37 protein-coding genes, 1 pseudogene and 1 riboswitch are annotated in these 45,259 nt (G+C 66.0%); of the genes and pseudogenes, 16 read left to right on the top strand and 22 right to left on the bottom strand.

Annotated features, from left to right (window positions below):
- The coding region (locus B2527_RS16395) for an acyl-CoA dehydrogenase (protein WP_293716116.1) at positions 1 to 1,283 on the bottom strand (1,283 nt) is incomplete at its 3' end.
- Complete coding sequence (locus B2527_RS16390; protein WP_414717119.1) at positions 1,280 to 2,185, bottom strand: alpha/beta fold hydrolase; 906 nt, start codon at positions 2,183 to 2,185, stop codon at positions 1,280 to 1,282. The genes B2527_RS16390 and B2527_RS16395, both read right to left, overlap by 4 nt.
- 165 nt (positions 2,186 to 2,350) lie before the next feature.
- Here B2527_RS16390 and B2527_RS16385 point away from each other — a divergent pair, with 165 nt between their 5' ends.
- Positions 2,351 to 2,953, top strand: a complete 603-nt coding sequence (locus B2527_RS16385) for a TetR/AcrR family transcriptional regulator (RefSeq protein WP_293716110.1) — start codon at positions 2,351 to 2,353, stop codon at positions 2,951 to 2,953.
- A 280-nt stretch (positions 2,954 to 3,233) separates the two neighbouring features.
- Here the strand turns inward: B2527_RS16385 and B2527_RS16380 are convergent, their stop codons facing one another.
- The 3 genes from B2527_RS16380 to B2527_RS16370 all read right to left on the bottom strand — a co-directional run bounded on the left by B2527_RS16380 (position 3,234) and on the right by B2527_RS16370 (position 8,241).
- Positions 3,234 to 6,128 carry a TonB-dependent receptor gene (locus B2527_RS16380; RefSeq protein WP_293716107.1) on the bottom strand — a complete coding sequence of 965 codons (2,895 nt, stop codon included), beginning with the start codon at positions 6,126 to 6,128 and terminating at the stop codon, positions 3,234 to 3,236.
- A gap of 240 nt (positions 6,129 to 6,368) precedes the next feature.
- On the bottom strand, positions 6,369 to 7,223 hold the full coding sequence (locus tag B2527_RS16375; RefSeq protein WP_293716104.1) for a hypothetical protein: 855 nt from the start codon (positions 7,221 to 7,223) through the stop codon (positions 6,369 to 6,371).
- Positions 7,224 to 7,347: 124 nt separating this feature from the next.
- Positions 7,348 to 8,241, bottom strand: a complete 894-nt coding sequence (locus B2527_RS16370) for an Hsp33 family molecular chaperone HslO (protein WP_293716101.1) — start codon at positions 8,239 to 8,241, stop codon at positions 7,348 to 7,350.
- Positions 8,242 to 8,313: 72 nt separating this feature from the next.
- Between B2527_RS16370 and mtgA the strand changes: the two genes are divergently transcribed.
- The 3 genes from mtgA to B2527_RS16355 are packed head-to-tail and all read left to right on the top strand — an operon-like array spanning position 8,314 to position 10,500.
- The gene (gene mtgA, locus B2527_RS16365) at positions 8,314 to 9,063 is read left to right on the top strand and encodes a monofunctional biosynthetic peptidoglycan transglycosylase (protein ID WP_293716098.1); all 750 of its coding nucleotides are present in this window, start codon (positions 8,314 to 8,316) and stop codon (positions 9,061 to 9,063) included.
- A gap of 26 nt (positions 9,064 to 9,089) precedes the next feature.
- Positions 9,090 to 10,109 carry a glycosyltransferase family 2 protein gene (locus B2527_RS16360; RefSeq protein WP_293716095.1) on the top strand — a complete coding sequence of 340 codons (1,020 nt, stop codon included), beginning with the start codon at positions 9,090 to 9,092 and terminating at the stop codon, positions 10,107 to 10,109.
- The gene (locus B2527_RS16355) at positions 10,069 to 10,500 is read left to right on the top strand and encodes a CBS domain-containing protein (protein ID WP_293716092.1); all 432 of its coding nucleotides are present in this window, start codon (positions 10,069 to 10,071) and stop codon (positions 10,498 to 10,500) included. Before B2527_RS16360 ends, B2527_RS16355 begins: the two co-directional genes overlap by 41 nt.
- Positions 10,501 to 10,508: 8 nt before the next feature.
- Here the strand turns inward: B2527_RS16355 and B2527_RS16350 are convergent, their stop codons facing one another.
- The 4 genes from B2527_RS16350 to B2527_RS16335 form a co-directional block, all read right to left on the bottom strand.
- Positions 10,509 to 12,431: an AsmA family protein gene (locus tag B2527_RS16350; protein ID WP_293716127.1), complete on the bottom strand. Its 1,923-nt coding sequence runs from the start codon at positions 12,429 to 12,431 to the stop codon at positions 10,509 to 10,511.
- 150 nt (positions 12,432 to 12,581) lie between these two features.
- Positions 12,582 to 13,217, bottom strand: coding sequence for a PAQR family membrane homeostasis protein TrhA (trhA, locus tag B2527_RS16345; protein ID WP_293716089.1), 636 nt, complete (start codon positions 13,215 to 13,217; stop codon positions 12,582 to 12,584).
- 84 nt (positions 13,218 to 13,301) lie between these two features.
- Entirely contained in the window at positions 13,302 to 14,906 is a 1,605-nt protein-coding gene (locus B2527_RS16340) for a peptide chain release factor 3 (RefSeq protein WP_293716086.1), read from the bottom strand.
- Between the two features lie 410 nt (positions 14,907 to 15,316).
- Positions 15,317 to 16,123, bottom strand: coding sequence for a M23 family metallopeptidase (locus tag B2527_RS16335; RefSeq protein WP_293716083.1), 807 nt, complete (start codon positions 16,121 to 16,123; stop codon positions 15,317 to 15,319).
- 118 nt (positions 16,124 to 16,241) lie between these two features.
- Positions 16,242 to 16,361, top strand: a riboswitch (SAM riboswitch).
- Positions 16,362 to 16,432: 71 nt separating this feature from the next.
- On the opposite strand from B2527_RS16335, the gene metX reads away from it, so the two are divergent.
- Genes metX through B2527_RS16320 form a run of 3 tightly spaced genes read left to right on the top strand, consistent with a single transcriptional unit; the run spans position 16,433 to position 19,769 of the window.
- Positions 16,433 to 17,458, top strand: a complete 1,026-nt coding sequence (metX, locus tag B2527_RS16330; protein WP_293716080.1) for a homoserine O-succinyltransferase MetX — start codon at positions 16,433 to 16,435, stop codon at positions 17,456 to 17,458.
- Positions 17,455 to 18,705: an O-succinylhomoserine (thiol)-lyase gene (locus tag B2527_RS16325; RefSeq protein ID WP_293716077.1), complete on the top strand. Its 1,251-nt coding sequence runs from the start codon at positions 17,455 to 17,457 to the stop codon at positions 18,703 to 18,705. Before metX ends, B2527_RS16325 begins: the two co-directional genes overlap by 4 nt.
- A complete protein-coding gene (locus B2527_RS16320) occupies positions 18,702 to 19,769 on the top strand; it encodes a homoserine dehydrogenase (protein ID WP_293716074.1) in 1,068 nt (355 codons plus the stop codon). Before B2527_RS16325 ends, B2527_RS16320 begins: the two co-directional genes overlap by 4 nt.
- A gap of 25 nt (positions 19,770 to 19,794) precedes the next feature.
- On the opposite strand, the gene B2527_RS16315 is transcribed toward B2527_RS16320, so the two are convergent.
- Entirely contained in the window at positions 19,795 to 22,728 is a 2,934-nt protein-coding gene (locus B2527_RS16315; RefSeq protein ID WP_293716071.1) for a ligand-binding sensor domain-containing diguanylate cyclase, read from the bottom strand.
- A 255-nt stretch (positions 22,729 to 22,983) separates the two neighbouring features.
- Between B2527_RS16315 and rarD the strand changes: the two genes are divergently transcribed.
- Complete coding sequence (gene rarD / locus B2527_RS16310; RefSeq protein WP_293716069.1) at positions 22,984 to 23,874, top strand: EamA family transporter RarD; 891 nt, start codon at positions 22,984 to 22,986, stop codon at positions 23,872 to 23,874.
- A 20-nt stretch (positions 23,875 to 23,894) separates the two neighbouring features.
- Here rarD and B2527_RS16305 read toward each other — a convergent pair whose 3' ends face one another.
- Both B2527_RS16305 and B2527_RS16300 read right to left on the bottom strand, forming a co-directional pair.
- Positions 23,895 to 24,701 carry a hypothetical protein gene (locus B2527_RS16305; protein ID WP_293716066.1) on the bottom strand — a complete coding sequence of 269 codons (807 nt, stop codon included), beginning with the start codon at positions 24,699 to 24,701 and terminating at the stop codon, positions 23,895 to 23,897.
- 315 nt (positions 24,702 to 25,016) lie between these two features.
- Positions 25,017 to 26,399: an L-serine ammonia-lyase gene (locus B2527_RS16300; RefSeq protein WP_293716063.1), complete on the bottom strand. Its 1,383-nt coding sequence runs from the start codon at positions 26,397 to 26,399 to the stop codon at positions 25,017 to 25,019.
- Positions 26,400 to 26,494: 95 nt separating this feature from the next.
- Between B2527_RS16300 and B2527_RS16295 the strand changes: the two genes are divergently transcribed.
- Positions 26,495 to 26,725 (top strand): glutaredoxin family protein, encoded by a 231-nt coding sequence (locus tag B2527_RS16295; protein WP_293716060.1) that lies wholly within the window; start codon positions 26,495 to 26,497, stop codon positions 26,723 to 26,725.
- Positions 26,726 to 27,075: 350 nt separating this feature from the next.
- Here the strand turns inward: B2527_RS16295 and B2527_RS16290 are convergent, their stop codons facing one another.
- Genes B2527_RS16290 through B2527_RS16280 form a run of 3 tightly spaced genes read right to left on the bottom strand, consistent with a single transcriptional unit; the run spans position 27,076 to position 28,915 of the window.
- On the bottom strand, positions 27,076 to 27,648 hold the full coding sequence (locus B2527_RS16290; protein ID WP_293716057.1) for a YceI family protein: 573 nt from the start codon (positions 27,646 to 27,648) through the stop codon (positions 27,076 to 27,078).
- On the bottom strand, positions 27,645 to 28,223 hold the full coding sequence (locus tag B2527_RS16285; RefSeq protein ID WP_293716054.1) for a cytochrome b: 579 nt from the start codon (positions 28,221 to 28,223) through the stop codon (positions 27,645 to 27,647). Before B2527_RS16285 ends, B2527_RS16290 begins: the two co-directional genes overlap by 4 nt.
- Positions 28,220 to 28,915 (bottom strand): YceI family protein, encoded by a 696-nt coding sequence (locus B2527_RS16280; protein ID WP_414717117.1) that lies wholly within the window; start codon positions 28,913 to 28,915, stop codon positions 28,220 to 28,222. Before B2527_RS16280 ends, B2527_RS16285 begins: the two co-directional genes overlap by 4 nt.
- A 231-nt stretch (positions 28,916 to 29,146) precedes the next feature.
- Here B2527_RS16280 and B2527_RS16275 point away from each other — a divergent pair, with 231 nt between their 5' ends.
- Together B2527_RS16275 and B2527_RS16270 are read left to right on the top strand one after the other, a co-directional pair.
- Positions 29,147 to 32,695, top strand: coding sequence for a hybrid sensor histidine kinase/response regulator (locus tag B2527_RS16275; protein ID WP_293716051.1), 3,549 nt, complete (start codon positions 29,147 to 29,149; stop codon positions 32,693 to 32,695).
- Entirely contained in the window at positions 32,692 to 36,237 is a 3,546-nt protein-coding gene (locus B2527_RS16270; RefSeq protein ID WP_293716048.1) for a hybrid sensor histidine kinase/response regulator, read from the top strand. The genes B2527_RS16275 and B2527_RS16270 overlap by 4 nt, the downstream gene beginning before the upstream one ends.
- A 46-nt stretch (positions 36,238 to 36,283) precedes the next feature.
- Here the strand turns inward: B2527_RS16270 and mdtD are convergent, their stop codons facing one another.
- The 6 genes and pseudogenes from mdtD to B2527_RS16240 form a co-directional block, all read right to left on the bottom strand.
- A complete protein-coding gene (gene mdtD / locus B2527_RS16265) occupies positions 36,284 to 37,681 on the bottom strand; it encodes a multidrug transporter subunit MdtD (protein WP_414717120.1) in 1,398 nt (465 codons plus the stop codon).
- 78 nt (positions 37,682 to 37,759) lie between these two features.
- The gene (locus tag B2527_RS16260; RefSeq protein WP_293716042.1) at positions 37,760 to 38,368 is read right to left on the bottom strand and encodes a hypothetical protein; all 609 of its coding nucleotides are present in this window, start codon (positions 38,366 to 38,368) and stop codon (positions 37,760 to 37,762) included.
- 101 nt (positions 38,369 to 38,469) lie between these two features.
- Positions 38,470 to 39,543, bottom strand: a complete 1,074-nt coding sequence (gene hemE, locus B2527_RS16255) for a uroporphyrinogen decarboxylase (protein ID WP_293716039.1) — start codon at positions 39,541 to 39,543, stop codon at positions 38,470 to 38,472.
- A gap of 62 nt (positions 39,544 to 39,605) precedes the next feature.
- Positions 39,606 to 39,857, bottom strand: a complete 252-nt coding sequence (locus B2527_RS16250) for a WGR domain-containing protein (protein WP_293716036.1) — start codon at positions 39,855 to 39,857, stop codon at positions 39,606 to 39,608.
- Positions 39,858 to 40,142: 285 nt separating this feature from the next.
- Positions 40,143 to 41,252 carry a 3-dehydroquinate synthase gene (aroB, locus tag B2527_RS16245; RefSeq protein ID WP_293716122.1) on the bottom strand — a complete coding sequence of 370 codons (1,110 nt, stop codon included), beginning with the start codon at positions 41,250 to 41,252 and terminating at the stop codon, positions 40,143 to 40,145.
- An 18-nt stretch (positions 41,253 to 41,270) separates the two neighbouring features.
- A pseudogene (locus tag B2527_RS16240) lies at positions 41,271 to 41,792 on the bottom strand (shikimate kinase); the annotation flags it as partial.
- 99 nt (positions 41,793 to 41,891) lie between these two features.
- On the opposite strand from B2527_RS16240, the gene B2527_RS16235 reads away from it, so the two are divergent.
- The gene (locus B2527_RS16235) at positions 41,892 to 42,095 is read left to right on the top strand and encodes a dodecin family protein (RefSeq protein ID WP_293716033.1); all 204 of its coding nucleotides are present in this window, start codon (positions 41,892 to 41,894) and stop codon (positions 42,093 to 42,095) included.
- Between the two features lie 81 nt (positions 42,096 to 42,176).
- On the opposite strand, the gene B2527_RS16230 is transcribed toward B2527_RS16235, so the two are convergent.
- On the bottom strand, positions 42,177 to 43,013 hold the full coding sequence (locus B2527_RS16230; RefSeq protein ID WP_293716030.1) for a kinase: 837 nt from the start codon (positions 43,011 to 43,013) through the stop codon (positions 42,177 to 42,179).
- Between the two features lie 42 nt (positions 43,014 to 43,055).
- Between B2527_RS16230 and pdxH the strand changes: the two genes are divergently transcribed.
- The 4 genes from pdxH to B2527_RS16210 are packed head-to-tail and all read left to right on the top strand — an operon-like array spanning position 43,056 to position 45,245.
- Positions 43,056 to 43,655, top strand: coding sequence for a pyridoxamine 5'-phosphate oxidase (pdxH, locus tag B2527_RS16225; protein WP_293716027.1), 600 nt, complete (start codon positions 43,056 to 43,058; stop codon positions 43,653 to 43,655).
- Positions 43,652 to 44,110, top strand: coding sequence for an aminoglycoside 6'-N-acetyltransferase (gene aac(6') / locus B2527_RS16220; RefSeq protein ID WP_293716024.1), 459 nt, complete (start codon positions 43,652 to 43,654; stop codon positions 44,108 to 44,110). The genes pdxH and aac(6') overlap by 4 nt, the downstream gene beginning before the upstream one ends.
- Positions 44,107 to 44,445, top strand: a complete 339-nt coding sequence (locus tag B2527_RS16215) for a hypothetical protein (RefSeq protein ID WP_293716021.1) — start codon at positions 44,107 to 44,109, stop codon at positions 44,443 to 44,445. The genes aac(6') and B2527_RS16215 overlap by 4 nt, the downstream gene beginning before the upstream one ends.
- Positions 44,445 to 45,245 (top strand): cobalamin-binding protein, encoded by an 801-nt coding sequence (locus B2527_RS16210; protein ID WP_293716119.1) that lies wholly within the window; start codon positions 44,445 to 44,447, stop codon positions 45,243 to 45,245. The genes B2527_RS16215 and B2527_RS16210 overlap by 1 nt, the downstream gene beginning before the upstream one ends.
- Positions 45,246 to 45,259: the final 14 nt, after the last annotated feature.

Here is a 45,259-nt window from a genome sequence, read left to right as displayed (position 1 = left end):
GCCTTGCCGCCGATGCGGGCCAGCGCTTCTTCCACGCCCTCGAAGCGGCCGACCGACAGGCCGAACTGCTTGCGGATGCGCGCATAGGCACCGGTCACCACCGCACCGGCCTTGGCACCGCCCGAGGCGGTGGAGGGCAGGGTGATGGAACGGCCAACGGCCAGGCACTCGTTGAGCATGTTCCAGCCCAGGCCGCGCTTCTCGGCACCGCCGATCAGCTGGGTCAGCGGGATGAACACATCCTTGCCGCGGATTGGACCGTTCTGGAAGGTGGAGTTCAGCGGGAAGTGGCGGCGGCCGATCTCCACACCGTCGGTGTCACGCGGCAGCAACGCCAGGGTGATGCCGATGTCCTTGGTGTCGCCGAGCAGGCCGTCCGGGTCGTACATGCGGAAGGCCATGCCGATCAGGGTCGCGACCGGGGCCAGGGTGATGTAGCGCTTGTCGAAGGTGAGCTTCAGGCCCAGCACTTCCTCGCCCTTCCACATGCCCTTGCAGACGATGCCGAAGTCGGGGATGGAGGTGGCGTCCGAGCCGGCGAACGGACCGGTCAGGCCGAAGCAGGGCACTTCCTGGCCGATGGCCAGGCGCGGCAGGTAGTAGTCCTTCTGCTCCTGGGTGCCGTAATGGTTGAGCAGCTCACCCGGACCCAGCGAGTTCGGCACGCCAACGGTCGAACTGACCACGCTCGATACCGAGGCCAGCTTCTGGATCACCTTGTGATGGGCCAGCGCGCTGAAGCCCAGGCCGCCGTATTCCTTCGGGATGATCATGCCGAAGAACTTGTTCTTCTTGATGTAGTCCCACAGTTCCGGCGGCAGGTCGGCGTGGACGTGGGTGATCTCGAAATCGTTGACCATCTTGCACAGTTCTTCCACCGGGCCATCCAGGAAGGCCTGTTCCTCGGCGGTGAGCTGCGGCTTGGGATAGTTGAGCAGGATGTTCCAATCCGGGTCGCCGGTGAACAGCTCGCCTTCAAAGCCGACCGAGCCGGTTTCCAGGGCGATGCGCTCGGTCTTGGACAGCGGCGGCAGCACCTTGCGGAACACGCCCATGAACGGCGCGGTGATCAGCGGCTTGCGCAGGAACGGCAGCAGCACCGGCACGCTCACCAGCGCAACGATGGCGGCGGCGACGATGATCGCGGTCTGGTTGACGCCGGCAAACCAGCAGATGGCCAGGGCCACGACACTGATGACCGTCCATACGACGAGTCGCATGCGGTGGTAGGCAACAAAGGCACCTGCAAGCAGCAGGGCCAGGAAAGGTACGACGATGCTCATGGACGTGCTCCGGTAACGTGCTCGGTTCGGGCGGACGCTGCGGAAGGCAGTGCGTCCAGGTAGTTCAACACAGCGGCGGTAAACGCGTTGTTGTCATCGCCGGCCACCATGTGGGTGGCGTGGGGCAGATGGACATGCTGCGCGTGCGGCACCAGCGCCATGAATTCTTCAACGGTCTGTGGCGAGACCAGGTCACTGCGGCCACCGCTGACCAGCAGCAGCGGGCATTGCACTTGTCTTGCAGCGTCGGCAATCACGCCCTGGTGCTGCTCGCTGTCGCGCGCCAGCTCATCGACCAGGCGCGGATCCCAATGCCAGTTCCAGCGGCCATCCTTGCCTGGGCGCAGCAACGCACGCAGCGAATCTTCGCTCTTGCGTGGGCGGTGCGGCATATAGGCGGAGATGGTATCGGCGGCGCCCTGCAGCGAGGCAAAACCGTCCGGGTGCGCGCTCATGAAGGCAAGAATGCGCTCCACGCCGCGGGTCTCCCAGCGCGGGGTGATATCCACCAGCACCATTGCCGAGAACAGGCCCGGCCAGCGCGCTTCGGCCATCAGCCCGAACAGGCCGCCCATCGAGGCAGCAACCAGCACCGGCGGGCGCGGCAGCTCGCCGGCGACCACGATCAGGTCATCGGTGAACTGATCGCCGTGATAGGGCATATCGTTGGCATTCCAGTCCGAATCGCCATGGCCGCGTGCGTCATAGCTGAGCGTGGCGTGGCCGGCGGCATTGAGTGCGTCGGCCGTAGCGGTCCAGGCGCCGCGGGTCTGGCCAAAGCCATGGGCGAACAGCACAGGGGCACGGCGGCCGGGAGCACGCGTGGCCGCCAGCACAGCGCCATGCGCGCCTTGCAGGCGGATGTCTTCATTGCGCATGGGGGCACTGTCGAATTTAACCATACCAGATGGTATGGTCCGATTTGGAGTCATGTCAATACCCACCGGTATGGTTCCGTTCTTGCCTGCGCTGCAATGGTTCTCAGGCAGCGGCGGTAGGTATGTTTGATTGCCAATTTCGCTGGCGCATACTGCAACCAGTCCCCGGCGTATGGTTAAATCTGTGGCATGAACGACACAACGACTCCCGCCGCCGATTCCCGCAGTAACCGCCATAGCCGACTCAGCGCCGATGACTGGGCGCAGGCGGCGCTGGATCTGATTGCGGAACAAGGTGTTGGTGCGGTAGCGGTGGAGCCCTTGGCTCGTCGCCTGGGGGTCACCAAAGGCAGCTTCTATTGGCATTTCCCGTCGCGTGACGCGTTGCTGCAAGCGGCTCTGGAACGCTGGGAAGTGGTGGAGCAGCAGCAGGTGTTCGGAAGCCTGGAGGAGGTGCCGGACCCGCGCACCCGTCTGCGCGCGCTGTTCCAACTGGTCGCGCACGAAGTAACCCCGCACGTGATCTACAGCGAACTGCTCAAGGCCTTGGACAATCCCATGGTTCGGCCGGTGATCGATCGGGTGTCGCAGCGGCGCATGGAGTACCTGATCGCCTCGTTCCGCCAGGCCGGGCTCAGCTCTACCGATGCGCGTCACCGCGCGCGCCTGGCCTATGCGGCGTATGTCGGCTTCCTGCAGCTGTCGTTGCAGCTGCAGCAGCCCAAGCAGGCGCGCGAGGATTTCGAGGCCTATGTCGAGCATGTGATCGAGACCTTGATCCCGAATGGTTGAATCGCCTGACCGCGCATGAGCAAGCCGGGCCGCAGCAATGCGGCCTTTTCTTTTGCAGTGAGGCCCCTCGTGCAGGTGACGAGGGCCGCAAATGATGCGGCCGCTGCGCAGCCCGGATCGGCGCGGCGCCGAGATCCATGGTGCGCGCTTGCTCGCGAGATCGGCGTCCAACGAGTGGATGTGCGGGGATCGGTTCAGGGCATTGCCGGACCATCGCAATATGCAAAAGAAAACGGCCCGGGAATCCCGGGCCGTTCTGTTTCAACCGATCAGACTACGATCAGAAGCGCTGACGGTACTCCATGTAGTAGTAGCGCCCCGGGGTGTCGTACTGGTAGTCGAAATTGTTGGCGAACGCCTGCGTCGCCACCGGCGGTTCCTTCGCGAACACGTTGTTCACGCCCACCGACACGGTTGCATTCCACGGCACGTTGTAGCGTGCCTGCAGGTCGTGATAAGTGGTCGCGGCCAGCTTGTTCTGCGGGTCCTTGCCAGAAGCGGTGACGCGGTTCGGATCGCTGCACAGTGCGGCAACCGTCGGGTACTTGCAGTTCTCGACCAGGCTGGAGAAGTAACGCGTGGTCCAGGTCAGGCCGAAATCACCGTAGGTCCAGTTGGCGGTCAGGTTGGAGCGGATGCGCCAGATCGGGGTGTCCTTGACGTAGGTGCCCACTTCCGAAGCGTCCCAGTCAGCTTCCGGGGTTGCCTTGGTGCGGTAGGACGACATGTAGGTGCTGTCCCACACGAACGTGAAGGCGCCGATGCTGGTATCCGGCAGCGAGTAGCGCATGGTCAGGTCGTAACCTTCCACTTCGGTCTCGCCCAGGTTGGCCAGGCCCATCTTCAGGTAGGTGATCTGACCCAACGCGTTGCGGGTCAGGCCATCATTGACGATGTTGCACCAGTTCTGGTTGCCTTCCACATAGCACTGATCAAGCATGTAGGTGACCTGCGGGCGGCTGATCACGTTCTTGATGTTGATCTGCCACCAGTCCAGCGACACGTCGAAGCCCTTCAGGAAGCTCGGGCTGAACACGAAGCCCAAGGTCTTCGAGGTAGAGGTCTCCGGGGTCAGGTCCTTGTTGGAGACCCAGTCGAACGGCCATGCGGTCTGGTCGCCATAGGCTTCACGCTGGGTATAGCTGGCAGGAATGCCGGCTGCGGCGCAGCGCTGGGCCACAGCGGCATTGCTGATGAACGGGCTGTCGCTGGAGCAGGGGTCGCCGTAGCCTTCGTACGAAGCCGCGCCGCCACCGAACATGTTGGAGATCGACGGTGCACGGAAACCTTCGGCCCAGTTACCGCGGACCAGCAGGTCAGCGTACGGCTTCCACTTGAAGCCGAACTTGCTGTTGAGGGTGTCACCGAAGTTGCTGTAGTCCGAGTAGCGCGTTGCCACGCTGAATTCCAGCACCTCAGCACCCGGCAGGTCCTTCAGCAGTGGGATGGCCAGTTCCAGGTACAGGTCGTCCAGGCTGTAATCACCGCTGGTCGGCTGACGGGCGTTGCCCGAGCTCATGCCGGCCGAGACGAAGGCGTCCGGCAGGTCGTAGCCGGATTCCTTGCGGTGCTCGTAACCTGCTGCGAAGCCCATCATGCCGCCCGGCAGTTCGACGATGTCGCCGGCCAGGTTGGCGGTGAAGCTCTTGCTCTTGTTCTGGAACTTGTCCTTGGCGGTGAACAGGATGTAGTCCAGCATTTCCTTCGGCATGTTGCCGGCGCTGGAAAGCGGATTGAACGGCACGCAGCCTTCGATCACCGCCCCCGGGCTGCCGCACTTGACCACGCCATCGGTGTCCATGAAGGACGCGCCGGTGGCCTGGTAGAGGTTGGCCATGTTGACGTCGCCCACCTGGGTGTCGATCTGGTCGTTGGAGTTGTAGCTCAGGCCAGCGTCCCAGTTGAAGTACCGGTCGGCAAACTGGAACGAACCTTCCAGACCGCCGTACCAATGCAGGGTCTTGACGTCCTGCTCATAGAAACGTTCCTGTTCGACCAGGCGACGGTTCCAGTTCAGGTTGCGTGCGTCGGCAGCGCCCTTGGTCGGGTTGTAGTAGCTGTCCTTGGACAGACCCAGGGAGCCGTCCATGTAGCTGCCGGCGCTGAGCGGGAAGCCGGCCAGCTGCTGGGCCGAATTACGCTGGTTGTACAGCGCGTCGGTACGCAGTGCGATCGAATCGGTCAGGTCGTAGCGGCCCTGGATGTAGATCGACTTGCGCTCCTGCGGAGTGCGCAGGTAGTTGTCGGCAGCGTAGTTGTACTTGTCCGCATTGCCATAAGCGTGGTAGTTGGCAAGGTTGCGGCCATCGGCCCCCTTGTTGACTACCCAGCGGTCGTAGCTTGCGCGCTCGGCAATGTCCGGATCTTCATTGCCGGCGATGTCGGACCAGGCAGCATAGTCATCGGTCGGCTTGCCATCGATGGTCAGGTCCCAGATGCCGCCGTCAGCGGTCTGGCCGCTGTACTGGCTCGAACCCAGGCCATACACCGGATCGCGCGAGATCTTGCGTGCGCCGGCCATCACGGCCTTTTCCTTGACGTAGCTGGCGCCGAACACCAGGTTGCCGCGGTCGCTGCTGGTACCCAGGGTCAGGTCATAGCCTTCACGCTCGCCGTCGCCCTTGCTGAACTGGCCGCGATACACATGGGCTTCACCGCCGTTGAAATCGTCACGGGTGATGATGTTGACCACGCCGGCGATGGCGTCCGAACCGTAGATCGAGGAGGCGCCGTCCTTCAGGACTTCGATGCGCTCGACCATGGCCGACGGGATGGTGTTCAGGTCGACGCTGCCGTCCAGGGCCGAGACCCAGCGGCGGCCATTGACCAGCACCAGGGTGCGCGAGGAGCCGAGGTTGCGCAGGTCGACGCCGGAGGAGCCGTCGCCGCCGTTGTTGAACTGGGTGTTGATGGCAGCGCCGTTGGTGGCGATCTGCTGCAGCACGTCAGCAACGCTGGTACGACCGGTCTGCTGGATGGCTTCGCGGGTCAGGGTCAGAACCGGCTGCGAGGTTTCCGCATCAACCGAGCGGATGCGCGAGCCAGTGACCTGGATGCGATCCAGGTTGGTTGCGCCCTTGTCTGCATCCTGAGCGTATACGACACCGGTGGTGCCGGCACTTGCGACAAGCGCAAGCACAACTGCGTCACGCAGTTTGTTGGTCTTGCAAATCATTGGTTCTCTCTCTCTGCCAAGTGGACTTGGTATAGCTGCGAAGGCCGCTGGGGAATCCGAAAGGCGGATCCAATACCAAAGGCTTGGTTCGATAGTACTTGCGACTGCAAATAAATTAAAGATTGGTTAATGAAGGGTGATGATTTGCTTGAATTTGGCAAAGTTCAATGGTTCTGCGGGTTGCAGACATGAAAACGCCCCGACAAGCGGGGCGTTCATGAACCGTAGCAAAACGAAAATTTAGAGGTCTTGCTCGTAACGGACGTACGGCACGGCACCGTCGTCATTGCTCTCATTGCGTGGCGAGAACGGGTTTTTGCCACGGGTGATGACGTTCTCTGCACCCACGGTCAGCTGCCCGCTCCAGGGGGTGCGCCAGGTCAGGCCCAGGCCGAGGCCTTCCCATTTGCCGCTCTGGCCGGGTGCGTCGACCACACGGCCGATGACGTTGGCGCTGAAGGCGCCGTAGCCGCCGCCAACGCTCAGGCTCTTGCTGTCCCATTGGTCCACGACTGCCGGTGCGGCGTCGGTGAGAGGCACCAGGCGGGCCTTGGCATAGGTGCCGCCAATGGATACGAAGCCTTCGCGGCCGATGTTCTTCTGGCCGAAGACGGTCAGGTCGTTCTGTTCCATCCGCGCGGCACCGCTCTTGCTGCCACCGGACAGCCATGCCGGCAGGGTGTCACGGCCGCTGCCCACGCTGACGCCAACGCGGCCACCTGGGCGGTTGAACGCGGTGGTGGCGGAGATATGCCGGCCATTGTCGTCATCGTCATCGCCCAGGCTGGCCAGCATGCAGTGGCTGGCAAGGCCGCCAATGCTGCTGCCACGGCTGCTGTTGCACAGCAGGCCCAGCGAGTCGCCCGAGGACAGGCCGAATGCGGCATCCAGCGAACTGCGGCCGAAATGCCAGCGGGCACCGGCGTTCTGGGTGCCGGTGGGTTCCAGGTAGAGCAGGGCCTCGACCTTGCCGCTGCCACGGTTCCAGACAGGCAGGACAGTGCTTTCGGCGCCGGCTTTACTCTGGGCATGCACTGACGTGACCGCACCAAAGGCGATCAACAGGGCAAGCGGTAGGCGCAGGAAGGCGTTCATGGACTCAGTCAGACCCCGGGTGCACCGGGAAGTTCCCGGCACATGCGATCCCGATCCTATGCGGTTTATGGTTTCTTAACAAGTCTCCGCCCTCCCCAGAACGCTACTCGTTGGACCTGTGCCGTTACTGCAGCCGCTCGGGGGCGGGCTGGTTGGCCGGTGTGGAGCTAAACAATACGCCGAATTCCGCCAATGGGAAGTGATATTCCTGGCCGCAGAATTCGCAGCGGATATCGACCTGGCCGGTAGCCTCGGCGGCGGCCCGGGCTTCGTCCTCGCCCAGCGACTGCAGCATGCTGACCACCCGTTCGCGCGAGCAGGAGCAGCCAAAGCGCAAGGTCTTGTCGCCGACCAGCTCAGGCTGCTCCTCATGGAACAGGCGGTGCAGCAGTTCGCTGCCCGGCAGGGCCAGCAGTTCCTCGCGGCCCAGTGTGTCAAACAACGCGCCGGTGCGGATCCAGCCGTCCTCGTCGCCTTCGTCGCCGGGCAGCTTCTGCAGCAGCAGGCCAGCCGCGTGCTCGCCATCGCTGGCCAGCAGCAGGCGGGTCGGCAACTGCTCGGAATGACGGAAATAGTCCTCGAAGGCATCGTCCAGGCTGTCGCCGCTCAGCGCGACCATGCTTTGGTAACGCTGCGGTTCACGCGGGTCCAGGCCCGGGTTCTCGATGGTGATGGCCAGCAAGGCACCTTCGCCAAGGCCGGCCAGGGTTGCCGGTGCGTCCTCACCGTCGGCCAGCTGCGCAATGCCGCGCAAGGTGCCGGCCGAGGTGCACTCGGTGAACAGTGCGCGCAGCGCCGAGCTGCTGCGCAATTGGATCGACAGGCGGCCGTCAACCTTGGTGTGGCCGGTGAACAGCGCCGAGGCCACGCTGGCCTCGCCGAGCAGGCGGGTGGCTGCGGCCGGATAGTCACCGTGGGAAAGGATCTCCCGCCAGCTGTCACCCAGGCGGACGTGCACGCCACGGACACCGGCGTCGGGCAGGAGAAAACGGACAAGCAGGTCGGAGGTGTCGGTCATGGGCTGCATCTGCGCGAGGTGGGGGCCGGTGCCGGATAATGCGCCGGACAGAAGTTTGATCAGGTGACGGATATGGGGGCAGAGAAGGCCGAGCGCAAGGCTGGACAGGCGGATGAAGGACGGCGCAGACGGCCTTGGCTGCGCCGCCTGTTGTGGTTGCCGGTGCTGTTGGCCGGCTTCAGTGTGCTGCAGGTGACATGGTTGCGGTTCTTCGACCCGCCGTTTTCCACGGTCATGGTGTTCCGCCAATTGGAAGCATGGGGGCAGGGCGATTTCAGTTTTCGCATCCGCCATGAATGGCGCGATCTTGACCAGATCGCACGTAGCGTGCCGATCTCGATGGTGGCCGCCGAGGACCAGCGCTTCCCCGAGCACAATGGGTTCGATCTGCAGGCCATCGAGAAGGCGCGCAAACACAACGAGCGTGGTGGGCGCCTGCGCGGGGCCAGCACCATCAGCCAGCAGACGGCCAAGAACGTGTTCCTGTGGCAGGGCCGCAGTTGGGTGCGCAAGGGGCTGGAGGTCTGGTACACGCTGTTGATCGAAGCGCTCTGGCCCAAACAGCGGATCATCGAGATGTACGTCAATGTGGCCGAGTTTGGCGACGGTATCTACGGTGTGCAGGCCGCGGCCCAGGCGTATTGGGGCAAGGACGCAGCGCGGCTGAATCCGGCCGAGAGTGCCCGCCTGGCGGCGGTGCTGCCGGCGCCGCGGCGCTACAGCGCGGCAAATCCGGGTCCCTACGTGCAGCGCCGCGCGAACTGGATCCAGCGCCAGGCCCGTCAGCTCGGTGGCGCCGGTTATCTGGACGAGGCCGATTGAGGGCCTTGCCTGCGTAGAATCAGCACATGACTGCCCATGATCGCCTGACCCTTGTCATCACCGCCTACAACGAGCAGGAGGCGCTGCCGTTGTTGCATCCGCGGCTGTGCGCGCAGTTGCGGGCACTGGCGGATGTCGATGGCCGCATCCTGTACGTGGATGACGGCAGCAGTGATGCTACCTGGCAGGTGATGCAGACCTTGGCGGCGCAGGAGCCGCGGGTGGCGGTGCTGCGGTTGTCGCGCAACTTCGGCAAGGAAATCGCGCTGACCGCGGGCCTGGATTTTGTCGAGGATGGTGCGGTGATCCTGCTCGATGCCGATGGCCAGGATCCGCCGGAGCTTATTCCCGATTTTGTGGCCTTGTGGCGACAGGGCCACGACGATGTATATGGTGTGCGTGAAGAGCGCGACGGCGATGGTTGGCTAAAGCGGGTCACTGCAGCGGTGTTTTACCGGGTGATGGGGCGGTTGTCGAAGACACCCATCCCTGCCGATACCGGTGACTTCCGCCTGCTGTCGCCACGTGCACTGGCAGCGCTGCGGCAGCTGCGCGAGCGGCAGCGTTTCATGAAGGGCCTGTTTGGCTGGGTGGGCTACAACCGCGTGGCCCTGCCGTACCGGCGCCAGGCGCGCGTGGCCGGGCGCAGCAAATTCGGCTTCTGGAAGCTGTGGAACTTCGCGCTTGAAGGCATCACCAGCTTTTCCACCGCGCCACTGCGGGTGGCGACCTACCTGGGCTTGTTCACTGCGACCGGCGCGTTCGCGTTTGCAGCATGGGTGGTGGCCAAGGCCGCGCTGTACGGCGATCGCGTCGCCGGCTGGCCCACGATGATGGCGGTGATCCTGTTCCTGGGAGGCGTGCAGTTGATTGCCCTGGGCTTGATCGGTGAGTACCTGGGCCGCCTGTACATGGAGGCCAAGCAGCGCCCGTTGTACCTGGTCGATACATGGCAGCCTGCGAACGTGGCAGTATCTGCCCCATCCACCAGCGCAGGAGAACGCCGTGCAGACCGTTCGACAGTTGCTTGGGGCCAAGTCCCCTGAGATCCATGCGGTGCCACCGGACGTTGCGGTGGTGCAGGCCATCCGGCTGATGGCCGAGAAGGGCATCGGTGCCGTCTTGGTGATGGAAGGAGCCTCCTTGGTTGGCATCCTTTCCGAGCGCGACTACGCGCGCAAGATCGTATTGATGGACCGCTCCTCGGCGACCACGCCGGTGCGCGAGATCATGACCGCCGAACTGGTGACCGTGGCACCGACGGTGTCGGTGGAACAATGCCTGGAACTGGTGACCAACCGCCGCATCCGCCATCTGCCGGTGCTGGACGGCGATCAGGTCGTGGGGGTGATCTCCATCGGTGACCTGGTCAAATCGGTGATCGCGCAGCAGCGCCAGGAGCTGGGCCAGCTGCAGGAATACATCACCGGCGGCTGAGCTGGGCGTTACTTGGCGTAGTGTCCGCCGCAGTCGGCGTCCTTGCCGGGGCCGGTTTCGATGGTGGCCAGCAGGGCCGCCGGCGGGGTGATGCTGGCCAGGGTCAGGGCGATGGCACCACGGATGCCCAAGGCCTTGAAGTCCGGGCGGAACGATGGGTCCTTGAAGCTGCCGCCGATATGCAGCGGCGAGCGCAGTGCCAGGATGCTCCTGTCCTTGGGCCGTGGGCGCAGCAGCAGGTCCAGTTGTTCCTGCTTCAGGCTGATGGTGCCTTCGCCGATCACCAGGGTATCGGTGGTGTCGAAAGCCAAGGTGCGCGACTGCATCAGGCCATTGCGCACGCTGAAATCACCAAACGCGCAGCGCAGCGGGATCTGCTTGTCGCCGGTGAACAGGAACTTCAGCGATTCGGCCACGTCCAGCCCGGCCAGCTCCATCAGCAGGTTGCCGATATGACCGCGGCCCATGCCCAGCCCGACATCGCCATTGCTGCTGCCCAGCATCGCGGCGATGGAGTTGCCTGTGCCGCTGAGGCGGATGTCGCCACCGATTCCGCCAGAGGCCTGCTCGGCCAGCTTGGCGTCCGGAAACAACTGCCCCAGCTGCACCCTGCGCAGGCTGGCGTTGAGCGTGGTACTGATCTGCGGGCGGCGCGCGTCCATGCGGATGGTGCTGCGGATATCGCCGCCGGCCACGCCGAAATTGAGCGGCTCCAGCCGCAGCAGGCCGTTGTCCAGCAACAGATGCGCGTCCATGTCATCCAGCGGCAGCCTGGGCGCATTGATGCGCTCCGCCTTCCAGCGCACATCGGCGTCCATCGCACGCAGCTTGCCGAGGTTGTAGGGTGTGTCCGGCAGTACCGTCGGCTTGGCGGCCAACTGCGCGGCCTGTGCCTTCTGCTCGGCATTGGCCGTTTCGCTGCCGCCCGTTCGGGGCGGCGCGCCGATGAAACCAGCCAGGTCATCGAAGTCCAATCGCCTGGACAGCAGGTTGGCGGTCAGCCGGGGGCGCTCGCCGGCCACATCGATCTCGACATCACCGGCCAGGTCGCTGTCGCCAACGCGGCCACTGAATTTCTCGTAGCGCCAGCGCTCGTGGTCACGCTTGAGCCGACCATCCAGTCGATACGGCGGTGACGAAGGGATGGCGATGCCGATCAGTGGATAGAGATCATCCAGATCCTGGCCGCTGAGCTGGAACTGCAGGTCGAATACCTGCAACTGGAAGGGATTGGTCAGGCTGCCATGGGCAATGGCATGGGTGGCGCCGGCATGGGCATCCAGGTGGATGCGGAAGGGGTGATCACTCTTGCTCAATTCAAGCGGCGACTCGGTGCCGCCCTTGAGGGTGAAGGCGGCGCCACGCCAGCGGCCTTTGCCCTGCACCTGTACCGGCGGCGCGGCATCGGCCTGCTTTGCCTGGCCGCTGCGCACGGCCAGGTCGATATTGCTGCGGCCAAGGGTATCGATGAACTGCAGGCGGCCATCGCTGATGCGCAGGCGCTGCAGTTGCAGGCGCTGGCCGCCGCCACCGTTGAGAAAGGCCCAGTTGCCGGGCTGACCCTTGTCCGGGGCGGTTTCCAGCAACACATCAGGACGGCTGAGACGGATCTCCGGCAACTGCACGCTGCCGCGCAGCAGCGGCCACAGGCGCACATCGATCTCGACACGGTCGGCGCTGGCCATCTGCGGCTGCTTGGCCCAGCTGGCGTTGGCAAAGCGGATGCGGTCGCCACGAATGGTGGTGGTGCGGCCCAGGTCCACATCCAGATTGCCGATCTGCAGGACCCGGCCGGTGCGTGCCTGCACCGCGCGCTCGACTGGCCCTTTGAACCAGTTCCAGTCCCACAGCAGGATCAGCACGAGGATCGCCACCGCCAACGCAGCACCGGCGATCAGCCAGCGCTGGCCGCGTTTGCCGGGGCGTTGCAGTCGCCAGCGCGACGCGCGCTGCGTGGCGGGGGGCGTGGAGGTATTCACGCATCGATGATCGCGCGTTCATCGTGCACGCCACGCGAAGCATGCATTCGCGCGGCGTGCACGTAATGTTGGCAGGGTGTGGATGGCCACGCCGACGTTGGATTACAGGATCTGTTCGGTTACCGAAACAAAGTGGCAGACACTGCCGGCGATGACGAACAGGTGCCAGATGGCGTGCGAGTACGGTAGTTGCTCGCGGTGATAGAACACCGTGCCAAGGGTGTAGAACACACCACCTGCAAACAGCCAGCCCAGGGTCCAGCCATCCAGCGAGGCCCACATCGGCTTGATCGCCACGATCACCAGCCAGCCCATTGCGATATAGATCGCGGTGGAGAGTTTCTTGAAACGGCCGGTGTAGAACAGCTTGAAGATCACGCCGAATACGGCCAGCGCCCAGATCGCGGTGAACAGTCCCCAGCCCCAGGGGCCGCGCAGGCCGATCAGGGTAAATGGGGTATAGGTGCCAGCGATCAGGATGTAGATCGCGCAATGATCGAAGATCTTCAGCCGGCCCTTGGCCACCGGGTGCTGGATGGCGTGGTACAGGGTGGAGGCGGTGTACAGCAACAGCAGGGCAACGCCGAAGACGATGGCACTGGCCAGTTGCCAGCCATCGCCATAGATCGCTGCCAGGGTGATCAGGACGGCGCCGGCAGCCAGAGCGGTGACGGCGCCGAGGCCGTGGGTAAGGGCACTGGCGATTTCTTCGCGGATGGATGCAGCAGTTGCGGTCATGTGGGGTAGGGGCGCGGGCTGGGGGAAGGCCCGGTGCCCGCTATCATCACCCCGAATGGCGGCGCATGCACGCCGCCATTGGACTTATGTCACCGAAACCGTGTGCGCGGCCTCACGCGTGGCCGAGAAGCGCACATCCGGTGCGCGCTCCTGGGCCAACTGCAGGTTGACCCGGGTGGGGGCCAGGTAGACCAGGTGGCCGGCAGCGTCGATGCTGAGGTTGTTGGCGTTCTTCTCGCGGAACTCTTCCAGCTTCTTCGCGTTGCTGCAGCTGATCCAGCGTGCGGTATTGACCGAGACCGGCTCGAACACCGCTTCCACGCCGTACTCGTCCTTCAGCCGGTAAGCGGCCACGTCGAACTGCAGCACGCCGACCGCGCCGAGGATGAGGTCGTTGCTCATCAGTGGGCGGAAGAACTGGGTAGCACCTTCTTCCGACAGCTGCGCCAGGCCCTTCTGCAACTGCTTGAGCTTGAGCGGATCCTTCAAGCGGGCACGGCGGAACAGTTCCGGGGCGAAGTTGGGGATGCCGGTGAAGGTCACCGCTTCGCCTTCGGTGAAGGTGTCACCGATGGAGATGGTGCCGTGGTTGTGGATGCCGATCACATCGCCCGGCCATGCCTCGGCGGCGATCTCACGGTCGCTGGCCATGAAGGTCAGCGCGTTGGCCAGCTTCATCTCCTTGCCGGTGCGCACATGGAAGGTCTTCATGCCAGCGGTGAACCTGCCCGAGCACACGCGCATGAAGGCGACACGGTCACGGTGCTGCGGGTCCATGTTGGCCTGGATCTTGAACACGAAGCCGGTCAGCTTGTCTTCCTGCGGGGCGATGTCGCGGCCGGTGGTGGCGCGGGTCTGCGGTGCCGGTGCGTGCTCGACGAAGAAGTCCAGCAGCGGCTGCACGCCGAAGTTGTTGACGCCAGAGCCGAAGAACACCGGGGTCTGCTTGCCGGCCAGGTAGGCCTGCACGTCGAACGGATGGCTGGCGCCCTGCACCAGTTCCAGTTCGTCGCGCAGGTCGGCCAGCATCTTCTCGCCGATCTTCTCGACCAGGCCGGGGGCATCCAGTGACGGGAAGATGGTCGAGTCCTGGCGGGTGAAGTTGCGGCCCTGTTCGTACAGGTGCACTTCGCCGGTCAACAGGTGCACCACGCCCTTCAGGCGCTGGCCCATGCCGATCGGCCAGGTGACCGGGGCGCACTGGATGCCAAGCACGGTTTCCACTTCATCCAGCAGCTCGATCGGGTCCTTGCCCTCGCGGTCGAGCTTGTTGATGAAGGTCATGATGGGGGTGTCGCGCAGGCGGCAGACTTCCATCAGCTTGATGGTGCGCTCTTCAACGCCCTTGGCCACGTCGATCACCATCAGTGCCGAGTCCACCGCGGTAAGCACGCGGTAGGTGTCCTCGCCGAAGTCGGCGTGGCCGGGGGTGTCGAGCAGGTTGACGATCTTGTCTTCGTAAGGGAACTGCATCACCGAGGAGGTGACCGAGATGCCGCGTTCCTTTTCCAGTGCCATCCAGTCCGAGGTGGCGTGGCGGGCGGCCTTGCGGCCCTTGACCGAACCGGCCATCTGGATCGCGCCCCCGAACAGCAACAGCTTTTCGGTCAGCGTGGTCTTGCCGGCGTCAGGGTGGGAGATGATGGCGAAGGTACGGCGGCGCGCGGCTTCGGTGGCGACTTCGGACATGGCAGGGGCGCCCGCCCGGGCGCATCAGAAACGAATGAACCGGCGATTATACCTGCCGCCAGCCCGGCAAGGATGACCGGGTAGTGCCGAGCCCCGCTCGGCGGGAGCCTGCCCGGAAATCCCGGCCCTGTAGCGCCGAGCCATGCTCGGCAGGAGCCTGCCGGGAAATTCCGGCCCTGTAGTGCCGAGCCACGCTCGGCAGCGGCCTGCCCAGGAATCCCCGACCTGTAGTGCCGAGCCATGCTCGGCAGGAGCCTGCCCAGGAATCCCGGCCCTGTAGTGCCGAGCCATGCTCGGCAGGAGCCTGCCCAGAAATCCCGGCCCTGTAGTGCCGAGCCACGCTCGGCAGCGGCTCTACCGGGCAAGCCCCTTTGCCGAGCATGGCTCGGCACTACAGGTTCGTCGGGCCCCTAGGGGGCCTGCCGCGGGAACTTCAGCTCGCCGCGTTCGCTGCCCATCCGGAACGGGATCGAGCGCAGGTCCAGCCCGGTATTGGCCTGCACCACGAAATGCAGGTGCGGGCCGCTGCTGTGGCCGGTGTTGCCCGACAGCGCGATGACTTGCCCGGCAGCCACGGCCTGGCCGGGGCGCACGCGCGCGCTGGCCGCCTGCAGGTGCGCATACAGGGCCATGCTGCCGTCGTCGTGCAATACGCGCAGCAGGCCGCCCTGGTCGCGACTGTCCACCACCTGCATCACCGTGCCGGCGCGCGCGGCCAGCACCGGCGTGCCTTCGGGCAGGGGGAAATCCACCGCATACAGGTTCTGCGCATCGGTATGGCTGTAATGGCCAGCGAAAGCCTGGCTGACCCGGACCGCCGCCACTTGCATCGGCAGCAGATAAAGATGGTCCTCCGGGCGGGCAGTGGGGTCGCCCGGGAAGGCATCCAGCACCAGCCGCAGCGACGCGCCGTCGTCGGCCAGCCACAGCAGGCTGCGTTGCTCGCCCGCCCGCAACACCGTTGCGGCGGGCGCGCGGCTGTCGCCGAGCAGGCGTACCTGCAGCGGGCCGGCCAGCAGATTGCGGACGACGGCGCTGCGGCCACCGCCACGCGCCTGCAACTGCAGGCTGGCGAAGGCATCGGAACTTGCCGCGGTGCTGCTCGACGGGCTGCTCGCCAGTCCCCAGGCCTCGCGCCAGCGGCCGCTGGGGGCTGCCGAGGCCGCACTGGGAGAAAGCAGGATCAGGCTGAGCAGGAGGGCGAGAGCGCGGGGCACAGTACGGACGTTAGCGAGGACAGGAGGATTGTGCCTGTTTTGGTTGCGCCGGAAACCTATCCATCTCTTTATGCGAATAAAGCGATTGACAGCCTTCGGATCGGCTGGCAATGTAGCGCCACCATCGAGACCGGCAGAGGGACAGGCCCTTTGAAGCCGGGGCAACCAGCGGACGCGCAAGCGGCTGCGTTTGGTGCCAAATCCTGCGGTGACCTCCGTGTCCGCCGAAAGATGGTTCGTTCCGTACCTTGCGTACGGCGAACACGAGCTCCGCGAAAGCTCGATGGCCGCTCCTTACCGGATACCGCCATGAGTTTCGCCACCGCTACCGCCGCCCAGCTCTATCCCGTCGCACCGACCGGCCCTGCCGACAGCGCGCCTGCCGTGCGTGGTGAAGTCGAGGTGCAGCTGCGCATGCGCCACGCAGGCCAGCGCACGCTGCGTCTGCGCTATGAGCTGGTGGGCGTGGCTGACGCACCTGTGGTGCTGGTGGCCGGCGGTATCTCCGCGCACCGCCATATCGCGGCCAACCCGGGTTTCGCCGAAAAAGGCTGGGCCGAAGGTCTGGTTGGCGCAGGCCGGGCGTTGGATCCGCAGTGTCGTCGCCTGCTGGGTTTTGACTTCATCGGCGCCGATGGCGCGCTGGATGCACCGATCGACACTGCCGACCAGGCCGATGCCATCGCTGCGCTGCTCGATGCGTTGCAGATAGAACAACTGCATGGCTTCGTCGGCTATTCCTATGGCGCGCTGGTCGGGCTGCAACTGGCCATCCGTCATCCAAACCGCCTGCAGAAGCTGATCGCGGTCAGCGGCGCGCACCGCCCGCATCCCTACGCCTCGGCCTGGCGCGCATTGCAGCGTCGCGCAGTGGCGCTGGGCCAGCTGCAGTGCGCCGAATCCCATGGCCTGGCGCTGGCGCGCCAGTTCGCGATGCTCAGCTACCGCACCCCGGAAGAATTCGGCGAGCGCTTCGATGCCGCGCCGGAAGTGATCAACGGCCGCGTGCGGGTTGCCGCCGAAGATTATCTGGACGCTGCCGGTGCGCAGTACGTGGCGCGCACCCAGGTCAACGCCTACCTGCGCCTGTCTGAATCCATCGACCTGCATCGGGTCGACCCGGCCGCGGTCAGCGTGCCCACGCTGGTGGTGGCCGTGGAAGGTGACCGACTGGTGCCGCTGTCCGATCTCGTCTCGCTGGTGGAAGGGCTGGGCCCGCGCGGCAGCCTGCGCGTACTGCGCTCGCCATATGGCCACGACGCCTTCCTGAAAGAAACCGACCGCATCAACGCCATCCTCACTACCGCCCTACGTCTGCCTGGAGAAACCGCATGAGCCTGTCCCATACCTCCGATATCTCCTGCAGCCGTGCCACGGCCGCGGTACGTGCGGGCATCGATCGTGACACTGCCTACGGTGCGGTCACCCCGCCGATCGTGCTGTCGTCCAACTTCAGCTTCGATGGCTTCGGCAACAAGCGCCAGTACGACTACACCCGCAGCGGCAACCCGACCCGTGATCTGCTGGGCGAAGCCCTGGCCGAGCTGGAAGGCGGCGCTGGTGGCGTGATCACCGCCACCGGCATGGGTGCCATCAACCTGGTGTTGAACGCGCTGCTGCAGCCGGGCGAGCGCCTGGTGGTGCCGCACGATGCCTACGGCGGCAGCTGGCGCCTGTTCAATGCCTTGGCCAGCAAGGGTCACTTCGAGCTGATCACCGCCGACCTGACCGATCCGCGCTCGCTGGCCGATGCGTTGGCGCAGGGCCCCAGGCTGGTGCTGATTGAAACCCCGTCCAACCCGCTGCTGCGCATCACCGACCTGCGTTTCGTCATCGACGCTGCGCACAAGGCCGGCGCCAAGGTGGTGGTGGACAACACCTTCCTGTCGCCGGCGCTGCAGACGCCGATCGCGTTTGGCGCCGACGTGGTGCTGCACTCCACCACCAAGTACGTCAATGGCCACAGTGACGTGGTGGGCGGCGCGGTGATCGCCCGTGAGGCCGAGGTGCACCAGCAGTTGGTGTGGTGGGCAAACGCGCTGGGCCTGACTGGTTCGCCGTTCGATGCCTTCCTGACCCTGCGCGGGCTGCGCACGCTGGATGCACGCCTGCGCGTGCACCAGGAAAACACCCAGGCGATCGTGCAGTTGCTGGCGGGCAGCGATGCGGTTGCCAACGTCTATTACCCGGGCCTGGAATCGCACCCCGGCCACGCCGTTGCCGCGCGCCAGCAGAAGGGCTTTGGTGCGATGCTGTCGTTTGAACTGGCGCAGTGCCAGGGCGAGGATCCATATGCCGCGGTGCGTGCCTTCCTGGACGGCCTGCGTTACTTCACCCTGGCCGAATCGCTGGGTGGTGTGGAAAGCCTGGTCGCGCACCCGGCAACCATGACCCATGCCGCGATGAGCGCCGATGCACGCGCCAATGCCGGCATCAGCGACTGCCTGCTGCGCCTGTCGGTGGGCATCGAGTCCAGCGAGGACCTGTTGGCCGACCTGCAGGCCGGGTTGGCGCGCGCCGCCGAGGTGATTGCCAGCGTTGGTGCCGCTTCGGTCGCATGTAAGAAAACGGTGGATGCATGAGCGCTCAGCTGCGTCCGCAGGAACTGCCGCAGGCGCGGCTGGTGTTGTTGGGTACCGGTACGGTCGGCTCAGCCTTCGTTGCGCGCTACCAGGCGCTGCAGCGGCGGCAACTGAACCTGCCCACCCTGCAGGTGGTGGCCAACTCGCGTATCGCTCTGGCCTGCGATGACGCACCGGATGCGGCCCTGAGCCGCGCCCGCGACGCACGGCCGGGTGCCGGCGAGCCGGTGCACCGCCTGGAGGTGGGACGGCTGGGCGCCGGCGATATCGTGGTCGACGCCACCGCCAGTGAGGACGTGGCGGCCGAGCATGCGCCGTGGTTGGCACAGGGCATCCACGTGGTCACTGCCAACAAGCTGGGCAATGGCACTGCGTTTGCGCGCGCCCGTGCAATTGCCGATGCCGCCCGCGATGGCGACGCACGCTATGGCGATGCGGCCACGGTCGGGGCAGGGCTGCCGCTGTTGCGCAGCATTCGTGCGCTGGTCGCCGGTGGCGACCATGTGCATGCGATTGAAGGCGTGCTGTCCGGTTCGCTGGCATGGCTGTTTGACCGTTATGACGGCAGCCAGCCGTTCTCGGCCTGTGTGCGTGAGGCGGCGGCGGCCGGTTACACCGAGCCGGACCCGCGCATCGATCTATCGGGCGAGGACGTGCGCCGCAAGCTGCTGATCCTGGCGCGTGCGGCCGGCGTGCCGCTGGAGGCCGATCAGGTCAAGGTGGAGTCGCTGGTGCCGGCAGCGCTGGCGTCGCTGTCAGCGGGCGACGTGGATGCGGCGCTGCCGCAACTGGACGCAGCCTTGGCCGAGCGCCTGCAACAGGCCAAGGCACAGGGCTTGAAGCTGTGCTTTGTGGGCCGGCTGGATGCACAGGGTGCCAGTGTTGGCCTGCGTGCCTTGCCGCAAGGCCATGCGCTGGCTGGCGGCAGTGGCACCGATAACCGCGTGGCGATCCACAGCGATCGTTACAGCACCCAGCCGCTGTTGATCCAGGGCCCTGGCGCCGGCGCTGAAGTCACCGCTGCGGCCTTGCTGGATGACGTATTGGCCATCGTCAGTCGCTGAACGCGGCGCCACACCGCACCGCACGTTAATCGCGTGCGGAATGCAGGATGACCAGATCGCCACGCGCTACCAGCAGGCGTGGCGATGCCTCGGCAGAAGGCTGGGCGGCCGGGTCCACCGGTTGATGGATGGCCCAGCCATTGCGGCCGGCGTGCTTGGCGGCGTACATCGCCATGTCGGCCAGCGCCACGTTCTGCTCCCAGTCCCAGAGGTTGGGCGCGCTGCTGAACAAGGGGGTTTCGGCCAGGCCGATCGACACCGTCAAGGTGCGGCTGGCACCGGCTACCTGGAATGGCACGTCGCGGATGCAGCCCAGCAGGCGCTCGGCGACCACGTTGTAGCGGCCGCGAGGCTGCTCGTGCAGGACCGCCAGGAACTCCTCGCCGCCCCAGCGGGCAATGTAGTCGCCGCTGCGCATCTGCCGACTCAGGCGGGTGGCCACTTCCACCAGCACATCGTCGCCGGCTTCATGGCCAAAACTGTCGTTGATGGCCTTGAAGTGATCTATGTCGATCAGGGCGAACACGGTGACGCGATCTTCGCGGCGTGGATGGCGGTGACTTTCCAGCATCGCCAGGCTGCCTGGGATCTGCTCGGAGACATGGCGGCGGTTGTACAGGCCGGTCAGGGTGTCGGTGCGGCTGAGTGATTCCAGTTCCCGGTTGACGCTGCTCAGCTCGCGGGTGCGTTGTTCGATCAGTGTTTCCAACGCCGCGTTGCGGCGCTTGCGCCACTGCGAGAAAAGCCTCGCTGCCAGCCCGCCCAGCATCAGCAGCCCCACCGCCAGAGCAGCCTTGAACATCCAGGTTTCATGGAAATAGGGCTGGATTTCAAAGGATAGCCGGGCGCTGGACTCCGGCGGTTTGCCGCCCCAGCTGCCGCTGACTTCAAAGGTGTAGAAGCCCGGCGGCAGATTGGTGTAGTGGGCACTGAGGCTGTCCTGTACGCCAGGTGCGTGCCATTGGTCGTCGTAGCCCAGCAGGCGATAGCGGGCCTGGGCCAGGTGCATCGGGTTGAATCCCAGTACGTTGAAATCGAACTGCAGGTCACGCCCGCTGGCGGGCAGCTTCCAGTTGTCGCCCTGTGCGCTGCGCCACTGTTCGCCCACCCGCACGCGCTCGATCAGTGCCGACGGCGCCGTTTGGACCTCGGTGTCGATATCGGCATCTATCTGGTACAGGCCGTCGGATGCCGGTGCCCATAGCTTCTGCTCAAACATGAAGGCGCGGGCAAGGCCGCCGCCATTGCAGCATTGCGCGCGCTGGCCGGCATGTGTGCGGTTGTTCTGGCTGATCAACATCTGCGCGCGTGCCTGCCGCGAGGGATCGTTGGCCGCGCCGAGCAAGGATTGCTCGTCCACCCGGTAGACACCCAGGAAGCCGGTCACCAGCACATGGCCCTGGCCATCGTCGGTGATGGCATAGGGGGTGTGATGTGCTGGCAGCCCCTGGCCTGCGCCGAGATGGACACTGCTGCCGTCTTCCCGCAGCAAGCGCAGGCCTTCCTCGGACTGCGTTCCGAACAGTACTTCGCCGCCGGGCAGCTCATGCAGGGCGAGGATATTGGGATCGCTCAGCGGGGTCGGCAGGGCGAGCAGGTGCTCACCTTCGATCTTGAACAAGCCATCCTGTCCGCCGGCAAGTATCTGGCCATTACGGCGAACCAGCAGCACCCGCATCATCGGGCTGACCACGTTGGCAGATGGCCGGATATGGGTCAGGACGCGCTGCGGGTCCAGACGATAGATGCCGCTATTGGCGGCGATCCACAGGTTGCCCGCGTGGTCACGGACAATGCCATTGATGCGGGTGTTGCGGAGCGGGGCCAGCTCCGGCAGCGCCACGCGCTGGCCCTTGCGGTACAGCACCAGCCCCTCCACCGTCCCTGCCCACAGGTCATCGCCCTCGCTCATGAGGGTATAGACGGTGCTGAGTCGCGCGTCGTGCAGGTAGGGTTGGAGGGCGCCGTCGCGGACCACGCTGACGCCTTGATTGCCGCCGGCCAGAATGTGGCCGTCGGCGGTGCGCACGGTGGTCCAGACCAGTTTGGTGATGTCCTCGCCCTGCAGCGGATAGTGGCGGGCGACACCTGGCCACAGGCGCATCACACCGCTGTTGGCACTGCTCAACCACTGGTTGCCGTCGCGGTCACGCAGGGTGCGCGCGGCGTGCGCGAACTCCGGTGCCAGCAGGATCTCCTCGACGATCTGGCCGCGCAACAGGCGTAGCAGGCGCGAGGACTCGATCAGCCATTGATTGTTGTGCTCGCCCTTGGCAAGGCGGCGGTAACGTGGCCCGCCCACGCGTGGGTCGGTGAGTGGCAGCCATTGGCTGCCGTCGAACCGGTAGACGCCGACGGTGCTGGAAGCCCACAGCTGGTTGTCCACCACGTTGAGCGAAATCAGCCGTTGTTCGGGGGCTGCGGGTAGGGGGTGCGGGGTTAGCTTGTCGCCGATGAGCTGGTAGACCGAGCTTTGGGCCCCCATCCATATGCCGGTTTCGGTGGCAGCGATGGCGGCCACCGGTCCGGTCGCCGACAGCAGGCGCAGACCCTTGCCTTCCTCGTGCACATACAGGCCACGGTTGCTGCCGATCAGTACACGGCCGTCCAGGCCCAGCGCCAGTTCGGTGACATCGTCAGGTGCTGGCTGCCCCGGCTGGATGCGGGCCTGGTCGAAGCTGCCGTCGCTGTGGACGGCAAGGCCACGCGGGGTGGCAATCCACAGGCGTCCACGGCCGTCGGCGAGCAGTGCATTGATGGACGCGCTGCGCAGGGCAGGGGTATCGGAGGGGTAGAAGTTGGTGAAGTGCGTGCCATCAAAACGGCCCAGGCCGCCCAGGGTGCCGAACCACAGATAGCCGTCGCCGTCCTGGGCGATGGCATCGGCGCCGAGCTGCGGCAGGCCGTCGGCCACCGTCCAGTGGTCACGCGCGTATTGCGACAGGGGTTTGGCCTGCATGGCCCCGGATTGGGCCGCCGCCGGGACCGGGACCAGGGCCAGCAGCAGAGCCAGCGGCAAGAGGTAAAGCGATGAGCGTTGCAATGGATACCAGGCCGCCAAGCGATCTCCCCCGAAAGCGCGTCCGTGGTCAGCAGTATTGCCCATGCCCGCCACGGTGTCATTCGCGGTGAAACATGGATCTGCTCGCCCTATCATGCGCTGCATCATTTCACGGCCTGCCACTTGCGCAGGCACATGTCAGGCAGGTGGTTCGTGTCCAAGGGTGTTCTGGTTTCGCTGGCGGCGTCGTTGCTGTTTGGCCTCATGTACTACGCAAGCCCGCAGCTGGCTCCGCTGCAGGGGGAGGCGATCTTTGGTTGGCGGGTGTTGTTTGCCCTGCCGCTGATTGCCCTCATGTTGCACCTGGGCGGTGAGAAGGCGCTGATCCGCGACACCTTGCGGCGCCTGCGCCGTGAGCCCCGGCTGTGGTGGGGCATGCCACTGTGCGCCGCAATGGTCGGCGTGCAGCTGTGGTTGTTCCTGTGGGCGCCGCTGCATGGGCGGGCGCTGCAGGTGTCACTGGGGTATTTCCTGTTGCCGCTGGTGATGGTGCTGCTGGGGCGGGTGGTCTACGGCGAGCGGCTGTCTGCGCTGCAGACATTGGCAGTGGTCAGTGCCGGCTCGGGGGTGGCATGGGCGTTGCTGCAGAGTCATGGCCTGTCCTGGGAGATGCTGCTGGTGGCTTTGGGCTATCCGGCCTACTTCCTGCTGCGCCGGCACCTTCGCATCGGCCACCTCGGCGGCTTCTGGGTGGAGCTGGTACTGCTGCTGCCGGTGGCGGCGTGGGCGGCGATCGGCGATGGCCACCTGCTGGCCCAGCAGCTGGCGCAGCGGCCCTCGCTGTACCTGTTGATCCCGCTGTTGGGGCTGGTCAGTGCGGCGGCATTGATGTGCTACATGCTGGCCTCGAAGATGCTGTCCTTCAGCCTGTTCGGGCTGTTGACCTATGTCGAGCCGGTACTGTTGATGTTGGCCGCCCTGTTGCTGGGTGAAAGCGTGCAGCACGGCCAGTGGCCCACCTACGTCGCGATCTGGCTGGCCGTGGCCCTGCTGGCGCTGGAAGGCGTGCTGCGGCTCAGGTCACGGCCTGCTGGCGTGCGTTGAGCCTGGCCCGGGGGCGCGGCTCAGCGACGTTGCGCCCTCTCGCTGAAAAGGCGTTCCACCTCGGCGCGGGGCATGCCCACGCCGTTGCCATCGACCACGCTGAAATCCACGCCATTGGCCCATAGCTGCGATGCATTTAGCAGTGCGATGTTCTCGGAGGCGGTGCTGGTCTGCAGGTCCAGCAGGCGTTGGCTGAAACCGGCATCGCGCAGCCAGGCGGTATAGCTGGCGTCGTGGGCGGTGGCGAACTGGATCTGGTAGCGGCACTCCTCGCGCTGGGGCGAGGGCATGGCTTCGCATTGGGCATTCCAGGCATGCAGGCCGATGACCGCGTCCACCTGCAACTGCCGCTGTGCGGCTGCGGCCCATAGCGCGACGCACATGCTGGCGCAATGCGAGTGCACGCGCACGATCAGGTTGCGCCGGCGGATCATCCGTGCCGCCTCCAGGCCCGGGTTGGCATAGCCGCCACCGCTGCTGATATCGATGCGTTGCAGGCCGGGGTTGGCGTCGAGCTGCGCTTGCAGGTCGGTGACGAAACGGCGGCCCACGCCGCCATCGATGCGCAGGACGGTGCCCTGCTCAAGCACCTGCATGCGTGCGTCGTCTACCTGCGACAGGGTGGTGGATTTTTCGCCCTGCAGGATGGTCGCTTCGCGCGGGGAAGGGGCCTGGGAGACCGGCGCGGCGGTGGGTGACGTGTCCTGGGTGACGCGGTCGGGAGCCGAATCACGCCCATTGCGCTTGCCGATGAAGTAGGCCAGCAGCAACAGGGCAAGGGCACCCAGCACCAGCTTGCCCAAGGTCAAGCCGCCGGACCGGCGCACCGGCCGTGCCGCAGTGCGTGAGCGTGCGTGCGGGTTGGCCACAGGTGGCAGTTGCGGTGGTGATCGCGGTCCTTGTCCAGCATCCATTGCCTGCCCCTTGGGTCAAATCCGCTGCGTAGTCTGGGGTGCGTCCAGGGTTGCTGCAATACCAATGAAAACGAACCGGCTGCTGGCAGCTTTCCGCTACCGGCAGCCCACGTTCGGGGAGCGGGATTCTGCTGAGCGGTGCCAGTCGCCCGCTTCTCTCCGGGGTGGAAGAAGGGCCAGATGAAAAGCCGCCGGTTCACGGGGAAGCGGCGGCGGTTGTTGCCTGCCTCAGCACTCGATGACGTTGACGGCCAGGCCGCCGCGGCTGGTTTCCTTGTACTTGTCCTGCATGTCGCGGCCGGTGTCGCGCATGGTCTTGATCACCTTGTCCAGCGAGACCTTGTGCTTGCCGTCGCCACGCATGGCCATGCGGCTGGCGTTGATCGCCTTCACCGCGCCCATGGCGTTGCGCTCGATGCAGGGGATCTGCACCAGCCCGCCGATCGGGTCGCAGGTCAGGCCGAGGTTGTGCTCCATGCCGATCTCGGCAGCGTTCTCGATCTGCCCGGGGTTGCCGCCCAGGGCGGCCATCAGGCCACCGGCGGCCATCGAGCAGGCCACGCCCACTTCGCCCTGGCAGCCGACCTCGGCGCCGCTGATCGAGGCGTTTTCCTTGTACAGGATGCCGATGGCGGCGGCGGTCAGCAGGAAGTTGAACACGCCCTGCTCGTTGCTGCCGGGGCAGAAGCGGTCGTAGTAATGCAGCACCGAGGGAATGATGCCGGCCGCGCCGTTGGTGGGTGCGGTGACCACGCGGCCACCGGCGGCGTTTTCCTCGTTGACTGCCAGTGCGTACAGGTTGACCCAGTCCAGCGTGGTCAGCGGGTCGCGCATGGCGGCTTCGGGCCGCGAGGACAATTCGCGGTACAGGGTGGGCGCGCGGCGGCTGACGTGCAGGCCGCCGGGCAGGGTGCCTTCGGAGCGGATGCCACGGGTGACGCAGGACTGCATGGCGTCCCATATCTCGCGCAGGCCGGCGCGGATGTCTTCCTCGCTGCGCCAGCACTTCTCGTTCTCGAACATCATCTGGGCGATGCTCAGGCCGCTGCGCGCGGCCTGCGCCAGCAGCTCGTCGCCGCTCTTGAACGGGTAGGGGATGGGCGTCTGGTCAGGCACGATGCGGTCGTCGGCGGCATCGTCCTCGTTGACCACGAAACCGCCGCCGACCGAGTAATAGTCGCGGGTGGCGATGATCTGGTCATCGGCATCGTAGGCGGTGAAGCGCATGCCGTTGGTGTGGTACGGCAGCTTCTGGCGCTTGTTCAAGGCCAGGTCGCGTTTCTCGTCGAAGGCGATCTCGCGTTGGCCCATCAGCCGGATGCGCTTGCTGCTGCGGATGCGCTCCAGCGTGGCCGGGATGATGTCCGGGTCGATCAGGTTGGGGCGGTTGCCCTCCAGACCCAGCAGCACCGCCTTGTCGGTGCCGTGGCCGCGCCCGGTCAGGGCCAGCGAGCCGAAGACTTCGGCGCGGATGCGCACGGTGTTGTCCAGCTGGCCCGGGTCCAGCAGCCAACGGTGGACGAAGCGCTCGGCCGCGCGCATCGGGCCCACGGTGTGTGACGAACTCGGGCCGATGCCGATCTTGAACAGGTCGAACGTACTGACGGACATGCTGATTCTGCGTACTGCGTTGAGATGGCCGCTATTCTACGTGTTCCTTGTTGCAGGCCATGTCTGCAGCGCAGCATTGCCGGAGCCGATGGACGATGGGACTGACCCTGTACCAGCGTGACGATTGCCACCTGTGCGACCTCGCCCTGGCGGTGCTGGCGCAGGTGCGTGCGCCCGATTTCGACAGTGTGTTCATCGATGACGATGAGGTGCTTGAAGCGCGCTATGGCACGCGCGTGCCGGTGCTGCGGGATGCTGGTGGCAGGGAGCTGGAGTGGCCTTTTGATGCTGCAAGGGTTGCCGCATGGTTGCCGCCACGCCTGTAGTGCCGAGCCATGCTCGGCTGCGGGCGTTACCGGGAAGACCTCTGCCGGGCATGGCTCGGCACTACAGGTTGAGGCGCTAGCGGGAAAGCCTCTGCCGAGCATGGCTCAGCACTACAGGAGCGGGAAAGCCTCTGCCGAGCATGGCTCAGCACTACAGGTTGCGGCGATACCGGGAAAGCCTCTGCCGAGCATGGCTCGGCACTACCGGTTGAGGCGTTAGCGGGAAGGCCTCTGCCGAGCATGGCTCGGCACTACAGGTTGAGGCGTTAACGGGAAGGCCTCTGCCGAGCATGGCTCGGCACTACATCCCCTCTCCCGCTTGCGGGAGAGGGGGTGGGGTGAGGGCGCTTTTACTTGGCGTTGAGCTTGACGATGGTGCTGATTGCGGTTTCGTCGGGGATGGTCTTGGTGTCGGCCCAGTCGCCGGCGCCCACGCCGAAGTCCAGGCGCTTGACCGTGGCCTTGCCCTTGAGCACCGGCTGCGCGCCATCGGTCCAGGTGAAGGTGAGGGTAACCGGCTTGCTGATGCCCCGCAGCTGCAGGGTGCCGTCGGCGGCAAACTCGTTGTTGCCCAGCGCACGGAAGCCGTTGGCGGTGTAACGGGCCTGCGCGAACTGCGCGACGTTGAAGAAGTCCGCCCCCTGCAGGGTGGAGTCGCGGTCGCTGTTGCCGCTCTTGGCACCTGCCAGCGGGATGCTCACGTCCAGCTTGCCGGCAGCAGGGTTGGCCGGATCAAAGCTGACCTGGGTCTGGAAGCCGGGGAAACTGCCGGTGAAGACTTCGCCGTCGTACTTGGTGGCAAACACCAGGATCGAGCCGGCACCCGGTGCCTGCACGTAATCGGCGGCCATTGCCGGGGCGGCGGCCAGCATGCCGGCCAGTGCAGCGGCGACGGCGGCGGGAGAAGAGAGCTTGATGTTCATGCGGGATCCTTTTGCGGGGTATTGAGCCAGCCTTGCGGCAGCATGCGTGCCAGCGTGGCATCGCGTTGATGAATGTGGTGATACAACGCCGCACCGGCATGCGCCAGCACCAGCAGGATCAGGGCCCAGAAGCCCCACTCATGGATGGCATGGGAAATCTGGCTGGCCTGCTCGCTGGGCGCCACCAGCTTGGGCATCTCCACCAGCCCGAACAGCTTGAACGGGCGCAGGCCGCTGGCCGAGTCGTACAACCAGCCGGACAGGGGGATGGCGAACATCAGCACATACAGCAACCAATGCGTGACCGAGGCAATGCGCTCCTGCCAGCTGGGCGTGCCCGGCACCGGCTCGGGCACGCCGGCATACAGGCGCCAGCCCAGGCGCACTGCCACCAGCACCAATACAGTGATGCCGATGGACTTGTGCATCGTGTAGATCCAGAAGTACTTGGGCGTTTTGGGGAACTCGCCCATGGTCAGGCCGACGATGCCCAGGGCGAGGATCAGCACGGCGATCAGCCAGTGCAGGCTTTTGCTGAGGCTGCCCCAGCGTTGGGCGGTGTTCTTGAGGGTCATGGGTGGTGGTCCGTCTCGGTGGCTGCTTTCAGGGCGGCGTCTGCGGCGTCCTGCAGATCGGCGTCCGTGGATGGCTGTTGGGTGTTGTCGCCGGGTTGCGGGGCGGCGGGAGCTTGGGCGTTGCCATCGCGCACGGCCTCGGCTTCGATGCGAAGTTCCACCTGGTCGCCTATCACAGACTTCCAGGCATCGATGCCGAAGTCGGCGCGGCTGAGCACGGCGCTTGCGGAGAAACCCGCCGTGCGCCGGAACGGCGGCAGCGGATGGCGCTTGAGGGCGTTGAGGGTTACCTCCAATACCACCTCGCGGGTGACGCCGCGCAGTGTCAGCTGGCCGTATACGCGCGCATGCGTGGCGTCGACCGGTTCGACCCGGCTGGAGACGAAGCGCGCCTGCGGATGGTGTTGGCCATCAAGCAGATTGCGCGCCAGGGTAGCCTGGTTCCATTTGTCATCGCCAAGGTCCAGGCGGGCGATCGGCACCACCACGTCCAGGCGTGCGTTGCTCCAGTCCGCCGGATCGAACTCCAGCACGCCTTCGCTGCCCGATATGGCGCCCAGCGCCTTGGAGAACCCCGCATGTTCGATGGCGAAGACCACCCGGGTGTGGATTGGATCGAGCTGGTAGCGCGCATTGGCGCCCAGCGCGGCAAACGGCAGCAGGCAGGTCAGAACTAGCAGGAGTCGCAGCAAGGTTCGGCTCCGTTATGGATTTCAGGGGATTCTAGGCGGATGTTCGGCCTGGTTTGTGCCCATATTGCGCAACGGTTTGTTACGGCGCTGCCGACGCACCCTCCGTGTCCCGCGTTTTGCCGACGGCGGGGGGCAGCGTTAAAGTCGACCGGATCAGGGGATGCCAGCGCCACCGTGGGGGTTGAGGGCAATGCCGACGGTAGCAGGGAGAGGCGGACGTTGATCAATCGAATGCTGCGATGCGCCTGGATGGGCGCGCTGCTGCTGTTGCTGGCCCTGCCGTGGCTGGCGGCCGCGCAGGGCGTGGCCGAAACCCCGCGCATGCGGCGCCTGGGGGTGGCCGAAGGTTTGCCCTCGCGTATGGTGCTGGCACTGGCACAGGACCGCCGGGGCTATGTGTGGGCGGCCACTGACGACGGCCTGGCCCGTTATGACGGGCAGCAGTTACAGGTGTGGCGGCAGGACCCCACGCAGCCGGGCGCCTTGCCCGGCAACGCTCTGGAAACCTTGTTGGTGGATAGCCGGGACCGGGTCTGGGTCGGCATCAATGGCGCCGGGCTGGCCATGCTGGACAGCGAGCGCCGACAGTTCACCCGGTTTGCTGCATTGGAACAGCGCTGCAGCGAGCAGGTGTGGGCGCTGGCCGAACACGGCCGCGACCTGTGGGTGGGGACCAGCGGCTCGGGCATCTGCCTGTTGCATGACGATGGCACGGTGAGCCACTACCAGCACCAGCCCGACGATCCCCACAGTCTGCCCAACGACACCATCTACGCATTGCTGGCCGGTGCCGATGGCAGCATCTGGATCGGCACCGCCGAGGGCCTGGTGCGCTGGACCGCCGCCGCCGGTTTTGCTGCGGTGAACTCGCCGCTGCTGCAGGGCAAGGTCGTGATCCGACTGAGCCGCGACCGTGAGGGTGGGGTCTGGGCGGGTACGGGCAATGGCCTGTTGCGCGTGCTGGACGATGGCACGGTGCAGGCCGCGCCGTGGCCGGATGCGGCGCAGATGCGTGCAGCGGTGGTGCTGCACGATCGTAACGGTGGTTACTGGGTGGGGGCCTCCAACGGCCTTTACCGCAGCCGCGGGGCCAGCTTGCAGTTGTTGCAGGGCGAGCTCGGCAGCGGATTCCTGACCGGCAACAGTGGCGTGCTGGATCTTCTGCAGGACCGTGAAGGTGGCATCTGGACTGCCTTGCTGACCCAGGGCCTGGCCTACCTGCGCCCGGATTGGGCACGTTTTGCCAGTCATGAGCAACTGGATGGGGAGTCACTGGAAAGCCAGTACCTGCTCAATTCGTCGGTGGACGGCGATGGCTATCTGGTCGTGGGCGGGCATGGACTGTACCGGTTGGATGCGGCGGGCAAGCTGCAGCACCTGGCAGACAGCACGCGCTTGGGCAGTGGCAGCACCTGGTCGGTACTGCGCGGTGCCGATGGCGTGATCTGGATGGGGCGTGCCGGCAAGGTCCTGCTCTACCGCCCGGAAAACAGGCAGCTGCGTGTCGTCGATCTTGGCGTTGGCGAAGACCCCCAATTGCGTGCCGATCAGATGCAGCGGGCTGCTGACGGCAGTGTGTGGCTGTCCATCATCAATCATGGCCTGCAGCATCGTGGCATTGACGGCCGCCTGCTGGCCGACTACCCGGCCGGCAGCACTCCCGGTTTGCCGGACAAGCTGGTCGAGCAACTGCTGATGAGCGCCGATGGCACGCTGTGGGTGGCAGGCGGCGCAGGGGTGCTGCGCTTCGATGCCTCCTCGCGGCGGTTTGTCCCGGTGCCAGGTATCCCTGCTGGCATGGCGTATGGACTGGCATTGGCTGCGGACGGCGGGCTGTGGGTGGCGCGCGAGGGTGCGCTGGCGCATTACCAGCCCGCTGCGGGTGGCTACACCCTGGACCAGCGTCTGGGTGCCGAGGCCGGCGTGCCGATGGCGGCAATGGGAGGGCTGGTGCTGGGCTGCAGTGGTCAGTTGTGGGCCACCACACCGCGTGGGCTGCTGTGGTGGCAGCCGGAGGCTGCTGAAGTGAAGGTGCTGGGCGTCGGCGATGGTGTTCCGGATGCGGAGTTCACCTCGCGGCCTCCCGCACATGCCGGCTGTGGCACCGCCCTGGCGGTATCGGCCTCGGGTCTGTTGGGTTTTGACCCGGATGCGGTGCCCCCGGCACCGGTGGTGTCCACACCGGTGATCGAATTGATCAGTGTGCGCCGCGATGACGCCGAACAGGCGCAGCTGCTGGTTGGCAACGTGGTGCGGCTGGGGCCGGCCGACCGTGATCTGCGGATCAAGGCGCGCCTGCTGGCCTTCGCCGATCCCGCCCAGCACCGCTTCCGCATGCGTATCGACGGATACGACCAGAATTGGGTGATGTTGGGCAGTGATGGTGAGCGTGTCCTGTCGCGCTTGCCACCGGGTAACTACAGCGTGCAGGTACAGGGCGCGGTAGGCGATGGCCCGTGGCAGGCGGCGCAGACCCTGGCGGTTGCGGTAACCCCCCCGTGGTGGCGCAGCCCGGCGGCAATCGCTGTCTATGTGTTGTTTGTGCTGACGGCCATCGTGGCGGCGATGCTAGGCTATCGGCGGCGCCTACGCCGACGCAGTGAATGGCAATTGACGGTGCACAAGAAAGAACTGGCCGAGCAGGCATCGCAGGCCAAGACGCGCTTCCTGGCCACCCTGGGCCATGAGGTACGCACGCCGATGACCGGTGTGCTGGGCATGAGCGAACTGCTGCTTGATACCGAGCTGGATCCGCGCCAGCGCAGCTACGCGGGCGCCATCCAGCAGGCCGGCACGCACCTGCTGCGGTTGGTCAATGATGCACTGGACCTTGCCCGCATCGAGTCTGGCAAGCTGCAGCTCGATACCCAGGCCTTTGATCTTGGCAAGCTGCTGCAGGAGGTCATCGGCCTGATGGCACCGATGGCAGGACGCCGTGGCCTTGCTTTCGTCGGCGATGGCCTGGCGCTGGAGGGGGTGCAGGTGCAGGGGGATCCCATGCGTCTGCGCCAGATATTGATGAACCTGCTGGGCAATGCCATCAAGTTCACCGAGCAGGGCAGTGTTGGGTTGAGCACCACCCTGCAGCCTGAAAGCGTACTGTTCTGCATCCATGACACCGGTCCGGGGATCAGTGCCGAGCAGCAAGAGCGCTTGTTCGAGCGCTTCGAGCAGGCCGACGGGCCGCGCACTGCGTCGCGTTATGGCGGCAGCGGCCTCGGTCTGGCGATCTGCAATGAGCTGGCGGTGGCAATGGGCGGCACCATTCGCGTCGACAGCCGCCTGGGCGAGGGTGCACGTATCAGCGTGAGTCTGCCGTTGCCGTGGGAGCGTCTGTCGCCGGCGGCCGCAGAGGCCGCCCAGCAGGTACAGCCTGCGCTGCCACCACTCAAGGTGTTGCTGGTGGAGGACGACGCCACCGTGGCCCAGGTCATCACCGGCCTTCTGGCCGTGCGCGGACACCATGTGGTGCACGCAGCGCATGGGTTGGCGGCCTTGGCGGAAACAAGCCTGCATGATTTTGATATCGGCCTGCTCGACCTGGACCTGCCAGCGCTGGATGGCATGGCACTGGCCCGCCAGCTGCGTGACATGGGCCACGGCTTTGCGCTGGTCGCGGTCACCGCACGCTCCGACGCCAGCGCCGAGACGGGAGCAATGGCGGCAGGCATGGACGGTTTCCTGCATAAACCGGTGACCGGGCCCTTGTTGCATGACGCCATGCTCAAGGCGCTGCGAGCCGCCCAGGCGCGCAACAACAATGCGGAGCTTTCGGCATGATCTGGCGGCTGTGTTGGCTGCTGGCGTGTGCAGGGGGGCTGTGCGGAACCGCTGCGGCCGAGGTGCCTGCCACCCCGCAGCCACGCCAGCTGACCGTGGCCGACGGACTGCCCTCCAGCAACATCAATGCCTTTGCCGAGGACAAAATGGGCTATCTGTGGCTGGCCAGCCGCGATGGCCTGGCCCGCTATGACGGGCGCAACTACCGCATCTGGCGGGCCGAGGACGGGTTGCGTGACAACCTGGTCTGGAGCCTGCATGTGGATGCGCGCAACCAGCTGTGGATAGGCACCCAGAACATGGGGTTGGCGATGCTCTCCGCCGATCGACGAAGCTTCCGCTTCTTCAATCACCAGACCCATCCGGAGATTGGCAGCAACACGGTGTGGTCGGTTGCCTCCACACCCGATGGCAGCGTCTGGTTCGGCACGGCCACCGGTGGCCTGCACCGGCTCAGCCCGGAAGGACAGATCACGCGCTTCATGCCCGAGCCCGGCAATCCGCGCAGCCTGCCCGCGGCGGCGGTGGGCTATCTGGCAGTCACCCGCGATGGAAACCTGTGGGTAGGTACCAAGGGCGGGCTGGCCCGCTGGCGTGGCGATGGCTTCGAGCCGGTCGATGAACGGCTGCTGCCGTCCAGCCGCATCAATGGGCTGGAAGTGGATCGTGAAGGGCGCATGTGGGTTGCGACCAATGGCGGCGTGGTGGTGCGCAGCGCGGAGGGCCATTTTGCGCCGGCGCAGTGGCCAGGCGCGCCGCCGGGCGAAGTGCTCAACGTGCTGCAGTATTCCAGCGACGGCAATTACTGGCTGGACACGCGCACTGGCCTGGGGCGGTTCCGCAATTCGACGGTACGCAATGTGCCGCTGTTCAGCGCGCAGGAGCGCGGGCTGGTGCGACCGAACTGGTCAAGTGCATTCGAGGACCGTGAAGGCGGGCTGTGGTTTGCCAGCACCAATGCCGGGCTCTGGCATCTGCCGCCGAGCTGGCGGCAGTTCTCGGTGTTGTCGCGCCTGGTGGACGATCCGCAATCCCTGCGCAACCCCTATCCACTGGCGATGGCCCCGTCACTGTCGGGTGGGGTGTGGGTGGTGGGTACCCGTGGTGCCCTGGACAGGTTTGATCCGGCCACCGGCGCGGTCGAGCATCACCTGACGGTCATCGATGACAAGAATTGGCCGCAGTCGCTGGCCGAAGATCCGCAGGGCAGGGTCTGGATCGGCAGCCTGGACGGGCTGGTGCGCTACGACCCGCGTGATCGCAGCGTACGACGTTGGCGCCACACCGACACGCAGGACCCGGCCATGCCGGGGGATGCCGATATCCTGCGCGTCTGCGATGGCGGCCGCCTGTGGGTGTATTCGGAAATCGCTGGACTGCAGCTGCGCGATGGCGAAGGCCGCGTGCAGTTGCAGCTGCCCATTGGCCAGGCCGGGGTGCCGGCCACCACCATCGAGGACATGCAGTGTGGTCCGGGCGATCACCTGTGGCTGGCCAGCGGCACCGGCTTGCTGCTCTGGCAGCCACAGGGCCAACGCTTCGCGCCGGTACCCGGCTCGCCAGGAAGCCGGGTTTCCACGTTTGCCCTTTCCGACAGTGGTGTGGCCTGGGTTGCCGGCCAAGGGCGGGTGGACAGGCTGTTGTGGAACGGGCAAAGCCTGTCGCCGCTGGACAGCATCAGCGGGCGTGACTTCCCCATGCTGGCCCCCAATGGCCTGGTCATCGACAGTGATGGCGTGGCCTGGGCCAGCAGTGCCCGCGGTCTGATCCGGATCGACCCGGGCAGCCGTTCGGTGCGCCTGTACGGCGTGCACGATGGCCTGCCTGGGCAGGAGTTCCGCCGCCGCAGTCTGGTGCAGGCGCGCAGTGGCCAGGTTGCCGGGGGCACGCCGGAAGGCGTGGTGCTGTTCGAGCCGGGGCTGGTCAAACCTTCCAGCCGGCAGCCGCCGTTGGTGGTGGAGCGGGTGAGCGTGCGCCGTGGCGATCAGGAGCAGGAGCTGACCAACCAGACCCCGTTGTTGATCCGCGAAGGCGACCGCGATCTGCGCATTGTCGCGCGGCTGCTGTCCTTCGCCGATTCGGCAACCAACAGCTACCGTTTCCGTCTTGGCGGCTATGACCCGGATTGGGTGGAGGCCGGCGCCAATGGCGAGCGGGTGTTCTCACGCCTGCCGCCGGGCAACTACCAGCTTGAGATCCAGGCGGCGACCTCGGACAACGTGTGGTCGGCCGTGCGTACCCTGGCCTTCCAGGTGCAACCGCCGTGGTGGCGCAGCGCGCCGGGCATGATGTCGTTGATCGTGTTTGGCGTGGCGGTGTTGCTGTGGGGCGCATGGCTGTACCGGCGGCGCCTGCGCCGGCGCAGCGAATGGCAGCTTGCCCTGCACAAGCAGGAGCTGGCCGAGCAGGCCTCGCTGGCCAAGACCCGCTTCCTGGCAACGCTGGGCCACGAGGTACGTACGCCGATGACCGGCGTACTGGGCATGAGCGAACTGCTGGCGGCCACCGAACTGGACGAGCGCCAGCGCAACTACACACAATCGATCCGTCGCGCCGGCGAGCACCTGTTGCGGCTGGTCAACGACGCACTTGACCTGGCCCGCATCGAGGCCGGCAAGCTGGAGCTGCAATCGCAGCCGCTGGAACTGCAGCAGCTGCTTGATGATGTGCGCGGCTTGATGGAACCCTTGGCGCAGCGGCGTGGACTGGACTTTCAATTGGACAACCAGGCGCCCGCGCGCACCCGTGTGGTGGGGGATGCGATGCGCCTGCGGCAGATCCTGCTCAACCTGCTGGGCAACGCCATCAAATTCACCAGTGACGGCCATGTGGGCCTGCGCATTGGCCTGGAGCCCGGCGGCAGGGGCGTGTGGCTGGAAGTTTCCGACACTGGCCCGGGCATCAGCCCGGAGCAGCGCAAACGCCTGTTCCGCCGTTTCGAGCAGGCCGATGGTGCGCGCACGACCGCGCGCTATGGCGGCAGCGGCCTGGGACTGGCGATCTGCCACGAGCTGGCGATGGCGATGGGCGGCTCCATCGACGTGGACAGCGCGTTGGGCGAGGGCACGGCCTTCACGGTGCGCCTGCCGTTGGCCTGGGAAGTCGGTAGCCGCAGTGCCGAGGATGAGGCGGCGGCAGCCTGGGCCAGCCTGCCGCCACAGCGCGTGTTGCTGGTGGAGGATGATCCCACCATCGCGGCGGTGATCCGTGGCCTGCTGGAAGTGCACGGCCACCAGGTCAGCCATGCCGCGCACGGGCTGGCAGCATTGGCCGAAGTGTCGGCCAGCGAGTTTGATGTCGCACTGCTTGACCTGGACCTGCCCGGCCTGGATGGCATTGGCCTGGCCCGGCAGTTGCAGACGATGGGCTATGACATGCCGCTGGTGGCGGTGACTGCCCGTTCCGACGCCGATGCCGAGCCCACCGCGCGCGCTGCCGGCTTTGCTGACTTCCTGCGCAAGCCGGTGACCGCGCAGATGCTGCTGGAATCCATCGCCGCGGTATTGGCTGCACAGCGCCGCCGGCGCGAGGGCCTGGTCTGATAGCTGCCCCGGATCTGCATCCGCACGGGCTTCAGCTTCCCCGTTGCTACTCCGCCACGTTCTCGACCGCCCGCGGGTGCGGACGGTTGTCAGGCAGCTGCCAGAACACCAGGGTCGAGCTGAGCGTGATCGCACCCACGCACAGGAAGGTGGCATGCAGGGCTGCAGTGGCCCCGTGGCCGTCCAGGTGTGCGCCGAAGGTCGACAGCAGGCTGCCGGCGGTGGCGGCACCAAAGCCGGTGGCCAGCATCATCACCATCGACAGCAGACTGTTGCCGCTGCTGGCCTGGCGCATGTCCAGGTCGCGCAGGGTGACGGTGTTCATGACGGTGAACTGCATGGAGTTCACTCCGCCGAAGATCGCCAGCTGCAGCAGCCGCAGCCACAGCGGCTGGTCGGCGTTGATCAGCGCGAAGCTGGCCATGGCCAGGCCCACGCAGACCGTGTTGATCATCAGGATACGGCGGTAGCCGAAGCGTTCCACCAGCTTGACCGCGGCCTGTTTGGCGGCCATGCCGGACAAGGCCACCGGAATCATCATCATGCCGGCGGTCATCGGGCTGTAGCCCATGCCCACCTGCAGCAGCAAGGGAATGAGCAGGGGCATTGCACCGCTGCCGATGCGCGAGAACAGATTGCCGAGGATGCCGATGCGGAAGCTGATCACCTTGAACAGGCTGAGCGGAAACAAGGCGTTGCGGCTGTTGGCCGCATGCAGCCAGTACCCGGCCAGGGCGGCGATGCCGACCACCGCCAGCACGTGCGAGGAGCCCAGCGTGGAGATGCCGTCAAGCGCCAGTGACAGCGCGATCATGCCCAGCGCCAGCATCAGGTAGCCGGCCAGATCGAAGCGGTGCTGCTGTTGCCCGTAGTGGTCGGGCATGATCCGCAACGCAGCGACGATGCCGATCACGCCGATCGGCAGGTTGATCAGGAAGATCCAGTGCCAGGACCAGACTTCCACCAGCCAGCCCCCCAGGGTGGGGCCGAGCAGGGGGCCGATCAGCGCCGGGATGGCGATGAAGCTCATCGCCGACAGGAACTGCTCGCGCGGCACGCTGCGCATCACCGCCAGCCGGCCTACCGGCAACAGCATCGCGCCACCGACACCCTGCAACACCCGCGCGGCCACCAGCCATTGCAGGGTGGGGGAGAGTGCACAGGCCAGCGACCCGAGGGTGAACAGCACGATCGCTGACAGGAAAGTGCGGCGGGTGCCGAAGCGGTCGGCGATCCAGCCCGATGCGGGGATGAAGGTCGCTACCGCCAGCGCATAGCTGAACACCACCGACTGCATCTGCAGCGGGCTTTCGCCCAGGCTGCGCGCCATCGCCGGCAGTGCCGTGTTGACGATGGTCGAGTCCAGCATCTGCATGAAAATGGCCAGCGACACCAGCCATAGCAGGGGTTTCTGTGCCGAGGCGGCCGGCAGGGGGCTGGGCAGGGGCGGTGCTGGCATCAGGACGACTCAGCGGGAACGTACAGCCATTGTCCTCCGTTGCGTGTGCAGATGTCGCGCAGGTCAGCGGCTGCCGCTGCTGCTGAGCACATATTGCGAGCGTGTTGGATCGCCAGATGCCGGTTTCAGCATGACCATGCGGTTGACCCCACCGATCATCAACGCCCAGGCATCGCCCTCCTGCTGCAGATTGCAGGTGGGCACGGCCTCGGGGTTGCGTTGCCGCAACGGCAGGCAGTCGCGCTGGACCACCGGCCCGACGGTTCTCAGCAGCGTGGTGAGGGGGGCTGCGACGGTATAGGTTTGCGCCCGGTGCATGGGGCCGCCGCTTTCCTCATAAGCCTCCACTGGCAGGCCCTGCAGCCGCACCATGCCCTGCTTGAAGCGGGCGTTGACGTTGTAGGACAGATAGCTGTCGCCGATGACAGGCATGCCCTTTTCGCAGGATGCCAGCGTGACCTGCTCCACCACGGGTTGCCAGCGCGCTGACAGTTCGTCCAGTCGGGCCGCGCGCAGTTGTGAGCAGCTGCCGGGGAAGCCTGTCAGCCCGGCGGCAAATACGACAAGGCGAGAGCTGTCGGCAGCACGACCAAGGGCGGGGAATTCATTTGGCCCCAGTTGCAGCTGGCCGGCATTCTGCGCTGCCGCCGACCCGGCGATGGCCAGCAGCAACAGCGGTGCTGACAGTTTGAACCAGCACGATTTCGACATGCATCCTCCGACGGTGTTGATTGCCGCCGATGGTGCCATGGCGTTGTGACGCTACGTGTGAATCAGCGGCGGCTGAGGCGATGCACCGCGTCCACCAGCACACCGACGTGCTCGGGGTTCATGTCCGGCGACATGCCGTGGCCCAGGTTGAACACGTGGCCTTCGCGCGAGCCGCCGTTGCCGGCGGCATAGCTGTCCAGCACCTTGCCGACTTCGCGGCTGATCGCCTCCGGCGAGCCGTACAGCGTGGTCGGGTCCAGGTTGCCCTGCAGCGCGACCTTGCCGGCGGCGGCACGGGCGGCGTCTTCCAGAGTGATGGTCCAGTCCACGCCCACGCCTTCGGCACCGCTGGCGGCCAGCTCGGCCACGTACTGGCCGGTGCCCTTGCCGAACAGGATCAGCGGGGTGCGCTCGGCGCCGTCGCCGCGCTTGAGTTCGCTGGCGATGCGGTTGAGGTAACGCAGCGAGAACTCGCGGTACATCGCCGGGCCGAGCACGCCGCCCCAGGTGTCGAACACCTGCAGGGCCTGCGCACCGGCCGCGCGCTGTGCCGACAGGTAGGCGATGACCGCATCGGTCACCACCTCCAGCAGCTGGTGCAGGGCCTTGGGCTCGTTCAGCGCCATTGCCTTGATGCGGGCGAAATCCTTGCTGCCGCCGCCTTCGATCATGTAGCAGGCCAGCGTCCACGGGCTGCCGGAGAAACCGATCAGCGGCACCTTGCCGTCCAGCTCGCGGCGGATCAGGCGCACTGCGTCCATCACGTAGCGCAGTTCGGTTTCCATGTCCGGCACCGCCAGCTTGGCGACCGCGGCGACATCACGCACCGGATGCTTGAACTTGGGGCCTTCGCCGTCGACGAAGTACAGGCCAAGGCCCATGGCGTCTGGCACGGTGAGGATGTCCGAGAACAGGATCGCAGCATCCAGGTCGAAGCGTTCCAGCGGCTGCAGGGTCACTTCGCAGGCGACTTCCGGGTTCTTGGCCATGCCCAGGAAGCTGCCGGCGCGGGCGCGGGTGGCGCGGTATTCCGGCAGGTAGCGGCCGGCCTGGCGCATCAGCCAGACGGGGGTGTAGTCCACGGGCTCGCGGCGCAGGGCGCGCAGGAAGCGGTCATTGCGAAGTGGGCTGGTCACATGGAACTCCTGGGGGTAGGAACCGCAGGCGCGCTGCGGCGCACCTGCCGGGAATGCGGGATTCAGGGCGCGGGCTGGCCGGCGGTGAACATCACCTGGAAGCCTTTCTTGATCTGGCCGTCGCGGGCCTTCTCAAAGGCATGCACGGCCTCGTCATGCTGCAGGAACAGCTCGCGGCGCAGCTGGATGCGGCCACCGGTCTGGCCGCTCTCACGCAGCAACTCCCAGCCGCCGAGCAGATCCGGCACCAGGGACAATTGAACGTAGCGGGGGGCTTCATTGCCGCTGGGCGGCTGTTGCAGTAGGACGCGCATGGCGGCGATTGTAGCCGGTGTGCGGATTTTGGGCTGGTTTTGGGGCGGGTGAAGCCCGTCCCATCCTTCTCCCTTCGGGAGAAGGTGCCCGAAGGGCGGATGAGGGTGCGGGCGAAGCTACGCGCTCATTTGACGGCACCCGGCTTCGCCCGGACCCTCACCCCAACCCCCGCTACATGCGCCCGGCCCTTGCGCCAGCGCAAGGGCCGTTCACTGGGCAGCGAACCAGTGGTTCGCAAGCTGCCCCTTTCACCCCGCAGGGAGAGGGACTTCAAGCACTGCCGCTCAGCCCGCCCGCAGCACCGCCAACACCGCCGCCTCATCCACATCCGGTACCACCTCGGCCTTGCCGATGCCGCGCCAGAGCACCAGTCGCAGGCGGCCGGCGATGTTCTTCTTGTCCAGCCGCATATGCCCCAGCAAGGCCTCGGCATCCAGGCCGGCGGGGATGGTGGTAGGCAGGCCGTAGGCCTGCAGCAGTTCACGCAGGACCTCGGTGTCAGCCGCATCGGCCATGCCCAGCGCGGCCGACAACTGCGCTGCCAGCACCATGCCGACCGCCACCGCTTCGCCATGGTTGAGGTTGTCGTTGCCCGGCGCGCCGTAACCCTGCGCGGTCTCGATGGCATGGCCGAAGGTGTGACCGAGGTTGAGCAGGGCACGCTCGCCTTTTTCCAGCGGATCGCGGGCGACGATCTCGGCCTTGTGCTCACAGCTGCGGGCGATGGCCTGCGCCAGCGCGCCGTCGTCACCGGCCAGCAGCGCCTCGCGTTCGGCCTGCAGCCACTGGAAGAACAGCGGGTCGCGGATGGCGCCGTACTTGATGACTTCCGCCAGGCCGGCGCGCAACTCGCGCAGCGGCAGGCTGCGCAGCGCGGCGGTGTCGGCAATCACCGCACGCGGTGGATGGAAGGCGCCAACCAGGTTCTTGCCCTGCGGGATATCCACCGCGGTCTTGCCACCGACCGATGAGTCGACCATCGACAGCAGGGTGGTGGGCAACTGCACGCAGTCCACGCCGCGCATCCAGCAGGCGGCGGCAAAGCCGGCCAGGTCGCCGACCACGCCGCCACCCAGGGCCAGCACGCAGGCGTCACGGGTGGCGCCCAGGCTGGCCAGTGCGGTGATGGCGGCGCCAAAGTTGTCCAGGGTCTTGGAGGCTTCGCCGGCCGGCAGGATGTACTCGGCAAGCTTCAGCTCCGGGCGTGCCGCCTGCAGGCTGGCACGCACCTGCTGCAGGTACAGCGGGGCGACATTGTCATCGCTGAGCAGCAGCACGTGGCGGCCGCGGATGGGGGCGGCCAGCAGTTCGCCGTTGCCGAGCAGGCCGGGGGCGATATGGATCTGGTAGGGACGGTCGCCACTGACGGCAACGGTGCGGGGGGAGGGCGTCATGCGCTTGGGTTCCAGGATCTGCCACTGCGCGGCGAGCTTGAGCACGGTGTTGGCAGTGGCGTCGGCGGGGGAGTAAAGGTCGGTGTCGATGGTCAGGTCGGCCACCTCGCGGTACAGCGGATCGCGGATGCCGGCCATCTCCAGCAGCACCTGTTCACGGTCCGGGCGCTGCAGCAGCGGCCGGGTCTTGTCACGTTGCAGGCGTGCCAGCTGTGAGGCCACGCTGACCCGCAGGTAGACCACGAAACCCTGCGTGCGGATGGCTTGGCGGTTGTCCGGGTCCAGCACGCAGCCGCCGCCGGTGGAGATCAGCTGGCCGCTGCCCTGCAGCAGTTGCGCGAGTACCCGCTTTTCATGCGCGCGGAAGCCGGCCTCGCCTGAATGTTCGAAGATGGCAGGGATGCTGGAGCCGACGTCGTCGACGATGGCCTGGTCGGCATCGACAAAGGCCAGGCCGAAGCGCTCGGCCAGGCGGCGGCCGATGCTGGTTTTGCCGGCGCCCATGGGGCCGACCAGGATGAGATTGGGGGCGGGATTCATTGCTGAACGATGCTAGCACCTCATGTCGGCGCCTTAACAAGGTAGCAGCCAAGCTGGATGACTCCACGAATGGTTCGTGGTGCAACCAAGGAGTCGTACATGTCAGTGGCGAAAATCATTGAAGTCAGCGCGTCCTCCAAGACCAGTGTTGAAGATGCGGTGCGTACGGGCCTGAAGAAGGTGGCCGGTACGGTCAAGGGCATCCAGGGAGCATGGGTCAACGAAACCAAGGTCGTTACCGACGGCAACGGCGAGATCACCGAGTGGCGGGTGAACATGCGGGTGACCTTTCTGGTGCAGTAAACCGTGCGTCCCCGGCGCCATGCCGCGACGGGGATCAACGTCTGTCCGGCCCCGGTGTGGTCATGCCGCCCGGGGCCAGGCTCACTCCGCGCTGGGCGTGGCCAGCGGTTGGCGCTGTGCATCCAGCGCGATGACCCGGTCGGCGATGGCCGGCAAGGTGCGCAGCGCCTGCCGGCTGATGCGCTCGTAGAACTGTACGAAGCGTTCCAACTGCGGCCGGGTCATGCTGCTGCGACCGGGCGAGGCCTGTTGCAATGCCTGTTCCTGCTGCCAACGCCAGTGCGGTACCACCGCGAAACTGGGCGGCTGCAGCATCCATAGCCGGTCGAAGCGCTGCCACAGCGCCGGGTAATCGTCGGCCAGCGCCTGGTTGCACCACTGCCGCCAGCGGCCATCGGCGTCGGCATCGCGTTCCAGTGCGTTCAGTGGCTGCTGCAGGGCCTGCGCATCCTCGGCCGGTGTGCCCAGGAACCAGCCTTCGAATACCAGCAGATCAAGCGGTTGCTCGATGCGCTTCCACTGTGCCTCGGCCACGCGCTCGTCAGCCAGCTTGTCGAAGCGCGGCAATGCGAACGGTTCGCCAGCTTTGGCGGCATCGAGCGTGTTCAGTGCCAGTGCCAGATCATGCGTGCCCGGCGGGCCGCGGGTGGCCAGCAGCGGATGGATGCGGTCAGCCAGGCGTTGGCGTTGCGCACGGGTGAGGTAGGTGTCGTCGATGGACAGCGCAGCAGCGCACAGGCCGCGGCTGCGGGCCAGGTCCACGACCTGGGCCGCCAGGGTCGATTTGCCGCTGCCCTGCACACCGCTGATCGCCAATACCGGCGTGCCGCTGGCGCTGGTCAATGCCTCGTCCAACGCCTGTGCGACCAGGGCCGGGGCAAAGCGGCGCGGGGAAAAACTGTGCGGAACGGGGGACATGCCGCCACAATAGCCCAAACCCGTGCCGTACGAAGCAGGACCATGACCAATCTTTATGCAGAAGCGTTATCGACTTTCGCCGCATTGTTTGAAGAGGCCAAGGCTGGCAAGGAGATCGATGCCACCGCGATGACGGTGGCAACCGCTGACCTGGATGGCCGCCCTTCGGCGCGTACCGTGCTGCTCAAGGCCTTCGATGAGCGTGGCTTCGTCTTCTACACGCATCTGGACAGCCGCAAGGGCCGTGAGCTGCATGACAACCGTGCGACCGCCTTGTTGTTCCTCTGGCGCAGCCTGCGCGAGGCGGGCATCCAGGTGCGGATCGAGGGCGATGCGCAGCTGGTCTCCGCCACCGAAGCCGACGCCTATTTCGCCAGCCGCCCGCGCATGAGCCAGATCGGTGCCTGGGCGTCGGTACAGTCGCAGCCGCTGGCCTCGCGCGAGGAGTTCGAGCAGCGCCTGACCAACTTCGAGCAGCGCTTTGAAGGCCGCGACGTACCGCGTCCTGAAGGCTGGAGTGGCGTGCGCGTGGTGCCGCGACGCATCGAGTTCTGGTACGGCGCCGATTTCCGTCTGCACGAGCGCTGGTGCTACGAAGCCGACGCTGCAGGTGAGTGGGGCAAGCGGATGCTGTATCCGTGAGTACAGCCGGGCCGGTGATCCGCCGCGCGCTGGCCAGTGACTGGCCGGCATGGGCGCAGCTGCGGCGCGCGCTGTGGCCGGACTGCGGGACCGAGCTGGCCGAGCTGCAACAGTTGCTGCAAGAAGGTGGCACCGTGCTGCTTGCGTTCGACCAGGACCGGCCGGTGGGTCTGGCCGAGGCCAATCTGCGCCACGACTATGTCAATGGCACGGCCAGCTCACCGGTGGGCTTTCTGGAAGGCTGGTACGTGGTTGAGGCGTGGCGTGGCAAGGGCATCGGGCGTGCGCTGGTAGCCGAGGTTGCGCGCTGGGCGTGCGCCCAGGGATGCAGTGAGCTGGCATCGGACACGGCGCTGGACAATGCGGTGGCGCAGGCTGCACACCTGGGCAGCGGCTTCGCCGAGACCGAGCGGGTGATCTATTACCGCATGCCCTTGGACGGCCCGGCGGCATGAAGCTGCAGCCGGTCTACCGCATTACCGTATTCGTACCGCCTGCGGATCTGGCGCGGCTGAAGCAGGGCATTCTTGCCGTTGATGATCTTGCCGCAGGCGGTTACGCCGAGGGCATGTGGGAGAGCCCCGCCGATGAGCAGTACCGGGTACTGCCCGGCACCCGCAGCGTGCAGGGGCAGGGCGGTGAGCGGGTGCAGCAGCCCACGGTGCGGCTGGAGATCTGCATAGCGCGTGATGCACAGCGCCTGCAGCGCTTGCTGCACGCCATCGCCGCGCATCATCCATGGAATACCCCGGCGGTTTTCGTCGATACAACGGAGTTTGCCGTCGCATGATCGGCCCGCGTCGCATTGTCTGCCTTACCGAAGAACCTACCGAGACGCTGTATGCCTTGGGCGAACAGGACCGCATCGTCGGCATCAGCGGTTTCACCGTGCGACCGCCGCAGGCGCGCCGCGACAAGCCCAAGGTCAGTGCCTTCACCAGCGCCAAGGTCGGCGAGATCCTCAAGCTGAAGCCCGACCTGGCGATTGGCTTTTCCGACATCCAGGCCGATATCGCCGCCGAGCTTATCCGTAACGGTGTGGAGGTGTGGATTGCCAACCACCGCAGCGTGGCCGGCATCCTCGATTACATCCGCCGCCTGGGCGGGCTGGTGGGGGTGGCGGCGCGTGCCAACGCCTATGCCGACCAACTGCAGCGCGGATTGGATGCAATAGCCGCGCAGGCGGCAACGCTGCCGCAGCGCCCGCGCGTCTATGTCGAGGAATGGGATGAGCCCATCATCACCGGCATCCAGTGGGGTGCGGAGCTGGTGGAGATTGCCGGCGGCATCGATGTGTTCCCGGAGTTGTCGCGTGAGCCGCTGGCCAAGGCGCGCATTCTTGCCAATGGTGATCCGGTGATCGCGCGCAACCCTGACATCATCATCGGCTCATGGTGCGGCAAGAAGTTCCGCCCGGAGCGGGTGGCGGCACGTCCCGGCTGGGAGGCGATCAATGCGGTGCGGGATGGCGAGCTGCATGAGATCAAGTCGCCGCTGATCCTGCAGCCCGGGCCAGCGGCGCTGACCGATGGCGTGCAGGCCATCGCGCAGATCATCAATCAATGGTCGAAGCGGGCAGGGGCCTTGTAGGAGTCAACTGTCTT

Source organism: Stenotrophomonas sp. UBA7606 (assembly GCF_002477705.1).
Lineage (GTDB): Bacteria > Pseudomonadota > Gammaproteobacteria > Xanthomonadales > Xanthomonadaceae > Stenotrophomonas.
This window is presented reverse-complemented; position numbering and strand designations above follow the sequence as displayed.

Bases quoted from the DNA above. Each gene is read 5' to 3' on its own strand.
- B2527_RS16390 (WP_414717119.1), bottom strand. From the start codon at position 2,185: ATGGTTAAATTCGACAGTGCCCCCATGCGCAATGAAGACATCCGCCTG.
- B2527_RS16385 (WP_293716110.1), top strand. From the start codon at position 2,351: ATGAACGACACAACGACTCCCGCCGCCGATTCCCGCAGTAACCGCCAT.
- B2527_RS16380 (WP_293716107.1), bottom strand. From the start codon at position 6,128: ATGATTTGCAAGACCAACAAACTGCGTGACGCAGTTGTGCTTGCGCTT.
- B2527_RS16375 (WP_293716104.1), bottom strand. From the start codon at position 7,223: ATGAACGCCTTCCTGCGCCTACCGCTTGCCCTGTTGATCGCCTTTGGT.
- B2527_RS16370 (WP_293716101.1), bottom strand. From the start codon at position 8,241: ATGACCGACACCTCCGACCTGCTTGTCCGTTTTCTCCTGCCCGACGCC.
- mtgA (WP_293716098.1), top strand. From the start codon at position 8,314: ATGGGGGCAGAGAAGGCCGAGCGCAAGGCTGGACAGGCGGATGAAGGA.
- B2527_RS16360 (WP_293716095.1), top strand. From the start codon at position 9,090: ATGACTGCCCATGATCGCCTGACCCTTGTCATCACCGCCTACAACGAG.
- trhA (WP_293716089.1), bottom strand. From the start codon at position 13,217: ATGACCGCAACTGCTGCATCCATCCGCGAAGAAATCGCCAGTGCCCTT.
- B2527_RS16340 (WP_293716086.1), bottom strand. From the start codon at position 14,906: ATGTCCGAAGTCGCCACCGAAGCCGCGCGCCGCCGTACCTTCGCCATC.
- metX (WP_293716080.1), top strand. From the start codon at position 16,433: ATGAGTTTCGCCACCGCTACCGCCGCCCAGCTCTATCCCGTCGCACCG.
- B2527_RS16325 (WP_293716077.1), top strand. From the start codon at position 17,455: ATGAGCCTGTCCCATACCTCCGATATCTCCTGCAGCCGTGCCACGGCC.
- B2527_RS16320 (WP_293716074.1), top strand. From the start codon at position 18,702: ATGAGCGCTCAGCTGCGTCCGCAGGAACTGCCGCAGGCGCGGCTGGTG.
- B2527_RS16315 (WP_293716071.1), bottom strand. From the start codon at position 22,728: ATGCAGGCCAAACCCCTGTCGCAATACGCGCGTGACCACTGGACGGTG.
- B2527_RS16300 (WP_293716063.1), bottom strand. From the start codon at position 26,399: ATGTCCGTCAGTACGTTCGACCTGTTCAAGATCGGCATCGGCCCGAGT.
- B2527_RS16295 (WP_293716060.1), top strand. From the start codon at position 26,495: ATGGGACTGACCCTGTACCAGCGTGACGATTGCCACCTGTGCGACCTC.
- B2527_RS16290 (WP_293716057.1), bottom strand. From the start codon at position 27,648: ATGAACATCAAGCTCTCTTCTCCCGCCGCCGTCGCCGCTGCACTGGCC.
- B2527_RS16285 (WP_293716054.1), bottom strand. From the start codon at position 28,223: ATGACCCTCAAGAACACCGCCCAACGCTGGGGCAGCCTCAGCAAAAGC.
- B2527_RS16275 (WP_293716051.1), top strand. From the start codon at position 29,147: ATGCTGCGATGCGCCTGGATGGGCGCGCTGCTGCTGTTGCTGGCCCTG.
- B2527_RS16270 (WP_293716048.1), top strand. From the start codon at position 32,692: ATGATCTGGCGGCTGTGTTGGCTGCTGGCGTGTGCAGGGGGGCTGTGC.
- B2527_RS16250 (WP_293716036.1), bottom strand. From the start codon at position 39,857: ATGCGCGTCCTACTGCAACAGCCGCCCAGCGGCAATGAAGCCCCCCGC.
- aroB (WP_293716122.1), bottom strand. From the start codon at position 41,252: ATGACGCCCTCCCCCCGCACCGTTGCCGTCAGTGGCGACCGTCCCTAC.
- B2527_RS16235 (WP_293716033.1), top strand. From the start codon at position 41,892: ATGTCAGTGGCGAAAATCATTGAAGTCAGCGCGTCCTCCAAGACCAGT.
- B2527_RS16230 (WP_293716030.1), bottom strand. From the start codon at position 43,013: ATGTCCCCCGTTCCGCACAGTTTTTCCCCGCGCCGCTTTGCCCCGGCC.
- pdxH (WP_293716027.1), top strand. From the start codon at position 43,056: ATGACCAATCTTTATGCAGAAGCGTTATCGACTTTCGCCGCATTGTTT.
- B2527_RS16215 (WP_293716021.1), top strand. From the start codon at position 44,107: ATGAAGCTGCAGCCGGTCTACCGCATTACCGTATTCGTACCGCCTGCG.